Consider the following 55,712-nt stretch of genomic DNA (forward strand, 5'->3'; position numbering starts at 1 on the left):
CGGCGGCCGTAACGCGTTGGCATTCCTGGACATGCTCGCCTGGGGCGAGGGCACCAGCACATCTCCGGCCACTGCCATGGAAGGTTACGACGTGATCGTCACCGGGGCCGATCGTAAGCCCGAGGTCTTCAACGACTTCACAGATCACCCGTTCGCCAAGGGGCGCGCGTCGAAGGTCATCAACAGCAAGGGGCTGACCTCCAATGCGTCTGGCCGCTACCAGCAGATGCTGAAGGACTGGCCGCACTACAAGGCGCTGCTCAAGCTGCCGGACTTCAGCCCGATCAGCCAAGACCTTCTGGCGCTGCAGCACATCCGCGAGTGCCGGGCTTTGCCCGATGTGGTGGCCGGGCGGATCGAAACGGCTATCGCGAAGTGCCGGAACATCTGGGCCAGCCTGCCCGGCGCGGGATATGGGCAGCGCGAACACCGCCTGGAGGATCTGCTGAAGCAGTACCGGCTGGCGGGCGGAGTGATGTCGTGACGCCCGGGCAGATCCTGGCCGCGATCCTGCTGGCGATGGCCGTCAGCGCCGCCGGTACCTGGCGGGTGCAAGACTGGCGCTACGACGGAAAGCTTGCGGATCAGGCCGGCCAATTCCAGACGGACCTCGGCCTGGTCAGTGCTGCAGCAGCCAAACAGGCGCGCGACGAGACCGACAAGCGCCTGGCCCTGGAGCAGCAGCTCGCCGGCCAGGACCAACAACACACCAGGGAATTATCCGATGCCCAACGCAACCAGGCTGTTCTACGCGATCGCCTTGCCACTTCTGATGTCCGGCTGTCAGTCCTTCTCGACGCGGCCGATTCAGCCGGTGGCTGCAACGTGCCTGCCGCCCCCGGTGCCGTCGGCGTGGTTCATGGAGCCGCGCGAGCCCAACTTGAGCCAGCGCATGCTCAACGAATTCTCGCCATCACCGGTGACGGCGATCAAGGACTGATCGCGCTGCGGGCATGCCAGGCTTATGTGAGAGCTATTGCCCGCTGACCTACATTAGAGTTTCGTGTAAGCGAAGTGGCATTATTTCTATGCCTGTCTGGCGGTAATAATTTGGTCTCGGCACGGCGAACTGCTGGCCTAGTGTGCGGTTTTATTATTGCATCGCTTGCATGGAAATGTTTGTGTGGGTCTGAGTCGTTAGCTCAATGAGGGTTAACGCTCCGTCGTCAAAGGAGCAGCCTGTGTCTATGTAGATCGTGTTTCCCAAATACATAACGGAAGGTACAGTTGAATGGCCGACATAAACTTGATCGATACCTTGAATTAAGACTTCATCGAGACTTTCGATTTTTCTTCTGGCGTACAGTGCTTTTTCTAACGCTAAACGTTGATGGGGTTCGCCAAATTGACCCGTAATAGCGTCTTTTGCACTCTGCCAGGTGTCATTGTTATGTGTCAGCGGGGTCTCTGCGTGCACAATCCCAATTTTTCGTCCATCCGTTAACTCAACCTCTATTATTAGAGGAAGATTTTGTAAGGCGTCAGACATGGTCTGTTGAAATATGGGTGATAGTTTGTAGAACCATGCCCCTCCGTTGCGTGAATGCCTGGCAATGTCTCCATTACCAGAAACACAGTCGATAACCATCTGTTCATGGTTGCCTCTCACGGCGTGAAACCAGGGCTTCTGTAGCCAGACCATGACGTCAATGGAGTCGGGTCCTCTGTCAATGAGGTCACCCACAGAGAAAATTCGATCTACGCTTCCATCAAAGCTTGATTTTTTTAAAAGAAGCTCTAACAGCTTGAAGTGCCCGTGGATGTCACCGACTATAAAGTCTCGACCAATTTTGTTTGGTGAAAATGACTGGGTTTTGTGCATTGTCAGTGATTGAGGTAGTTGATATTTAAATTTAAGGATACTACGTCGTGGGAGCCTCGGTAAGGCACGCATGGGAATTGCGGTTTACGGTGCTGCCGCCCCGCGTTGCAGTTGCTTGAAAATTGCTAAATCGGCAGATGTTTTCGTCTTCAAGATCAAGAGAAAACGGGCGTTAGCGTTAGAGCGGTCCAATCTATAATCGAGTGGAGGGGGGGATGAACTCTGAGACCATGTATGGGGCAAAAATTGGGCAAACCATACGCAAATCTATGCCATCCAATGCCAATTATGCATTTAAGCAACCCTCTGTGAACGGACTTCACAGCCCGCAACCAAGGGCCTTTCCCTCAAAATCCCCCACATACCCCTACACAATCGGGGTGTGATTGTTAGATATATTTGGCTCGTAGCTTCGCCAGGCCTTGCTTAATGTGACCTGCGTTTTCATCGATTACGAACAGAGCGCCACGTACATTATCACCCATCTCACTCAAGCCTTGCTTCTCGTTTTGGAGGGTCAACTCCATCACAGCCGCTTCCAACGCAAGCTGATTCTCGTACATTCTTTCAAGCAAATCCGGTAATGAGTACTCCGCTGACATGTGCACTGCTCCAACGAAAATAGGAAAGCATAGCATTGGTCCACCAGATTGCATCTTACTTGGAAATTGCGAGGAGAGTGGCCGCTCAACGCTTATCGAAAGCGGCGCATTCAGGGAAGCTGCGTCCAATTCACTCTGTACCGCGTTGTGCAGAACCACCTGGAAGAATTCGTGCGCCAGTTCAAATGGGCGCTTAGTTCGCGCCAGGTGTTCGAGTGGCAGAAGATGACCCGCCCCGAAACCCTCACCGACATCCAGCGCGCCGCTCGATTCTTCTACCTGCAGCACCATGCCTTTGCCGTCAAGGTGACGGGGCAGACGTTTGGTACCGCGACCACTGGTCCGGCTATCAACCTGCTGCGGATCGAGGAGAACCTCTCTGCAGCTTGGCAGCGGGTGTCCGGCACCTACGTTGAAAACTCGCCCTGGTTGGATTGCGCCGTGCGTTACGACCGTGCTCACACCTTTCACTACATGGATCCGCCTTACTGGCAGACGACAGGCTATGGCGTGGACTTTCCCTTCGAGAACTACGAGCGTATGGCTCACTTCATGCGTCGCTGTGAGGGAAAGGTAATGGTAAGCATCAATGACCATCCCGATATCCGACGTGTGTTTGAAGGCTTTCACTTCGAGATAGTGGACATTCGATAAAGCACGGTTAATCAGCGCCAGGGGAAGGCCGAGGTCAGCGGAGAGTTGGTAATCCTGAATTGGGAGCCAGCAGAATTGGGAGGGCTGTTCCGATAGGAGCTACCTAGAACCCCCGCAAAGTGAGTTATGCGCGAGCTGACGGTATGTCGATTTCGTCTGACGCGTTCCGCCGTCTTGAGCGGTGGCGCGTTGGCCTCACTCAACTAAAATTGCCCGCGCTGCTGGTATTGCTGTCTTTTAATCTCACGCTGGGTAGGTGAAAGACAAGCAACTCGCAGGTCTTTCATTTCTACCTAGGAAACTCGCATTAAGGATTTGATTCGGCCAATACCCCCGCAGGGAGATCCTCGATCCTTAAACTCCGGGTAATCACGAACCCATATTTATCCTCGTTGGCCAGATAGTCCGTGTTCGCCAGCGACCCGCGCAGTGCCGGGTAGTTGAAGGAATCTGGTCCCATCAGGACACGGCTGCCCGGGTTCTGTTTGATGGTGGCGATGACGCAAGTGATATCCGGGCAGATGCGATGGCGCTTTTCCAGGTCCGGCAGTAAGGCGACGAACTGATAATTGGTAATGATTAAGCCGTCGCCAAGGTTGTCGATATCGGTGTAGGCCAGGTGGTTGACGGTGGGCCATACAATTTCACGACGGGCCTGCTTTGCCGCTTCAAGGTAGCGCGATTCGCCAATTATAATTTGCAGCAGGCCGGCGATTGCAACGGCGAGGACCAGGCCTATGAGCTGCATCGTCGCGCTGCCATAGGCGTGCTCACGCTGCAGGGCGCTCTGCGCCGAACCTAAGAGAGTCCGAAACGGCGCCAGTTCACGCATCAGCGGGCCTTCGAGGATCGAGGCGCCGCAGATCGCTGACATACCAAGTAGGGCCATCAGGAACCAGCCGTTACGTTCGTCATAGGCGCAGCAGTTTGAGTATGCGACGAAAGCCACCCCCGAGCACATTAGGTAGATCAGTCCGATCTGGCTGACTAGGCGCTTTGGGGTGAAAAGGTTGAATGTGGCTAGGGTCAGCATGAGTAGCAGCGGGAAGCGCCCGAACATGCTCACGACCAAGCTCCAGCCATGCTCGTAGATGCCCGCCCCGTCGGACGCCCGCGAGGTAAGGCTCATGAGGAAGCTAAGGTTGCCCAGCGCAGTTGGCATTGATGGTGCGGAGGAGAAGATTATCATGAACGTTGTGGGCGGCCCAAATATCACCACTAGGCGAGCGAGGTACCAGCCAAGCCCTTTGGACGTGCGCAGACCGATCAGGATCAGGCCCAGCGTAACTGCGACCGCGCCGAGGATGCCCGGCTGCTTGGTGATCGCAGAGATCCCGGCAAACAGTGCAGCGCATAGTGTGTAATGGTCGATCCGTTCGTCTCGGTGGTCGCAGCATGTTGCCAGGTACAATGCCACGCTGGCGATCAGGGAAAGCATCATCACGATCGGGTCGGTGATACCTGCCAGCAGAAATGGGTTGAGCAGGTATATGCCCCATACCGAGAGAAATACCAATAGTGCCGCCAGTGGCCGGCGCGCAATGGTCAGCGATCCGATCTGCACGACCAGCAGCATAGGGAAGACGCACAATAGCAGACGGGTCATGACCCAGACCATCGGATTAGCCTGGGCCTTGTACACCAGCGACCACAGTCCCGGCAGGAAGAGCGGATAGGCGGCAATGTAAGGGGAATAGTTGTTCTCGAACAACTGCATCGCCCAGTTGTTCCAGGAGGCGTTAACGTCCCAACCGGAGAGGACGATTTCTCCACCGAAGATCGGCTTGAGTGCTCCCAGCGGGCTCAGTAGCAAACCGAGCATCATGAGCGCGACCATCAGTAGTAGGTCGCAGAAACTGAATGTGACGCTGGCGTCGTTCCCCTTGAGAAAGCGGCGTACGGTGACTGTTGCCACCATAAGAAGGATCAGTAACGACATGTCGCCCAGATTCAGCCAGTAGGATATGAACACCACTAGCCAGCTCAGCCACAGCGACTTGGCCACCGTCAGCGTGGTAAGGGATAGAGCGTCGATGCGGCCCCTGACCGGCCAGATGAAGCCGATCAGCACCATGAACAGCGCGACAGCTAAAAATCCGAAAAACAGCGTCACTTGTTGTCTCCAGCAGCGACATAAGGTACAAAATTGACGCCCGAGAGCACCACTGCGGCCTTCGAATCACCATAGTTGAGGTTGATAGCGATCTTCATGTAGCGGGCATTGGGCGGAATACGGTTCGGCCCGCTCCCGATGGGCGAGAATACGCCGTTGAGATGGAGGCGCCCGGTGGCACGGGTGATCACCTCGTTCGCGGCTACGCCAAACATATGTGATTGTGGGTCGATGATGATGTTCTTGTCTTTGTCGAAGAACACCACACCGGCGTAGGTGGCCGAGCCCTTGTCGTCGGTACCGTCGGTGACGGCCATCAGTTCGAAACTCATCTGGTAGCTCTTGTTACTGTCGATGGGCAGCAACTGACGGCTGTAAAGGTTGTTAGGTCCGACGAATAGAGCACCGCTATGGTGGCCCTGGCGCACTAGGAACAATTGGTCCTGGAAAACCTGCTGGGAGTCACGAGAATCGACATAGCGGGAGTAGTTAACCGCACTCATGTCGTAGTCGTCCCACAGTCCGAGTTGCATGGACAGCTCTTGCCGGTAGAGGTAGCTCGTGCCTGCTAAAAGCCACAGTACCAGTAATACCGCAACCCAGCGGAAAGTACGCTTGGGTAGTTGCAGATCGTTACCCAGCGAGGAGGGACGCGTTTGATTGATCTGATTCATGTATGGCTCGCAAAGGCAGGGTAGCGGTAGCTCCCTGTGTGGAAACCGACAGCCAGGACGCACGAAAGCACAAGGACCAGTCACCGCTGACCAGCCCCGGGCCGATAGGGAGTTAACGAGGCGTTTCCGCGCTATGAGGAGCAGCTACCACGACTGGCGATGCAGTCGACACTGCGGCGGCTTCCTTGAAGATAAAAGTCTTTTGTAAGATGAAGTTAAAGAAGAACAGACCGAGGGTGCCGAGCATATAGGTCAGCACTTTAGGCATTTCGAGCTGTTCCTTGGCCAAGTCGATCAGCGGAACCAGAATCGAGATGTTCAGGAGCACCAGGAGTAGATACTTTATGAAGGTGCTGACGGTGTTGCCGCCGACCTTGTAGATGAAGCTGCGGGCTAAATAGAAATAGCCCAAGGTACCTACGCTACGGGCCACTACCACGGACAGCGTAGTGGAACCTGTGATCGAATCGACTAGGTGGAAGGTCAGGAAATCCATCAGGGCGAGGAACAACGAGACCATGACGCCGCGCAACAGTACGGCATAGATCTTTGCCGAGTCCTGCAACTTGCGGAAATGCGAAGACGGGTTACCCGGCTCGTAGACGGTTTGTATTACTACTTCCTGCAGTCTGTCCCTGCGCGCGAAGATAATCAGCGCCGCCAGTTCGAAGTCGTATTTGTCCTTGGGGATGGCCAGCAAGTCCTCATAAAATTCCGCCGGAATAAAGCGCAGTCCGGTTTGGGTGTCGTTCACGCGCTTGCCATGCACGACGTGGAATACCCGAATAGTTAGTTCGTTGCCGAACTTGGATCGCAGTGGCGTCGACTGGTCAAATACTCGACGACCGAGGATCACCGAATCGTTTGTTTCGATACCGGCCGCCATGACACGTAAAATGTCTACCGGCAAGTGTTGGCCGTCGGCGTCCGCAGTCAGAACAAAAGGCATTCCCCGATCACGCGCGATAGCTATGCCCGTTTTCAATGCGCCACCCTTACCCTTGTTCACCGGATGTGTAACAACTTCGATGCCCCGTGTTTCTAGATCCGCAAACACCTGAAGTGCGACTTCACGACGGGAACCGTCGTTGATGATGAGCAACGGCACGTGCTTATTGGAGCTACGCATCGTCTCTTGGAGTTCATCCACTAGCTTGACTAAGGTTTCATCCGGTTCGTAAGCGGGGATCAAGATCACGACAAAAATCCGTTTTTTAAGGTCCGTGTGGGGCGCGGATATTATGACTAAATATAATGACCGTCAATCGGAAACGTTGATTTTAAATTGAACTTGTGCACGCTGAAACTGTCTGCTCGTCTTTTTAGTCGGTATGTGACGAAGCTGAAGAGTAAGTCAGAAAGCTGAGATTTGGCGCGATCATGAGGGGGTATCCAATTAAGCGTAAGCGATACTAATGCTGAAGCGCACCTGGCGACCTGGGTCTTAGACCCTATGGAGCATACGAGCTTTACGGTACCCAATGGCTTGATGAACAGAACGCTAGCGACGGCTTAGGGCAAAATTAGGGCAGATACTAGGCCGTTTTAGGCCACCAGACGCCTACGGGAAAAGGTGAAAGTACTGAATTTTCTGGCCTAAAGCGGTCTGCGGGAGCGTTAGAGGGGGGTCGAATCCCTATCCATGTAATTGGGTTTCCCAATGACCGCATTCGGCCCAGGCTGTGTAAAAACGCTTTGCCAAAATTGAAGTGCGCGCTTTTACGTTAAATCTGAAATTTATCGGCAAGTGAGCAGATACAGATTTTGCATAGGGACGCGATTTTCAGGTCGTTTTTAGATGCCTATCTCGCCGAAAATCGTTTTTACACACTCTGGGCCGTTTGCTGCCCTTCGAGATAGGCAGCAACCGGCCAAGAGCTGCCCATCAGTTGCGTCGACTGCTACTCTCTGCGGTCTCTGGACTCAGTGCTACTTATAACGTGAGACTTTATGAATAACCAACTCGCCATTTTGATCAGCGACTACCAAGCAAGTGTTGGCACCGCTGTGGACATGATGCATCGGTCTGGTATTCCGCGGCCCTTGACCAATATGGATTGGGTGGGCACTGACATTCCTCAGCGCGGAGAGTTAGAAGGCGGAGTTCGTTACTTCAAGCACGGCTATGGCTGCGCGGTTAGTCTCCCCATAGGTACAGTAGACTTTGACTTTGGGGCTCATGGTGAGATCGGTGGCTTCGACGCGTGGCGACTTGCTAGTTTCGCAGGTGACAAGTTGTCGGAATACGGTTTTGCTGATGAGGATGCACTCACAGAGTGCTTCAAAGCGGAAGTTGCTGCCGGTTCTCTAGTGTATTCCGGGTACATTCTCTACTACGTAGCGGACGACACCTCACAATTTCTGTCGAAATAGTCCGTTCTATCCGTGCATTAAGTTCTCACTACAGGGCGCCTGCCTGGATCTGCCATTTTCGGCCACCTACCACCGCCAGGTTTGGCCGATTAATCCCGTTCCGACAGGCAAAAATCGACCCAATACAGCCAGTTAAAATTGGCGGTGACCGACCTGAATCGGTCGATCGTGAGGTGGAGCCGAGCCCGTTCGGCTACCCCCTAGACGCAACGCTTAAAGCGAATAAACACTTCACCTGTTTACTCGTATATTTTTCCGCAGTACAAAAAATTAGCGAATTGCCGCCAAGGATTGGAGCCTTGAATCCCCTGATCGACGCCAAAATTACTGGCCTCGGCCCATGCAATAGCTCCGTCTAGGAAGGCTTCTATCGTCCCGTTTTCCCAGTCACCATTCGATTTGTCTTCCGCCAGGGCGTGGGCAAAAGCCAGAAAGGTATTGGCGTCCTTGACCTGATCCAATTGCTCATGAAGCTCCATGGGTTTCTCCGCTCAAAGTCATAAGTAGCTCGTCGGATTATCCATAGAGCGAATAATGTCCGCTACTGGCCGATGGCTGACTGCTGTGCCCGTTGTGTGGAGGGTCTGCTCAGGGCGTGTGTGAAGCAACGGCGACGATGCTGGTCAGCCAAAATTGGAGCAAAATCAGTTCCGCAATGAAAGATCTACGTCGCGGAAACAAAGGTCTCTGGCCGTTCTGATACATCACAAATGCGGAAAGGTATTTAATTTAACTGATTGATTTTTAACATATTATTTGTGGATTGCAAATCCGCCTACGCCGGTTCGATTCCGACCTCGGCCTCCACTCTTAAAAACCCCGTAGATTACCGTCTACGGGGTTTTTTATACCTGCGATTTACGATCCCTTCCGCAACGCTTCAGATGTGTTCCGCAACTTCACCGTTTTAACCGGATTACATACTGGATCACCTCTTCAAGGGTGCCTATGTCTGGAGCGTTGCTCGCTAATGCTTCTGGTTGGCACCATGGATAGTGCAGGCGGGATACCCACTCCATGATGGTGTGAAGATCGGTAGGTGGCAGGGTTTTCATATGCTCGATGGTGATAGTGAGCTGCTCGACAAGTCCCGACTCGGGATTGAACTGCCATCCATATTGACCACAACCGACTCGGACCTCGCCGGAGTTTTTGTCGGACATAGCGACCAGCCATTGGCATTGGAACGTTTTGCTATCCGGCTCCGGTGGGTGTCCCAGACAAAAGGTATAGACGTTTTCGAATGTCTGGCCGAAGCGCCTGACCAGCACGTCGCCGATGGACTCAAGGCCTTCAACGTGGGGTGGAAACGAGATAGACCCCGTGTGTACCACCATCTCCAGTTGTGCATCCGGCATAAAAGCCTGGCGCAGCAGATGCGGGCGGTTACTGTCCTTGGCGTTTATGTACTGCTGAATCGACCGTTGAGCTGTGTTCATTGTTTGTCCATTGCATCCATTCGTTGTTGTTGAGGGCAGTGCCGGCATCCAGGAGCGGTTGTTCGAAGGAAAACGAGCAGCCGATGGTGAAGGCAACCAGGTCATCCTGCCACAGGGGCTCTATGTCTGGCAGTTCTTCGCTCATGCGCTAGGGCGGCAAAAATTTCTGAAGGAGCCCCGCTTGGTTAACTGTATCGACCAGTCGACCGGCTGTGTGGGGCAGATGTTGCGTGGACGTCGGAGCTCTCACCCTTCTTGGGAAGGGCGCCTCGCATAGACGGCCAAAACAATGCGTTCGGAATGAATGAGGTATTCAAGCATTGCGTCGCGAGCTTTGGCCATCTCGTTGCGTTCAACGAGTTCAAGAATCTGAAAGTTCATATCGACGTAGGGCTCATGCAAGAACTCGGCGTCCTGCAACAGCCCAAAAGTCAGCCGTAGCTCTGCAAGTATGCGCCGGAACATGGCGTTCAAGCGTTCACTGTCCGCAAGTTCAACGACTGCCGTATGGAAGTCCATGTTAGCTGTGCCCACTGCCAGCCAGTCCCCCGCGTCCCGTGCTCGTTGGGCCTGTTCTGCCGCTGCGCGCATGTTCTTCTTCGCCGGGTGGCGCGGGTAAGCCTCTGCCAGCGCCTGGCATTCGATGAGGCGTCGCACGCGGTAGATGTCGATGACGGCCGCGATGCTGGGAACCACCACGAATACCCCACGGTTGGGCTCGTGTCGTAACAAGCCGTCTTTAGCCAGCGTCCGGAACACTTCGCGCAGAGTGTTTCGCGAGATGCCGAGGTTTTCGCTGAGCACCTGCTCGGACAGCCGTTGCCCAGGTGTGAATTCGCCTTGGGTGACTTGCTGACGCAACTGTTCGGCGATCCGCTCGTTTAGCGTCTGGGCTACGAATGAAGGGGAGGCGGGAAGGGGCATCGAGCGGACTTCTGAGTGGCAGGGGCGATTGGATTCTAGCAGGTTTTGCCCTACTCGCAGTGTCGCTTTTTCCTGTAGGGCTGAAACGGATCCATATTTTGGCATGCATATTGCTTTTTATTATCCGTGTTGGATTGTTGAACAATTCTGTTGAAATGATCATTCAATCGGATGAAGATAGTTGAGTGATCTAAGAAAATAACTCAAACAACTTGGAGAAACGCCCGTGCCCACTGACATCAACTTGTGGCCCTTGCTGGGGGTCGTCGTCATCATCGTGGGCTTCGTCCTGCGCTTTAATCCCATGTTGGTCGTGATTGTCACGGCCGTCGTCACCGCCTTCGCGGCGCACTTTCCGGTCGACAGGATTCTTGCCGCCATCGGCACAGGCTTCATCAAGACACGTAACCTGCCGTTGATCATCCTGCTACCGCTGGCGGTGATTGGCTTGCTCGAGCGTTATGGTTTGCGCCAGCACGCCCAGCGATGGATCAGCAGCATCAAGTCCGCGACTGCGGGCCGCTTGCTGATTGTTTACCTTGGCGCACGCCAGATGACCGCAGCCATCGGTCTTACCAGCCTGGGCGGCCATCCACAAATGGTGCGACCGCTGCTCGCGCCAATGGCAGAAGGTGCTGCCGAAGCCCGTTTTGGGGCACTGCCGGAGAAGGTTCGCCACAAGCTGCGAGCGTATGCCGCAGCGACCGATAACGTCGGCCTGTTCTTCGGCGAAGATATCTTCGTGGCTTTCGGCGCGATCGTGCTGATGACCACGTTCTTGCGTGAGGCGGGCATCGAAGTCGAGCCGATCCGCGTCGCGCTCTGGGGGATTCCGACAGCTATTTGCGCATTCACCATCCATGCTTGGCGCCTGCGCCGGCTTGACACTTGGTTGATGCGCGAAATGGCCGGCAGCGCCGCGGCCGCGGCCGCAACCGTCACAGTCGAAGGCAAGGAGTCCCGACCATGACGCTCACGATCACGCACCTGTACTACCTCGTCGGTGCCATCCTCGCCATCACCGCGGTGATGACGCTCATGGATCGCCAGCACTCAAAGCGCTATTCCAGTGCCTTTTTCTGGGGCCTTTATTCGCTCGTCTTCTTGCTCGGTGACCAGTTGCCACCGGTCTGGGTCGGCGTCGGTGTTGTGGTGATGGCGCTGATTGCAGCCTTCGGCGGTGTCGGCATTGGCCGTCACGTGGCCCGCTCGGCGGCGGAGTACTCGGCCAGCGCCAATCTGCTGGGCAACAAACTTTTCATCCCCGCCCTGGCGATCCCGGTCGTGACCATGATCGGCACGCTGTCGGCGAAGTACCTCGTGGTTGGCGGCATACCGCTGCTCGACCCGAAGAACACCACGATGGTAAGCCTAGGGCTGGGCTGTATGGTCGCGCTTGCGTTGGTCTGCAAGATGACGAACGAAACGCCGATGCAAGGCATCCGCGAATCGCGTCGGCTGACCGATGCGCTCGGTTGGGCGCTGGTACTGCCGCAGATGCTCGGCATGCTGGGCCTCGTATTCTCCGACGCCGGTGTGGGCAAGGCCGTGGCGCATATCACCACCAGCTACATCAACATGGATGTACGTTTCTTCGCGGTGATGGTGTACGTGGTTGGCATGGCGCTTTTCACCATCATCATGGGCAACGGTTTCGCCGCCTTCCCCGTGATGACAGGGGGAGTCGGGGTGCCAGTCCTGGTCGGCATGTACGACGGTAACCCGGCCCTTATGGCAGCCATCGGCATGCTCTCGGGTTATTGCGGCACCTTGCTTACGCCGATGGCCGCCAACTTCAATATCGTACCGGCGGCCCTACTCGAACTGCCCGACAAAAACGCGGTGATCCGCGCGCAGGTGCCCACGGCGCTGGCCTTGCTGACTTGCAATGTTTTCATCCTGTATTTCCTGATGTTTCGCTAAAGAAAAGAAAACAACATGAAGATAGACCTCAATAGTGACTTGGGTGAAAGCCTGGGCGCCTGGCGCATGGGTGACGACCACGCGATGCTCAGCATCGTGAGCAGTGCCAACGTGGCCTGCGGTTTCCACGCTGGCGACGCCGCCGGCATCCTGCGGACGCTACGTCAAGCGGCGGAGCGCGGCGTGGCAGTAGGCGCGCACGTCGCCTATCCCGACCTCGTCGGTTTCGGCCGCCGCCAAATGGACGTGGCAAGCGCCGACCTGCAGGCTGACGTGATCTACCAGATCGGCGCGCTGAAGGGGTTGGCTGCGGTGGCCGGCACGTCGGTACGATACGTCAAGCCACACGGAGCGCTCTACAACACCATCGCGCACGATAAGCGCCAGGCACACGACGTGATTGCCGCCATCCGCGCAATCGACCCGTCGCTGGTGCTGGTCGGTTTGGCCGGCTCGCCGCTACTCGGCTGGGCGCAGGCAAGCGGGCTGAGCACTGTGGCCGAAGCCTTTGCCGATCGCGCCTACATGCCGGACGGTTCGCTGGTCTCCCGTCGCGAGAAGGGCTCCGTGCTGCACGATGCACAGGATGTTGCCGAGCGCATGCTACGCCTGGCGACCGAGGGTGCGGTCACGGCCATTGACGGCAGCATCGTGTGCCTTAAGGCCGATTCGGTCTGCGTGCATGGTGACAGCCCCGGCGCGGTGGAGATGGCGCGGCAAGTGCGTGCGCTGCTTGAGCGTTCGGGCGTCAAGGTCACTCCTTTCGTCGACATGGGAGTCGTACCGTGATGCGATTTCTGCCCGCTAATCTCGACGCCCTGTTGGTCGAGCTGGATGACTTGTCGCAGACGCTGGCGCTGCTTGCATCACTACAGGCCGAGCCCATCGATGGCATCGTCGAACTCGTACCGGCCGCGCGCACGGTCATGGTTCACTTCCGGCCTAACACGGTGACGCATGATGAACTCGTCACGCGCATCAGCCGCCGCGACCTCACGGCGCAGATCGAGCGTGCGACCACTCGCGTGGAGATTCCGGTCTCCTACGAAGGAGAGGACCTTGACGAGGTCGCGCAGATGCTTGATCTCTCGCGCGAAGAGGTGATTCGCCGCCATACCGGCTGCGACTACACCGTTGCCTTCACTGGCTTCGCACCTGGGTTCGCCTATCTGAGCGGCGGCCACCCAAGCCTCAACGTGCCGCGTCGCACTACGCCACGCACGCGCATCCCCGCGGGCGCCGTGGGGTTGGCCGGCGCTTTCAGCGGCGTCTATCCGCGGGCCAGTCCGGGGGGGTGGCAGATCATCGGCGTGACTGCCACGCCGATGTGGGACCTAAGCCGTGACGTGCCGGCGCTGCTGCAACCGGGCTTCAAGGTACGTTTCGTCGATGTTTCAGGGCGGCAGGTTTCAGCTTTGCCAGCGCCGTCGCCTGGCCCCGTCGAGGTTCCGCTCCACAATGGTCCGGCGCTTGTTGTCCGTAGCACCGGCCTGCAGGCGCTGTTCCAGGATCTCGGGCGCGAGGGTCTGGCCGGGCAGGGCGTATCCGCCTCAGGGGCGATGGATAAGGGCGCACTGCGCGCGGCCAATCGTCTAGTCGGCAATGCGAGCGACATGGCCTGCGTCGAGATCGTCTACGGTGGTTTCCAAATCACGAGCCGCGCAGACACGGTGGTGGCCTTCACCGGTGCCGATGCGCCGATCGAACTCACGCGTGCGAACGGCGTTCGATATCGTGTGCCAGGCCATGAAGCCATCGCACTTTCTGATGGCGACAGTCTGTCGCTTGGCGACCCGCGTGCCGGCATCCGCAGCTACCTGGCGGTGCGCGGTGGTTTCGCGATCGCGCCCGTGCTCGGGAGTCGATCGACAGACACGCTCGCGCAGGTCGGTCCGCCGCCCATCAAAGCCGGTGACATTTTGCCGGTACCTGTGGTCACGCATGGCTCCATCGTCGGCGCGCCCGAAACGCCTCGTGCCGATCTCCCGACGACGACGCAGACCGTGGTGCTCGATGTCGTGATGGGGCCGCGCACCGACTGGTTCACACTGCAGGCCATTGCATTGTTGGCGAGCCAATTGTGGACTGTGACGCCGCAATCGAACCGCGTCGGCCTGCGTCTGGCCGGTGAAACGCCGTTGATGCGCGCACAGATCGCCGAACTGCCCAGCGAAGGCACCGTGTTGGGCGCGATTCAGGTGCCGCCAAGCGGCCAGCCCGTGCTCTTCCTTGCCGACCACCCGCTGACCGGTGGCTACCCAGTGATCGGCGCTGTCGCCCCTTACCACCTCGACCGTGCGGGGCAGATCCCCATCGGTGCGCAGGTGCGCTTCAACCCCATACGCGCGTTCACCGCGGCCCTCTCTTCCGACCTGCGAGAAACCCCATGAAGAAAGTTCTTATCGCCAACCGCGGCGAGATCGCTGTACGCATCGTGCGCGCCTGTGCCGATTATGGTGTGAAATCCGTCGCGGTGTATGCCGACGCCGACATCGACGCGATGCACGCTCGCATGGCCGATGAGGCCTACGGCCTTGACGGCCAGCGCCCGGCCGACACCTACTTGAACATCGAAAAGCTGCTCGCCGTGGCCGACCGCTGTGGCGCCGACGCGGTACACCCCGGATACGGCTTCCTTTCGGAAAGCGCAACTTTTGCCAGGGCCGTGATTGGCGCGGGCCTGAAGTGGATCGGCCCTTCGCCGGCAGCCATCGAGGCATTGGGTGACAAGGTGCAGGCGCGCAAGATCGCCCTGGCTGTCGGTGCGCCGTTGGTGGCTGGCACGTCGGAGCCCGCGCGCGATGCGCAGGAGGTCGTGGCCTTTGCCGAGAAGAACGGCCTGCCGATCGCCATCAAGGCGGCCTTTGGCGGTGGCGGCCGCGGCATGAAGGTCGCATGGCGGCTCGACGAAGTAGCCGAATTGTACGAGTCGGCGGTGCGTGAAGCGGTCACTGCTTTCGGCCGTGGCGAGTGTTTCGTTGAACAGTTCCTCGATCGGCCTCGTCATGTCGAGGCGCAGGTGATCGCCGATACGCACGGCCATGTCGTCGTGCTCGGCACGCGCGATTGCTCGTTGCAGCGGCGCAACCAGAAGCTGGTGGAAGAAGCCCCCGCGCCCTTCCTCAGTGATGAGCAGCGTGAGCGCATCCATCAATCGGCGCGCGATGTGTGCGCGAAGGCAGGCTACGTCGGTGCGGGGACTGTCGAGTTTCTTTTGAGTCCCTCCGGAACAATCTCGTTTCTGGAAGTCAACACGCGCCTGCAGGTCGAGCATCCAGTGACCGAAGAGACAACGGGCATCGACCTCGTCGTCGAGCAACTGCGCATCGCCGATGGCTTGCCGCTGTCGGTCACCGAGACGCCGAAGCCGCGCGGTCATTCTTTCGAGTTTCGCATCAACGCCGAGGATGTGGGGCGCGGCTTTCTACCCGCGCCGGGGTTGGTGCATCTGTTCGAGGCACCGTCGGGGCCCGGCGTGCGCGTCGATACCGGCGTGCAGTCGGGTTCTACCGTCCCAGGTACATTCGATTCGCTGATGGCCAAGTTGATCATTACTGGCGCCACCCGTGCCCAGGCTATAGCCCGCGCGCGCCGGGCGCTGAAGGAGTTCCGAATCGAAGGGGTGCCGTCGGTGCTCCCGTTTCACCGGGCGGTGATGGCGCACGCCGATTTCACATCAGCCGATGCTTTCAGCGTGCATACGCGCTGGATCGAGACAGATTTTGCCGACACGCTGGCGGCCGCTGTACGGCCTGAACCGCTGGCCGATATCGCGCTGGTACGCACGGCCGTGGAGATCGATGGCCGAAGGATTGCGCTCGGGTTGCCGGCTGAACTGCTGCGCGGGCTACATTCCACTGCGCCGTCTGCTGAGCGCGAGGGGGCTGATGTGTCTTCCATTTCGACGGATGCCGCCGCCGTTGTAGCCCCGATCTCGGGCACCCTGCAGTCCTGGAACGTCGCCGACGGCGACAACGTGGCTGTGGGCGACACCCTCGCATCCATGGAGGCGATGAAGATGGAAATGCAAGTCACGGCACACCGCGCAGGACGCATCACCCTAACGGTGTCCGTGGGCTCGACCGTCGCCGCAGGCATTGCAATCGCAAAAATTGTGAGTTGATGAGAGTCGACTCGCTCGCCCTGGGCTCGGCTCAAGACGACTGAATTATTCGCTGTTGTAAATGGACGTTAACCGGCAAGAAAACAGATACGGCTTATAACGAGCTTTCAATTTTGGTTGAAGGTTGTGATTTTTTAGACGGGGTGAATAAATGATTGATGTTGCAACTCAAATGAAACGGACAGCTTTGGTTGCTTTTATGGCAGTAGCATCGGGGTGTTCGTCACCGCCAGAGCGCAGCGCTGATTTCACCAAACCTACTGAGCCACTCGCGGATTCTCACTTTCATATTTCCAACTATGCCTTCCAAGGCACAACGCTGCGCAATCTGGTAGACAACTACATGTCGACGGGTATCACGCGCTCGGTCGTGATGCCACTGCCACTGCAACAACGATGGGACAGTTTTGAGGGGTACCAAGCAAATTCCGGAGGGGATGCGTTCGGGCCGAACTACTATATTGGGCCGAAGTCAGATCTTTATTACTATGCATTCGCCGATGCCATGTACGCCAAGGAATATCTTGAACTGCCCCGGGAGTACCAAGAACGATTAGATCTCATGATCACGGGATTTAATCCCATGGATCGCTATGCCGTTCAGCATCTGAAACGGGCGATACTCACGTACCCCGGGGCATTTGTTGGGATCGGTGAGTTTACAATTCATAAAGAAGTCGTCTCCAAGAAAATCGCGGGTGAGCCAATCAGCCACACTGCCGCAGGCGATATTCCATCGGACGTTCACAGCGCTGACGAGACGATGTCCCTGACTTCAGAATCACTCTCCAGCCTTCTCCAGGAAGCTGGCGAAATAGGGCTCGTGGCGACGCTTCACAACGATGTCTATGATTCGGATGTTACACACACCGGTGAAGTAAAAGCTCTCCACCCTGAACGGAATTATGAGGCAGAACTGAAATCGCTGTGCTCAACGGCCCCCAAAACGGTCACTATTTGGGCTCATACCGGTTTGGGGCGATTCGTCAAACCTACAAAAAACCACTTGGCAATCGTTGGTCGAGTCTTGGATAGTTGCAATAATTGGCTGGTCGATATTTCTTGGGATATCGTACAGGAAACGATTCTTCATCCTGGCTCAGCAATGCCATCGACTGAAGAATGGACTGCATTTCTAGATAAATATCAGGACCGGATTCTTTGGGGCTCTGATACCGTTATTTTCGGGCGCAACAAGTTCGAGGCTCTTCCAGGTGCCGGAATGACCGTTGCCCCCGGAAAATTAATGGCCGCCCAAGACTATAAGAGTGTTTCTAACATCCTGGATCCGGTGTTTGCGACATTGTCGCCTCAGGCTGCGGCGAAGATAAAGTATGAAAACTATGTGCGCGTTTTTAACGGGGCTCGTCTAAAAGTTCGTGCGTGGGAACAGCTTCATCGAGACGCTAACGTCTGGGACATCACAACGCCCAAGACTCCCGATCTTCGCCCTCAGTGAGTCGCACCGCTATCAGCCTATAGCGACCAGGTATTTGTAGCCTTTCCAATACATTCAATACCATCAAGTTACACGATAGGCGTGACGCACTTAATTTTGAGCGGTCTTATCCATCGAGCATTAAAGCTTGTGACTAGAGAGTGTTGTGATGAAGTTGAACAATCTAACTAAGGCGGCACTGATTGTCGCGTTGTTATCGTCCCTGTCGGGCTGCTGGATATTCATGCCGCCGGGTGGTGGTGGTGGTGGTGGTGGTGGTGGTGGTGGTGGTGGTGGTGGCCACGGTCAGGGCGGTGGCCATGGCGGTCCGGGCGGTCCCGGTCTGCGTTAAGTAACGGCTTATTGGGGCAAGCCACGCTATTCATCTTGATGAGGCGTGGCTTGCCTTTTTTTGCCTGGCTTAAATCACAGGCAAAGAAAAGCCCGCGATGGGGAGAGCGGGCTAAAAGGTGTTTCTCTAGGAGCTGAAACAACACTAGGCGTTCACCTGTGAAAGCTTTGTGAAAGGCTTGAGCCAATGTGTCGATGGCCAGTTTGCTGGTGCTGTCGCTGTACCCGAGGCTGTTTTCGCGTTGAGTGCCGGGGCTGCGCTGACGTCAAACGGGCGAGATGGTCGCCAGCAGACCGATGCCAATGGTCAGCACCAAAAAGCCAAACAGGAAAATTGCCATCTTGGTCATAAGGCCTCCGAAGGGAAGGGGGCGGCAGGAACATTCCTGTCGCGCTCGACAAGGGTGTCGGGAGTGGCCCTATTGTCCGCCTCGATGACATTTCGATACAGGCGCAGATAGTAAAGAAAAAACCGTATCAGATGCGCGCGCAACGCTTTGGCCCGGGGGGTTGGAGAGGGCTGGGTTTATCAAGATCAGCAGGTGAACCATGTCTTGAGGGTACGGCGCGCCACCTGAGACAGCCGCAGCATTTCCCCCTAAGATGGCGCCCACAGCCTCAACAAGAAGAGAGGGCCGACCCTCGATGGAAAGACGTCAATTCAGCGGTGGCATGAAAGGCAAGAACCTGCGCTACCTCAATGAAATACCCGGCCAGCCGGCGTCAGCCACCCGCGTTGGCTTCCTGCTGCTCGAACACTTCTCCCTGCCGGCCTTCACCCAGACCCTCGACACCTTCGTCACCGCCAACCTGTTGCGCCCCGAGTTGTTCGCATCGCGCACGTTCGGCTGGGGCGACGGCGAAGTCATCAGCGACCTGGGCCTGGTGATCCGCCCGGATGCACGCCTCGACGTGGCGGCCCTGCAAACGCTGGAGTTGTTGGTGATCTGCGGCGGCTTTCGCACCGAACTCAAGGCCAGCGACGACGTCATCCACCTGCTGCGCAATGCCGCCGAGCAGGGCGTCAGCCTGGCCGGCTTGTGGAACGGCGCCTGGTTCCTCGGCCGCGCCGGCCTGTTGCAGGGCTACCGCTGCGCCATCCACCCCGAACATCGCCCGGCACTGGCGGAAGTGTCGAAGGCGGCCCACGTCACCAGCGAACCGTATGTCATCGACCGCGACCGCCTGACCGCCTCGAGTCCGTCCGGCGCTTTCCACATGGCGCTGGATTGGATCAAGGGCCTGCACGACAAGGCCTTGGTCGAAGGTATCGAAGATATCCTGGCCTTTGAGGAGTCCCGCTACCGGCGCATCAAACCGACGGAAAACATCTGCGTCAGCGCGCCGTTACGCGAGGTGGTGAAACTGATGGACGCCAACCTCGAAGAACCCTTGGAGCTCGACCAGCTCGCCGTCTACGCCGGCCGCTCCCGCCGCCAGCTCGAACGGCTGTTCAAGGAACAACTGGGCACCACGCCGCAGCGCTATTACATGGAACTGCGGGTGACCGAGGCGCGCCGGCTGTTGCAACACACTGAGTTGTCGCAGGTGGAGGTGCTGGTGGCGTGCGGGTTTGTTTCGCCGAGTCATTTCAGCAAGTGTTATAGCTCGTATTTCGGCTACAGGCCGTCGAAGGAAAAGAGGTTGGTCAAGTAGCGTGGAGGTTGTTGGATTTTTCGTGTGACGAGTCATGATCACGGAGTGCTGATTCTCATCATACGTTTCAGAACCGCGCCAACCGATACCCCTCCAACTCCGGCAAACCCGACAGCCGCGGCCGCGTCGAAGCCAGTTGCGCGATGAGCTCCGCAGTCACCGCCGCCTGCGTCAACCCCAGATGCTGATGCCCGAACGCAAGCAACACCTTGCCGTCGGCGACCCGATCGATGATCGGCAGCGAGTCCGGCAGGGAGGGCCGGAAGCCCATCCATGGCGTGGCGTCCTGCGCATTGAGGTCTTGCCGGAACAGCCCTTTGCTCAGGCGATGCAGCTGCCAGGCGCGTTGCATATTCGCCGGGCGCTCCAGGCCGGCGAATTCCACGGTACCGGCCAGGCGCAGGCCGCCGCGCATGGGCGTCATGATGAACTTGCGCTCCAGGGAGGTGACGGCGAAGGGCAGGCGTTCATGTTCGTGGGGCAGCATCAGGTGGTAGCCGCGTTCGGTGTCGAGGGGGACGTGCTTGCCGGTCAAGGCGGCGGTGAGTTTCGCCGAGTGGGCTCCGCACGCGATCAGCACCTGGCGTGCGGCCAATGGGCCTTGATCGGTGGTCAGCGTGACGCCCTGGGCGTCGACTTGCCCGCCCAGCACCTGGCGGGTGAGGAATTGCACGCCGTTGGCTGTGGCGGCGTTCACCAGTTCGCACACCACTTGATAGGGGTCGAGAAAGTGCCCGGTGCCCGCAAAGAACAGCCCGCCCTGGATGTGCTCGCTCAACTGCGGCGCGGCCTTGCGAATGGTGTCAGCCGACCAGAACGCCACCGGCACGCCTTGCTGCGCCATCCGTTGCTGCAGCGCGTCGATGGCCCCTCGCGAATCCGCACGCTCGAACACCAGCAACGAGCCGTCTTCGCGCAGCAGCTCCAGCCGGTCGATGCCTTGCAGCAGGCGCTGCCATGCGCCCAGGCTGCCTTCGTTCAGTGCGCGAATGCCGGCGACCGTGCGCCGGTAGCTGGCCGGGCGCAGGTTGAGCAGCAAACGCGCAAACCAGGGCAGGGCGCGGGGCAGGTATTTCCAGTCCAGGCGCAGCGGGCCCATGGGGTCCATCAGCATCGTGGGCAAGCGCTTGAGGATCGACAGGTCGGCGATGGGGAACACTTGTTCGCTCGCCAGATGGCCGGCGTTGCCATAGGAGGCGCCCATGCCGGGGGGCTGCGCGTCGATGACGACGACCCGGCGCCCTTGACGTGCCAACTGCAAGGCGCAGGCGACGCCGATGATGCCCGCGCCGACCACGGCGATGTCGGCGCTTGTGGGTTCAAGCGACATTCTGTTCCGCCGACCAGTTTGCGTACCACTGGCGGAACAGCGCGTACTGGCTTTCGGCATAACGACGCTGGGCCGCGCTGAGCTGGTCGCTTTCGTTGAAGTGCAGGGCGTAGCCATGGTCACCGTTGAGCACCATCAGGTGCTTGTAATACAGCACCAGATCGCAGCCTTCGTCGAAGGACGACAGCACCGCCAGCGCGGCCTCCAGCTCAAGGGCCTGGCGACGTGCCTTGGCATCGCCCTTGGCGGCTTGCTTGCTCAGCGCAACCAGTTGCAGCACTTCCCGAGGTAGGGCGTTGCCGACGCCGGTGATAGCGCCGGTCGCGTTGCAGTTGACGAAGCCGTGTACCACCTGGGTATCGACGCCGACCATCAAACTCACGTTATCGTCCTGGGAGGTGATGTGTTCGGCGGCGTAGCGCAGGTCGGCGGCGCCGCCGAACTCTTTGAAGCCGATCAGGTTCGGGTGCTCGCGGCGCAGCTCGAAGAACAGCTCGGCGCGGGTGGCGAAGCCATAGTAGGGGCTGTTGTAGATCACCGCCGGCAGGTGGGGCGCAGCGTCGAGGATCGCGGCGAAGTGGGCCTTTTGCGCGGTGGCCGAAGCACCACGGGACAGCACGCGGGGAATCACCATCAACCCCTGGGCGCCGACCTTGGCCGCATGCGCCGCGTGGGACACCGCTTCACGGCTGTTGACCGCGCCGGTGCCGACGATGGTCGGCACGCCGGCGGCGGCCAGGCGCGCCACGCCCTCCTGGCGCTGAGCTTCGGTGAGCAACGGCCAATCGCCCATGGAGCCGCAATAGACCACGGCGCTCATGCCGATATCGATCAATTCGCGGCCCTTGGCGACGAGGGCGTCGAAATCCGGCTTGCGCGCGGCGGTACACGGGGTCATCAGTGCGGGAATGCAGCCGGTGAAGATGGTGTCGCTCATTGGGCTAACTCCTTGGAATATTCAGTCAAACCATGCAGGGCTCAGATGCCCCAGGCGAAAGGGTCCTGCGCATCGATCAGCAGGGTGCTGTCGGCGGTCATGTAGGCGCGACCGGTGATGTACGGGCGCACGCGTTCGCCGTCCCATTCATAGCGGCCTTCGAACTGGCTGCCGGTGATGCTGGCTTGTACCCAGGTTTCACCCGGCGCGAGTTTGTCATCGGCGGCCAGGCAGGCGAGCTTGGCGCTGGTGCCGGTGCCGCAGGGCGAGCGGTCGTAGGCTTTGCCCGGGCACATGACAAAGTTGCGGCTGTCGGCGTGGGCGTCATCGGCGAACAACTCGATATGGTCGATCGGTGCGCCGTCTTCGCCATAGATGCCTTGGCGTTCGAGGGCCTTGAGCATCGCCCAGGTGTAGTCGGTCAGGGCGTCGACGTTATCCATCTGCAGCGCCTGGCCGTGCTCCGACACCAGGAAGAACCAGTTGCCGCCCCAGGCGATATCGCCATGGACCACGCCGTGGCCGGGCACCTCCACCGCTACCCGTTGGCGAAAACGGTAGGCGGGCACGTTGCGCAGGGTCACGGCGCCGTCTGCATGCAGTGTGGCCGCCACCGGCCCGACGGGCGTGTCGACGGTGTGTACGCCTGGCTCGATGCGCCCCAGATAGTGCAGCGAGGCAACCAGGCCGATCGTGCCGTGGCCGCACATGCCGAGGTAGCCGGCGTTGTTGAAGAAGATCACGCCGCAGGTGGCGCCCGGTGTGACCGGCGCGCAATACAAGGCGCCCACCAGCACATCGTTGCCCCGCGGTTCCAGCAGGCAGGCGCGGCGCCATGCGTCGTGGTGGGTGCGCAGGTTGTCGAGTTGCGCGGCGATGCTGTTGCCGGCCAGTGCGGGGAATCCGTCCATCACCAGGCGCGTGGGTTCGCCGCCGGTGTGAGAGTCGATGACGTGCAGTCGTTTCATGACACGCTCCGTTCAGGGGTGAGCCTGGCCGATGGGATAGGCATGCAGTGGCCATATCGTGAACGCGTCAGCGCTGCGACGATTGATGTTTTGCGCCGGGTTGGATGACGAATTCAACACAGTTTTCTACGCTCGACAGCATCCCGTGCATGGGGCAATCTGCTGGACGTCGAAGCGCAAAGAGGGGGGGGCGGAGTGATGTTGCAGAGTGCGTTTGCAGCCCTGTGCCAAGGGCGCGAGGCGAATCGCCCGCAGAGCATCGAACAGTTATTGGCCGGCGTCATGCAACTGCTGCCGATGCTCGACGTGATCCCCAATGCCGCGATTTTCATCAAGGATCTCGACGCCCGCTATGTGCTCGCCAACCGCACCCTGGTGCAGCGTTGCGGGCTCAAGCAACTGCAACCGTTGCTCGGCAAAACCAGCGCCGAGGTGTTCCCCGCGCAATTGGGGCCGGGTTATACCGAGCAGGACCGGCGCGTGCTGGAGCAGGGGTTTGTATTGGCGGATCAGCTCGAGTTGCATCTCTATGGCAGCCGCGAACCGGGCTGGTGCCTGACCCACAAGTGGCCGCTGTACAACCACGTCGGGCAGATCATCGGCCTGGCCGGCATTTCCGTCGACCTGCAATCGGCCAGCGAAACCCACCCCGCCTACCAACGCCTGGCCGCCGTGGACGCGCACATTCGCACGCACTTCAATCGGCGTGTGACCTTGGGCGAACTGACGCGTATCGCCGGGATCTCGGTGGCGCAGCTGGAGCGCTACTGCAAGCGCGTGTTCCACCTGACGCCGCGGCAGATGATCCAGAAAGTGCGCCTGGAGCACGCCCATCGCTTGCTGCACAGCGACCTGCCGATCACCGACGTCGCGCTGCAGTGCGGTTACACCGACCACAGTGCGTTCAGCCGCCAGTTCAAGGCATCGACGGGATTTACCCCGAGGCAGTACCGCCAGTTGGGCTAACCGCCGGCATTGCGATGCAACGAATAGCCCCGCTCGCCGCTCCTATGCTTACGAGTAACCTTTTCACGACGACAGGTAATGGGCTTATGACGGCGGCTGACAACGATCATGTGAACTGGCTGGTGCAACAGTCGATGCTGCACGCGGCGCGCCAGCGCGCCAAGCTCTATTCGGGGCAAGGGCGCCTGTGGCAACAGCCGTATGCACATACCCGGCCGCGTGATGCTTCGGCCTTGTCGTCGGTGTGGTTCACCGCGTACCCGGCGTCGATTGTCACCCGTGAAAACGGCACGGTGCTCGAAGCGCTGGGCGATGAGGCGCTGTGGCATGCCTTGTCGAAGATCGGTATCCAGGGTATTCACAACGGTCCGCTGAAAAAGTCCGGCGGCTTGGCCGGGACGGAACACACACCGACCATCGATGGCAATTTCGACCGCATCAGCTTCGACATCGACCCGCAGTTGGGCACCGAGGCGCAGTTGCAGGCGCTGACACGCATGGCGGCGGCTCACAATGCGGTGATCATCGACGATGTGATCCCCTCGCACACCGGCAAGGGCGCGGATTTCCGCCTGGCCGAGATGGCCTACGAGGACTACCCGGGGCTCTACCACATGGTGGAAATCCGCGAGGAAGACTGGCCGTTGCTGCCGGAGGTCGCCGACGGGCGCGATGCCCAGAACCTCAGCCCGCTGCAGGTGGACGCGCTGCGCGATAAACACTACATTGTCGGCCAGTTGCAGCGGGTGATTTTCTTCGAGCCTGGCGTGAAGGAAACCGACTGGAGCACCACGCCGGTGGTCATCGGCGTCGATGGCAAGCCGCGGCGCTGGGTCTACCTGCATTACTTCAAGGAGGGCCAGCCGTCGCTTAACTGGCTCGATCCATCCTTCGCCGCGCAGCAGATGATCATTGGCGATGCGCTGCACGCGATCGATGTGATGGGCGCCAAGATCCTGCGCCTGGATGCCAACGGTTTCCTCGGTGTGGAGCGCAAGCTCGACGGCACGGCCTGGTCGGAAAGCCATCCGCTGTCGATCACCGGTAATCAATTGCTTGGCGGCGCGATTCGCAAGGCTGGCGGTTTCAGCTTCCAGGAACTGAACCTGACGCTGGACGACATCGCGTCGATGTCCCACGGCGGTGCTGATCTCTCCTACGACTTCATCACGCGTCCGGCCTATCAGCATGCGTTGCTGATGGGCGACACCGAGTTCCTGCGCCTGATGCTGCGCCAGATGCACAACCTCGGCATCGACCCCGGCTCGCTGATCCATGCCTTGCAAAACCATGACGAACTGACCCTGGAACTCGTGCATTTCTGGACCCTGCATGCCCATGACAGTTTCCTCTACCAGGGTCAGACATTTCCCGGCAACATCCTGCGCGAGCATATCCGCGAGCAGATGTACGAGCGCCTGGCCGGCGAACATGCGCCGTACAACCTCAAGTTCGTCACCAATGGCGTGTCCTGCACCACCGCCAGCATCATCACGGCGGCCCTCGGCATTCGTGACCTTGCGGCGATCACGCCGGCCGATGTCGAGCAGATTCGCCAGATCCATTTGCTCCTGGTGATGTACAACGCCATGCAGCCCGGCGTGTTCGCCTTGTCCGGCTGGGACCTGGTCGGGGCATTGCCGTTGGCGGCGGATGACGTCGCGCACCTGATGACTGATGGCGATACCCGCTGGATACACCGCGGCGCCTACGACCTGGTGGACCTGAACCCGCAGGCCGAGCTTTCGGCGGGGCAGATGCCGCGTTCGAAAACCCTGTACGGCAGCCTCAACCGCCAATTGCAGGATCCGGACTCGTTCGCCTCCCAGTTGCAGAAAATCCTCGCCGTGCGCCGTGCCTATGACATCGCGGCCAGTCGCCAGATCCTGGTGCCGGACGTCGAACATCCTGGCTTGTTGGTCATGGTCCACGAACTGCCGGCCGGTAAAGGCACACAAATCACCGCGTTGAACTTCGGTAGCACGCCGATCACCGAAACCCTGCACCTGCCCAATATCGCGCCGGGGCCGGTGGTGGACATCATCAATGAACGGGTCGAGGGCGATCTGACGGCCGAAGGGGCGTTCACCATTACCCTGGACGCGTATGAAGGGTTGGCGTTGCGGGTGGTCAGCAGTTCGCCGATGCTTTAGCGCAGATCAAGTGATGACCGGCACCGAGCCGCCAAACTGGTTGGGTGCAGGTTGGCACCCGGGTTGAGGGCAACCCGACACGACGCTCATCCAGCCATAAAGGAAACCCGACCATGTTGTTTGATGCATATGCTGAAGAGTCGCTGAACGGTATCGGACCTGTCGTCCAGGATATCGAGCAAGTCGCCAAGTACACTGAAGGCCTGCGAACGCGTCTTTCTGAACTCTTCACATCTACGCACAGCCGTTTTGGCGTGAGCTTTACCGTTCCGCCAGAGGGTTACTTCCAGCTTGAAGGCCATTTCGGCCTGATCAGAGCGAATCTGCTCTATGCCAATGAGGGCAGCGGCACCTTTGGTCGCGTGGTGCTTCGCAAGCACACGCTGGACGAGCAGGGGAGAGAGGCGTGGCCAGAAATCTGGGCGTTCCGCATTCTGAAAGATGGCGATGTCTGGGTGAGTGACAAAGGCCCGGTGCTCTACAACGAGTGGAATACGCCAAGCGAACACAAGTTCCTCGCTGCTCGGCGTCTCGTTGAATCAATCGTGCTGTCTGCGATGAAGCCACGCTAGACCGCGCAGGTAGTCAGCAAGCAACCCCTGCGGGAGGCGATTGAACGCGTTTACCGCTGCGGGTTGCGTCTCGCAAGCGCCACGGCCGCAGTGATGGCAGCGCGCGCTTGTGGGCTGTTCTTCCAGCACGTCGAGCCCAATGCCGCAGAGGCTTGGGCGAGGATGTCCCCCACGTTGGATTGGCTGAGTGTGTCCAGCGATTCAATGCCCATCTGTTCAAGCCGGGTAATCACCGTGGGGCCTACCCCCTTGAGTGCGAGCAACGCTGTTCTTTCTTCCAATGAGAATGGCATCGGTGAATTCCTTTTTCCAAGAGTCGCGGGAGTGTGCCGGATACTGGAGAGTGCCTCAATAGGTCGTTGTTGATTGGGTATATCGAACTTCCCGGCTATCGACCACAGCGCCACGCGGGACTCCTGTTTTTGTGCGCTGAAGAGCCATATAAAGAACGTTACATTTTTGACTGTTAAATCACTCACCATTAAAAAATAAAATAGCTGACTTTGGAGTTAATCCGAAAAAACAGGATCATATTTGAAGTAGGGAAATAAATTCCCTCTTAAAAAGGTGAGCCAATTGGAATATACGTATAAAAACCAGTTTCACGAAAAAGCCAATGTAAAAGCGGTTCTCGTGGGCGACAATAAAGTCATTAGTCCATCCGAGTATATTGAGATCTTCTTAATAACCAGAGGCTATGACACGAGCCCGGAAAATAGACTCCGAGTCGCGGAAAGCCTGGCCCACGTGCCCGCGCGCGAACGCCATTCCGCTTCTGAGCTGGACCACTGGCTTGATTGTCACTTCAAAAGCTGAGGGGCTCCGTCGCGGCACATTCAACGCAAGAGTGATAATCAAAGACAATGCCAGGTACTTATGCAGGCAGATTACGAGATACATTATATAAAGAGCGACCACAAGAAGGTCCGACGCGTCAGAGTCCAACACATGATGGATCTTGATGCGTGGAAATTCGCAATTATTGCCGAAGGCGGCAGCCGTGAAGAGACTTCGCCGTTAGTTTGTTTGGCGCAGGTCAAAACACTTGCCGCTAAATACGATGTAAGTTCAGTCAGGTGGAACAAGGCGATCCATGTCAACAACTTGGATACCGTCGTATCGAATAGGCGGATGGCGTTGGAGGATACCGGAGACCGTAACTTAGAGCAGGCTCAACCTCGGGATGACGTGACACCCGATCAATCTGGCTGACAGCACGCAATCGAGTGTTGTTCGACTCGAAAAAGGCCTGGACGTGTTCCAGGCCTTTTCATCGAGCAGCGCCGCTTCAGCAGTTGGCGCTCCTTGGGCTTGGCTTGGTTTTGTCGGCGCATAAAAAACCCCGCACTGGGCGGGGTTAGTCTGCATCACCGATGCAGAGGGCGGGAAATAGTGCTGGGAACTTCCCCCAGCTTGCTCCAGTGGGGCGTTTTAACAAGCCTGCCATCAGGCAGGCTTTGTCGGGACTCTGTTAGCCGTTGGAGCAACCGTTAGCCATGACACTGTATTGCATGACATGTTCGTGACCTTGGTGGTCCAGGTAGGTCATCTGGACAGGGACTACGGCACAGACATTGTCAGGGATGGAGTCCATGTGAACCACTTTGGCGATGTCGAGGTGCGAGCTGTAGCTGTATTGCTCAACGGCAGGCTCATCGGCAAACGCCATCTGGCTACCCAGCATTACAAAAGAAGCAGCAATCAACATTTTAAACAGTTTCATTTTTTCAGTGTCCCAACGATGCAAACGATTTACGTCTTCAGTCGGATTGGCTATGGCCGAAGGCTCTACGAGGCGCGGGTGGGTGGTTTGCTTGGACCCTATGGATTCGCGCTTCGTCGCTTTGTTTGGAAGCTGGGTCTAGTTTATGCCTATGGCGATTTTGATAAATCCCAAAGACTGGAAAGCATTGTTGTTGAAAAAGTAATAATTCACTCCGGCGCCTGGTAGCCACCCCAGCCAATACACTCGGTTCTGCTCCTGTCGATGACGCGAACTTGCGCTTGTTTAGTGCCGTGAGAAAGCATGGGGTTGGGGGTAGTACGAATCTCAAAACCGAGCGTCTCAGCATTAAGTGACGGTGGTTTGAATTAATACTATTGGCATGCTATTTCAATATTTAAGCGTTCTGGTTAAAGCACTCATGAATAAAAATAATTGAGAGTATTTCGCAGACTTAAGTTTGTTTCGGTACTTGGGTATTCAAGTGTTATGTGAAAATTTCGTGATATGTCTGTGATGCTTGGCGAGTTGCTTTTGCACTATCCCTGTCGGCGGATCATGTTGCCGGCGTCGCGCCAGGTTAATGATCAAGGTCGGGGCGGTGCCAGGGATCTACATGCGTCATAAGATTCAAAACACGATGAATCTGCATCACATTTTCCCTTGCGCAAACTGCAATGGCATGACCTTCCTCAACGGTAATTGAGGCATCCACTTCGATATGAGCGTCGACAATGATCATGTCCCCCATTTTTCGAGTGCGTAGATCATGTACACCTTTAATGCCGGGGGTATTTTTAAGCGTATTGCGGATAGTTTCGACTTCCTGCTCATCAGCCGATCGGTCCATCAGGTCGTGCAATGAATCCCAAGTGAAACTCCAACCCATCTTGGCGATCATGCCTCCAACAACCAGCGCAGCAATCGGGTCAAGAATCGGGTAGCCCGCCAGATTGCCCACAATACCTATGCCGACAACCAAGGAGGAGGCGGCGTCGGACCTTGCGTGCCAGGCATTGGCAACCAACAGACTAGACTTAACTTTTTTGGCCACCCGCAGCATAAAGCGAAACAACAGCTCCTTGGCCACCAGCGCTGCGATAGCAACCCATAAGGCCGCAATGTGTACCGTTGGAATCGATTCAGGGGTTTCAAGCTTGAACACTGCAGAACCGATCATGCCCACGCCCACGATCAACAACAGTATGCCCAATACCATGGATGCGGCGGTCTCGAAACGCAGATGCCCATAGGGGTGACCTTCGTCGGCGTCCTCCTTGCTTTTGTGGCTGGCGAACAGCACTACGAAATCGGCGATCAAGTCTGATAGCGAGTGAATACCATCGGCTACAAGCCCCTGGGATTTTGACATCACGCCTACGACAATCTGTGTGCACGACAGCGCGATATTGACGATGACGCTCATCCAAGTGCATCGCGAGGCTGCCGCCGCGCGGGCGACTTGACTATATTCCTCGTCTTCAGATTGTTCAGAGATCTGTTGATGATTCATGTGTATTTCTCTAATTGAAATTGATACTCGTCTCGCGCGGCAAGACGCGCCACTACTTAGTACTGGTTGCGCTTTTTATCGGGGTTGGAGGGTAAGGCGTCTGCCTTAATTAAAGCAAGGTGCGATGAGTTATAAAAGTGCCTATTTATCGGTATTTAGGTCTGATTGTAATGATGTAAATGCTAATACTTCGCGTAACTAAGTTTTCCACCTTGCTGCAGGGTTTGTAAGTCAAATAGGGATGACTCTCAACTTCACTAAAGAACAGGTGGGCCGGTGCGGCGGGGTGGGTTTTATCTCTCGAGCCGAAGCGGTCAGGCGCAAGAAAAATGCACAGAAGAATAATGTGATTGTCGTGGGGTGTTTGTTTGTAATAGATGTATTGGGCGGTAAGTTCAGAACCTTGCGCTACAAAGTCCCAGGACGAACTGGTTAGCGGCGATTTTTTAGGGGGAGGAGGATCGCGGGTCTGAGTTTTGCCTCGGTGTGCCTGCGTAGAGTAAGCAGCATGGTAGTAGATTCGGCAGGAAGCCGGGGGAGAGGGGGAGTTGCGGGGAGCAAAGCGCCTCGGTCATCCTCCGGTGATTGGTGACGGTAAGATTTGCATCGTCATTTCGTAACGAGACGATGGGCAAAATATGTCACGCACCTCAATCGAGTACTAAGCCTGCGCTTGCTTTACCGGTTAGAGCTGACAGCGTTTTTGATATCAAGGATGGATATGCTGACGCGGTGGATATATCTGCTGGCTGTTTCTGTACTGTCACTGTTGTCGATGGTATGCAACGGTCAGGTTCGAGACGTCGTGATGGATCTCGGCGCACCAGATGCAGCGCGGCCAATACGCGTGGCTATCTGGTATCCCGAAGGCGTATGTTCCCCAGAAACGTCGGGGCTGTGCCTTGATGAGTCAGCGGTTACTCACAAGGTCATCGTCGTTTCACATGGCAGTATGGGGGCGTCAGACGATTACGCCTGGATCGGTGACGGCTTGGCAGCCAAGGGATATATCGTCATAGGTCTCAATCATTTCGGTGAGTCCCGGGTCTACGGGGAGCAGACACAGACCTTCCGAGCGACCGGTATGGTGTGGGAGCGGGCCCTGGATGTGTCGCGCGTATTGGATGCGCTGAAAAAGCTGAGCCCCTTTCAAAAACAAGTCTCCTGGGACGATGCCATCGTCATTGGCCACTCCGCCGGTGGCCAGACGGCTGCATTGCTGGTGGGAGCACGCTTTGACCTTCAGGCGTTCGCGCAGTATTGCGGTACCGGGCAAGCAGAGGGCGACCGTTCGTGTTCTTACGCCCACGACATCAAGCGCGCGCCAAGTTCATTTATCTCATTGTTCAACGGTAACTATCGCGACTCCAGGGTCAGGAAAATCGTTCTGCTGGACCCTGCCCTAGGGCCAGCATTACTTGAGCAATCCATGGCGGGCTCGCGAGTTCCAGCGCTGGTGGTGGGGGCTCTCCACGATGATTTTTTGCCTTGGAACAGTCAGGGTGCCCGTTATGCGGCCGCGATTCCTTACGTAAAAACATTGTTGTTGGAAGGCGGAGAGGGGCACTTTGTTTTTCTCTCCATTTGCCATCATGACGCCAAGGTCAATGACGTTCCGCTCTGTGTGGACAAGGCTGGTGTGGATCGCCAAGCGGTGCATGAGCGCTTGTTGTCCACGCTCGTTGCGTTCATTGCGCCTGATGACGAAATCCCGCTATCCGGACAACCGACAACGCCCGCGACTGCCAATGCCAAGGTTGCGCAACTGACTGTGATGGAAATCCTCAGCTACACGCCGCGATGGGTCTTCGGTTTGTTTTTTGTGCTCTGCGCGTTGGGGCTGATGCAAACACGCACACGACGGGTGCGATTCAGCCTCGCCTTGCTGTTGCCCATTGGCATGCTCATGTTGTCCCTGTTGGGAGTTTTTCAGTACACCCGGTATTGGATCGCCGCAATTGGGTGTTGGCTCGTGGGGCTTGTCGCCGTCTGCATGATCGCTTCGCGGATAATGGATGGCGGTTTCGTGAAGTGGGATGACAGTTCGGCTCGACTGATAGTGCGTGGGAGCTGGGTGCCGCTGTTGGTAATCCTGGGGATTTTCATCACGCGCTATCTGTTAGGCGTGGCCCGTGCGCTGCAGTTCCAACCGCTCGATCAATGGCCGCTGCAGATGTTGGTGGCCGGCGGGTTGGGAGCTTGGAGTGGCTATTTCGCGTGCCGGGCCCGACGGTGCTGGCAAGCATCTCGTTCGTAGCCTTGCGCGTGAGGGTTGAGAGCATTCTGCTCGGCGACTTCTTGTTTTAAATTGAAATCATCGGCGTCAACATCAAGATACTTTTCAGCCGCTCAGGAGTCGCTTCTAACTTGTTCGCAGGGAGCTCTTGGCCCAGTACAATTGTCAATGCGTTGAGCCAGTCTCTTGAGTTTTGAGAGGCGCATTGGTCTGTTGGTAAATGCTCATCAGCTACATCCCATTTCTGTACAGGCCAATCCACCAGGGACGCTAGGAGACCATCTCTCAGAAGCTGAAACTGCTCGTAAGAGTCGTTTGGTGTCTGATTGAGTGCAGCTTTCAACTTCGCGAGGCGATGTGGCATTACCGTTCCTTGGCATTTCAGATAGGCACAACGCTACTACGCTGAGAGCATTGTCGGTTACTGGCATTCCGTCCACGCTGGATGCCTGGCCAGGCGCGGGGTACAGTCGACACTTTCCTGGGGAGGACCACAATGAAAGCTTGGCTGACGGTTTTGTCTGCGCTAATTCTCGCGGGCTGTGCGGACAGTGGGCCGATGAAGGTCGGGCCTGATACGTACACGATTTCAACCCGGGTACCTTTTGGCGGACCTGCGTCCGCGAAGGGGCAGGCGCTCAAAGAGGCGAACACATTCTGCGAGTCCCAAGGCCGAGAAATCCTGCTTGATCACATGCAGGCCAGTGAATGTGCATTACACGGCGGTTGCGGTGAGGCCGAGATTTACTTCTTCTGTCTGGCCAAGGGTGATCCGCAGTTGACGCGCCAAAAATACAGCCCCGATCCCACGCAGAAGATTGAAATCAATCAGCGCTGATCAGCCACGGCTTTTTGGTCCGGCAGCATACTTCGGGCTACAGTCTCGCCAAACCAACGAGGGAACGACATACGGATATTGATAACGGTGTGTCGGGCATCGTTCATGTGCTGTGTGGAAGATTGCGCTGGATGCTCAGCCCCTAGGCCTGCGGCCTCAAGAACACCACTGCATCTGGTAACCCGGTACCGCTCTGCTACAGCAAGCGGTGGGTAGGCGGGGCATTACGCCTTCGCCAGCGTGATCAAGCGTCTAGGTCATCAATGCGCTCAAGCGCGCCGACCGGAGAGCGGAGTTGCGAGTCGATGCGTCAATGAGGGGGTTGTGTTTGGTCGGCAGGACGCAGGGAGAGGGGAGTTGCGGAGCAAGGCCTAAAATTGCGGAGCGCAAACATTAAGGGCCTGCACGAAGTTCATCATGCACGCCCTTGATATTCATGGTACCCGAAGCCGGAATCGAACCGTCACGCCCTTACGGGCGGGGGATTTTAAGTTCGCATGAGGGCACGCGTCGGACGTGAACCTTTAAGCCCGGCGCCATCCGTAATTAACGGCGGAAGCGGAATTTTTGCCAGCCATACTTGAACCTGAAAGTTCCGGTATCTCCTCGTAGAACGTAGAGGCTGACCCTGTAAAAAGCAGTAAAACGAGAGAATCCAAGGTGTCTGATTTTTCTGTAGACCCAAACCCATCCGTGGCGATTGGTAGTTTTGGCGGGTCTCAACACAATTAACACGCTCCTTCTGCTATGCGTAATTTGGCGCAGATGATAGCGATGTGCCCCATCTAGAGGCTGTCAAATAATAACGGTGCGGGAACTCGTTGTCGCAATAGCTGTATTGCCAATATTCATCTTGGTACTGCACCGCGTGCCCACGTAAACCAAACTGCTTTTCACCTCTAATCTCCGCCGTTGTGCGGGTTTTTTCGTAGGGAGAAAAGTATGACTGCAACCGGAACAGACCGGGATATCTTGGCGCGCCCCCCTTTGGCGTGAGGCCCGTGGTGCAGGTCTGGACGGACAGATCGCCGTGGCCTGGACCATCCGTCACCGAGTGCTCAACGAATTCTCGCCATCACCGGTGACGGCGCTCAAGGATTGATCGCGCTGCGGGCGAGCCAGGCGTATGTGAGGAGTGTTTCAAAATAGGCGTTGGTGTTCGGTCGGCAGGACGCCGGGGAATGGAGAGTTGCGGAACAGGTCTGAAAATTGCGGAGCAAAAAAGATAAGGGCTCGCATGAAGTTCATCATGCAAGCCCTTGATATCTATGGTGCCCGAAGCCGGAATCGAACCGGCACGCCCTTACGAGCGGGGGATTTTAAGTCCCATGCGTCTACCAGTTTCGCCATTCGGGCGGCAGCGCGGTGCAGCAGGGTTGGGAATATATAGATCCGGGCGTCAGGGCGCAAGGTCGGAGGTTGCCTTTCTTGCACAAACACCGGGATGAAAAAGCTCGATAGATCAGTGATCTACATCGGCTTTTGAGCACAAGCCGAAGATTCCCAGGGCCGGCGAATACGCCTCATAAATGACAGGTGCGGCAATACGCCGTCACGCTGCTTCAGAGTGGACGACTCAGCAGTGGCGGCCTTGGGCATAAGCCGTTGCGACATGTGGTTCGCAACGGCGCTGGATGCAGGTGTAAGGTAGGCCGTGCAACGCTTGGAAATCTCAGGAAAAGCGAGGTGACTATGAGCGCTCCAACACTCAAGAAGCTGCATCTGAATGGGTATGACATCGTGCAGGTCAATTTCGGGCCGTGGCGGGTGTGTACGGCTCAGGACCGGTTGGCGTCCTTCGATTCCCGCGAGCAGGCGCTGGCCTATGCGGCCACGCTGTCGGTGCGCAAGGCGCGTGGCAGGCCGGGGTCCAATGATGACTGAGTGATTAATTCAGCAGAACCAAGCCCCGGCGCAACCGGGGCTTCTGCTGTTTGGGACTACACGAAGGGCTGACCACTGAAGCCGCGTGGCAGGCGCTGCAACCCTGGCAGGTCGGTCAAGTGTTGCGCCCAGGCGCTGCGCCAGTCGCTGGAGGTGTGGGTCTTGGCTGCGCGCGAAGCTCGGCGGGCGGCGTTGCGCTGGGTGCGGCGCGCTTCCTTGTAGGCCTCGGTGTTGCGGCAGGTTCGGCATTTGACGCGGTTCAGCTCGGTGCTGGAGGGGAGGCTGCCGCCGTGATGGCCGCAGGCTAAGTGCCCGGCGACCTTGAAGTGAATGACCATGTAAGCGTCTCCTTCTTGGGGGTACGCGCATCTGCAGATCCACAATGCACGCGGGGAGGGCGGGCTACGATTGATCCCGACACCTACAATTACGACCCCGCGCTGGTCGCAGCGTTCGGTTTACGGGCCTGGCCCTTCTCAACAGCAAGGCTCGACGTTACTCTGCCTCAAGTCCAGTCATAAAAAGGAGTGAGTGATGAGCGTCGAAAACCTGCCACGTGAAGGCAGTTGCCGTTGTAACCGCGTGCGCTTCAGTGTGAGCCAGCCCCCCGTGATCACCATGGCTTGCCATTGCACCGGTTGTCAGAAGATGACCGCCAGCGCGTTCTCCCTCAGTGCGCTGATTCCCGCCAGCGCGTTCACCGTGACCCAGGGTTGCCCGGTGATCGGCGGCATGCATGGCGTGGACCGCCATTACTTTTGCCCCCATTGCATGAGCTGGCTGTTTACACGGCCCCATGGCATCGATGAGTTCGTCAATGTGCGTGCGACGATGCTGGAGAATGCCGAGGATTATCCGCCGTTCATGGAAACCTGGACCAGCGAGAAATTGCCTTGGGCCACGACGCCGGCGGTCGAGCATTTTGCACAATTGCCCGGGCCGGAGGATTTTCCGCGTTTGTTGCAGGCTTACGCCGAGTTCAGCGCCCGCTGAGTTCAGTCGATCAGCGCGAGCAGGTCGGTATCGCCCACATCGTGTCCGGCCTGGGTCAGCAGTGTCGTCAGCTGGCCCCGGTGGTGGGTCTGATGATTGAAAAAATGCACCAGCAGGCCGAAGAACGGCTTGTCTGCCGCGACCCCGCGCATGTTGTGGTAATGCAGGCGCAGGTCGAGGTCAGGCTCGCGCAGGCTTTGCGCCCAGTCGATGATCAGTCGATCCAGCCAGGTGCGGTGGGTGGCCAGTTCGTGCAGGTCGGCGAAGGCCAGTTGCTTGAGATCGGTGGGGGCGGCAATGCCGCTTAACGGTGCCAGCGCCGCATGGCTGGCGGGGTGCTGGGCAAAGCGTTTGAGCCACACGGTGTCGCCCAGTGTCAGGTGGTTCAGCGTGCCGAGGATCGAGCCGAAAAATGCGCGGCGGTCCATCCGTAGTTCGGCGTCCGTCAGCTTCGCGGCCGCGTCGTAGACTTTACGGTTCATCCACTGGTTGTAGGTCGCCATCAAGGCGATCTGTTCGATACGGTTCACGGGCTTTCTCTCTGTCTGGGCGGCGCGATGGCGCCATCATAAGGCGTGCCCACCCCGCGGTCATCGGGTTCCGCCAGAGGACACCACCCCTGCGAAGGCGTGACGCCTAGAAACGCAACGTGGCGCCGGTGGTCAACCATTGCGCGCGTTCAGCGACCAGGCTGCGCCCAACCACCACATCGACGTCGATCAACGGCCCAAGGTGGAACCGCGGCCCCGCTTGCCAGGCCTGCTCAGCGCCTTTTTGGCCGTAGCGCTCGACAATCAGCGTCAACGAGTGCGCTACCCGATATTCGGCGCCGGCGCCCCATGTGAGACGCTGGTTTTGCTCGCCGTCGTCATACGCGTGGGTCCAGCCGGCATTCAGATTCAGTCGCAGGGGCTCCAGCGGTTGCCACGTCAACGGCACGTTGAAGTCCGCGCCATCAAACGCATGTCGCCGGTCCGGGGCAACGTGGGCGCTGGCGGACACGGCTATCTCCAGGCGCAGGTCCTGACGTGACATTACCTGCGCCTTCACTTGCGGGCTCACTTGCGTCTCGCGGTTGGCCCGTGACAATGCCGCGCCCCATTGCACGGCGGGCAGGGCCTCGAAGGTGCAGGCAGGCGACAGTGTCTCATTGTGCGTGCCGCCGTCGTGTCGGTGAGCGCTGTACCAGGCGTCGACGTTGCATTCGCCGGGCGCATTGATCGCGCCGTCGTCGACTGCATAAGCGCCCCCTGCCGCGAAGGCCTTCGAGAATAGGCTGATGAGCAGGATGACGCTGAGTGTGAGCCCGATAAACATCAGGTTGCGCCGTAACGCCCGCCGTTTGGCTGGCGGTAACAACAAGAGGGTATGGCGAGCGCCTCGATAGCGGGTAACCCTGTCCGAGGGTTGGCGGTGTTTTTTGTACATGTTGTGCCTCGCTTGAATTCAGCTTTCTACGGTCAGCACCGAAATGCCGCTGGCTTTGGCCTGACAGACCAGCTCTGACGTGTCATCGCCACCGGGCAGGGCGATGACCACATCAGGGCGGCTGTCGGTCAGCATGAAATGGTTGCGCTGGCGTTCCGCCTGCTTGCCATGGCGTTGCCAATTGGGCGGATAACGCACCACGTCGATGCCGATTTCCCGCGCCCACTCCTCAATCTCGCTGCCGAGGAACTGGTTGCCGCCGTGGATCAATACCTGCACCGGGCGCAGGCGGTGGTAAGCGTCCAGCACGTGGCGGGAACGTTGGGTGTCGGCGTAATGACGACCTGCACAGATCAACACGCGCATGCTTGAAATCCTTGTAATGCACGGTGGCAGCCGAGCGACCGCCACCGTCTGAACGGCGGGAGTGATCAGTACCACTGCTTGAAGCGGCGGATGTAGATCGTCTTCATCAGTTGAGCCACGCAGCAGTAGCTGAGCAAGGTGCCTGCCAGCCATGGGAAGTACGCCAGCGGCAGCGGTTGCAGGCCCACCAGGGTGCCGAGCGGCGAGAACGGCACATAGATCCCCAGGGCGATCACCACACCGGTCATCAGCAACACCGGCCATGCCGCGGTGCTCTGGAAGAACGGGATCTTGCGGGTGCGCAGCATATGCACCACCAGGGTTTGCGAGAGCAGGCCCTCGATGAACCAGCCGGACTGGAACAGGGTCTGCATCTCCACGCTGTTGGCGGCGAACACGTACCACATCAGCGCAAAGGTGGTGATGTCGAAGATCGACGAGGTTGGCCCGATCCACAGCATGAAGCGGCCGATGTTCTTCGCGTCCCACTTGCGTGGCTTGGCCAGGTATTCCTTGTCCATCTTGTCCCACGGCAAGGCCAGTTGGGAGATGTCGTACATCAGGTTCTGCAGCAGCAGGTGGATCGCCAGCATCGGCATGAACGGAATGAACGCACTGGCCACCAGCACCGAGAACACGTTGCCGAAGTTGGAGCTGGCGGTCATGTTCAGGTACTTCATGATATTGCCGAAGGTTTCGCGGCCCTTGAGCACGCCTTCTTCCAGCACCATCAGGCTCTTTTCCAGCAGGATGATGTCGGCCGATTCCTTGGCGATGTCGGTGCCGCTGTCCACCGAGATCCCCACGTCGGCATCGCGCAGCGCCGGCGCATCGTTGATGCCGTCACCGAGGAAACCGACAGTGTGGCCGTTGGCTTGCAGGGCCTTGAGCACCCGCGACTTCTGCAGCGGTGTCAGCTTGGCAAACACCGTGCGCTCTTCCACGCGGCGCTGCAGGGTTGCATCGTCCATTGCTTCGATGTCCACGCCGAGCAGCGGCTGGCCTGGGTCGAGGCCGACCTGGCGGCAGATCTTGCTGGTGACCACGGCGTTGTCGCCGGTCAGCACTTTTACCGCTACGCCGATCTGTTGCAGCGCCGCAATCGCCGGGCCTGCGGTTTCCTTCGGTGGATCAAGGAAGGTCAGGAACCCCTGGATCACCAGGTTGCGCTCATCGGCGGTGGTGTACTGCCGGCGCGCCAACGCGTTCGGGATATTGCGGGTGGCCACCACCAACACGCGAAAGCCGTCTTCGTTGTAGTCATTGGCAATCGCCAGCAACGCCTCGCGACGCCGCTGATCCAGCGGCACCGCGGCGCCGGCTTCGATCACGTGGGTGGCAATGCTCAGCATCTCTTCCACGGCACCCTTGCACACCAGCAGATGGTCGCCGGCGGCGTCCTTGACCACAATCGACAGGCGACGGCGTACAAAGTCGAACGGCAATTCATCGACCTTGCTGTAGGCAAACGGCGCCTGGAACTTGGGGTTTTGTGCCGAGAACTGCACCACGGCCTGGTCCATCAGATTCTTCATGCCGCTTTGGTGATAGCTGTTGAGCCAGGCCAGCGACAGCACCGCGTCGTCACGCTGGCCAAAGGCGTTGACGTGGTGCTCGAGGATGATCTTGTCCTGGGTCAGGGTGCCGGTCTTGTCGGTACACAGCACGTCCATCGAGCCGAAGTTCTGGATCGCGTTGAGGCGCTTGACCACCACTTTGCGCTTGGCCATGGCGGTGGCGCCCTTGGCCAGGTTGGCGCTGACAATCATCGGCAGCATTTCCGGGGTCAGGCCGACGGCGACCGCCAGGGCAAACAGGAAGGCATCGCCCCAGTCACCCTTGGAGAAGCCGTTGAGGAAGAACACGATCGGCACCATCACCAGCATGAAGCGGATCAGCAGCCAGCTGACGCTGTTCACGCCGCGATCAAACGCGGTCTGCGCCCGGGAGCCGACAATCGCCTTGGCCAGCGAGCCGAAGTAGGTGCGCGGTCCGGTGGCCACCACCACGGCTTTGGCGCGGCCGCTGACCACGTTGGTGCCCATGAAGCAGATGTTCGGCAGGTCGAGCAAGTTGCCCTGGTCGGCGGCAAGGGTACTGGCGGACTTTTGCGTCACGTCCCCCAGCGTGTCGTATTTTTCCACGGGCAAGGCTTCGCCGGTCAGCACCGCCTGGCTGATGAACAGGTCACGCGATTCGATCAGGCGGATGTCGGCCGGGATCATGTCGCCGGCCGATAGCTGCACGATATCGCCGGCCACCAGTTCGCGCATCGGCACTTCGCGCAGGGTTGGCTGGGCGCCGACCTGTTCGCGGCGTAGTACGGTGGCGGTGGTGCGGACCATGGCTTTGAGCGTTTCGGCGGATTTGGCCGAACGGTGCTCCTGCCAGAACCGCAGCAGGCTGCTGAGCAGGACCATGGTCATGATGATGATGACTTTGGTCAGGTCGACTTCTTCACCGGCCTGCAACGGCAACCAGTAATCGGTGACGAAGCTGATCGCGCCCAGCGTCAGCAGCACATAGATAAACGGATTGTTCAGCGCCTGCAGGAACTGGATGAATGCGTGAGGCGGCTTGTCATGGGCGACTTCGTTATGGCCTTGCTGTTGCAGGCGTGCAGTGGCATCCAACTCGGTCAGGCCATCCAGAGTGGCTCGCACATTGGCCAGGGGGGCCGACAGGCCGTTATGGGCTTCGCGGGCGGCCCGCATTGATAGCCGAGCGTCGGCGTCGGTGCGGTTTTTGTTGGGCTGTGGCGGTTTTTTTACGGCGCTCATGGTGTGTACTCCTGTCGCCAGTTCTCGACAAAACATACCCGGTACTGACCTGATGACAGGCGAGCGAAAGCATGCCGAGCCGCGGACTTCGCGATCGGTTCAAATAAGGTGTTGAATAACTTTCAATGGGCCCGCTAAGTGCGCGTTAGTTACTGCGCGCGCAGCGGGCTACTACTGGAAAGGTTCATAAAAGAACTCCAGGGTATTGATCAGGAAGTTGCTGTTTCCAAGCGGTCAAGCGGCGCGAGTGCCCAGGTAAAGAGCGGGCATCAGGCGGGCTTCAGCCAGGTTGGAAACGTTACGTCTCTGTGGGTCTTGAGGGGCGGCGTGAGCCCAATGCTGCTGCAGTCGGCCAGTCGTCGGGCAGGCACGCCAGCGCGCCAGCGGATGGGCCGGGCGCATTCGAGGGGAGGGTACGGCAAAGGCCGGGCGGGCAACACAAACGCCTGCGGGCGCTCGGCACAGCTTGGCCCGCAGGGTCGCGGCCAGCGTTCGTACATCTTTTACAACAAAGGTTTGGAAGGTCATAACACACCTCGGGACCGGACGGGCGACCGGCGAGGCAGTTACGGTGGAGCACAAGCTCTAGCGCAGCTTACCGGACCGGAGAGGCAAGTCCTGTCATCTTCTGGGTTGGGCGCCCGATGCCCGCCAACGCGGTGCTCGGACAGCGACTAGATACTGTGTCCATTGGCTTCTTTTGTGAGGTTTAAAAAAGGCCCCAGTTGCGGGCAGGGGCAATCTACTCAGCCGGTTGCGGAATGTCAACGCATGATTAATTAAATTGCCAAGTGTTCAGAGTCTATTCAGATAAAACATATTCACAAGTTACCGGGCATATATAACTTCATATGCCTTGCGCGGCGAGAACGGCGAGATAGATCAAGACTACACCGCATGCCGCGTAACTGATGCGTTGCCAGGTCGGCGAGGCGTTCTTGCGCAGCAGATTGACCAGTGCGGCCGTCAGAAAACACGACAGCACCGAGGCCAGCATGAAACCGCCGAAAAACATCAGCGTCTGCGTGTGGCTGGGCGTAGCCCCGACGATGCCCGACAACGCACTGCCCAGCGCCCCCCAGTACACAATGTTCTTCGGGTTGGCCAGCGAAATGGCTGCGCCCACCGCCAGCGCATTCGTGCCGGAGCCGGCCGGTGCGCTGGCGGCTGCGGGCAAACGCCAGGCGTCGAGCAGGCTGCGCACGCCGAGCCAGGCGAGGTAGAGCGCGCAGAGGAGGGTCAGCGGCACGCGCACGGCGTCATGCTGGATCAACAGCGCGATGCCGGTCAGGCCGATCACGGCCCACACCGCATCGCCGACCAGCGAACCGACCTGCACCAGCAACGCCGGGGTGAAACCGTGTTGCAAACCACGGCGCAAGGTCTCCGCCAGCACAGCGCCGGGGGACAGGCAAAACACAAAACCGAATACCAGTGCGTAAAAGAAGATCGCCAGCATCCCTATGCTCCATCAAGTGATGGCGGGCAGTGTGCTGGCGCACGCACGCGTTGTCTTGGACCAGATTGTGCTGTTCAGCGTTTCGCCACACTCTGATAGCGGCCAGGCGTGAGGCCATAGGCGGCGCGGAAGTGCCGGTTGAGGTGGCTCTGGTCGGCAAAACCGAGCTGATGGGCGACCTCGCCGGCCGCCATCCCATTGCGCAACAGGCCTTTGGCGCGGCGCGTGCGCAATTGCATGGCCCACTGGCGAGGGCTGAGCCCGGTCTCTTTTTGAAAGGTGCGCAGCAGGTGGAACTTGGACAACCCCAGCGCCTCGCCGAGGTGGTCCAGGGGCAGCGATTGATGCAACTGTGCGGCGAGCAATTCCTGGGCGCGGCCGATCAGGCTTTTGCCGGCTGCCGCGTTGCCGGGCAAGCGCACGCCGCTGAGGCCGACCACTTCTCCCAGCAGCACAACCAGGGCGTCTTCGTTCAGCTCGCGGACCAGAACGTCGCCGCTCGATGCGCCTTTTGCCACAACCGCCAGGCGCCGCGCCAGATCCGGCTGGAAACACAACGATCGATCGAATTCGACATGCGCCAACCCCAGGTCGGCGGCCAATTGCTCGGCGCTGACGTACAGGCTGACAAACTGCCACGGCGTGCCTTCCGCTGCACCGCCGCCCTGAATCTGCCCGGGGTTGTACAAGGTGATGGCGCCTGGCCCAGCCACGAATTCGCGGCGGTCCAGCCACACGTTTTCTTCGCCCACCAGGTTCACGCCGATCACGCATTCGTCGTGGCTGTGGCGGGCAAAGGTCAGGCCGGAGCAGTGGACGCTGTTGATTTCGTAGTCGCCCAGCCAGGCGTGTTGCAGGGTGCTCATGGGGTCGGCTCAGTCATGGGATGGACGTGAGCATACGCCGTCAGCCAGGCTCAGATCGACCGTTGATTGACCCGTTGCGACAGTTCTTCGGCGCTTTCCCTGCGCTCCGAGTAGCGGTCGACCAAATCCGGACGATCACGCAGCAGCACGGTGAACTTCACCAGTTCCTCCATCACGTCGACAACGCGATCATAGAGCGCCGAGGGTTTCATGCGGTCCTGATCATCGAACTCCATGAACGCCTTGGGCACCGAGGATTGATTGGGGATGGTGAACATACGCATCCAACGCCCGAGTACGCGCAGTTGGTTGACCGTGTTGAAGGACTGGGAACCGCCGCACACTTGCATCACCGCCAGGGTTTTGCCCTGGGTCGGGCGGACCGCGCCCAAGGACAACGGCACCCAGTCGATTTGCGCTTTGAACACCGCCGACATCGAACCGTGTCGTTCAGGGGAACACCAGACCTGGCCTTCCGACCATTGCATCAGTTCCAACAGCTCCTGCACCTTCGGATGCTCACGCGGGGCATCATCGGGTAATGGCAAGCCGCTCGGGTCGAAAATGCGCGTTTGTGCGCCCAAGTGCTGCAAGAGGCGCGCGGCCTCTTCCACCAGCAGGCGGCTGAACGAGCGTTCGCGGGTTGAGCCGTAGAGCAGCAGAATGCGCGGCGGCCGACTCGAATCGAGCGGGCCGGAGGTGATTAACGACGCGTCCAGATTGGGCAGGGTACTCATGGTTACTCCGCCTGCAACAGCGCAATGCGCTCGAGTTCGGCTTTCAGTTCGCCAGGGTTGAGGTCGGCGAAGGGCAGCGCGAAAAACGCCCGGCAGCGTGTGGCGATGGTGCGCAGCGTGGCGTCGAATGCGGCTTGGATGCTCGCCTCGTCGCCGTCGACATCCGAAGGGTCTGCCAACCCCCAGTGCGCCTTCAGCGCCGGGCCGAAATACACTGGGCAGGCTTCACCGGCGGCCTTGTCGCACACCGTGATCACCACATCCGGCGGGCTGCCTTCAAAGGCGTCGTTGCCCTTGCTGTACAAGCCCTGTGTGCGGATGCCCGCCGCCTGCAAGGTGCTCAGGCTGCGGGGCAGCACCTGGCCCTTGGGGAAGCTGCCGGAGCTGACCGCCTCAAACCCTTCTGGCGCCAGGTGGTTGAACATCGCTTCGGACAAAATGCTCCGGCAGCTGTTGGCGGTACACATGAACAAGACTTTCATTGGCGTATGTCCTTCAGAGGCTAAGACGCAAGGCGAGGGCGGCGAGAGTGATCAGCAACACCGGCAAGGTCAGGACGATGCCGACCTTGAAGTAGTAACCCCAGGTGATGGTGATGCCTTTGCGCGCCAGGATATGCAGCCACAGCAGGGTGGCCAGGCTGCCGATGGGGGTGATTTTCGGGCCGAGGTCGCTGCCGATCACGTTGGCGTAGATCATCGCGTCCTTGACCACGCCCGCGGCATGGCTGGATTCGATGGACAGCGCACCGATCAACACGGTCGGCAGGTTGTTCATTGCCGAGGACAACAATGCCGTCAGCACCCCGGTGCCCATCGCCGCGCCCCATACGCCATAGGTGGCGAAGGTGTCGAGCCAGGTCGCCAGGTAAGTGGTCAGCCCGGCGTTGCGCAGCCCGTAGACCACCAGGTACATGCCCAGGGAAAAGATCACGATCTGCCAGGGCGCTTCCTTGAGCACTTTGCGCGTGGAGATCTTGTGGCCTTTGGCGGCGATCACCAGCAGCAACACCGCGCACACCGCAGAGATCGCGCTGATGGGAATCCCCAACGGTTCCAGGGCAAAGCAGCCGATCAGCAGGATACCCAGCACCCACCAGCCGGCGCGAAAAGTGGCGCGGTCGTGAATGGCGCTGGCCGGGTCCGCCAGGTCCGCCGGGTCGTAGGTCTGCGGAATATCGCGGCGGAAAAACCACAACAGCACCGCCAGGGTGGCGGCGACGCTGACCAGGTTCACCGGCACCATCACCGCTGCGTATTCATTGAAGCCGATCTTGAAATAGTCCGCCGAGACAATGTTCACCAGGTTCGACACCACCAGCGGCAGGCTCGCCGTGTCGGCGATAAACCCCGCGCCCATGACGAACGCCAGGGTCGCCGCCGGAGAAAAGCGCAACGCCAGCAGCATCGACATCACAATCGGCGTGAGGATCAGTGCCGCGCCGTCATTGGCAAACAGCGCCGACACCAACGCGCCCAGCAGCACCATGTAGGCAAACAACCGCCGGCCGCGACCACGGCCCCAACGGGCCACATGCAGCGCAGCCCAGGCAAAGAACCCGGCCTCGTCCAGCAACAGGCTGATGACGATCAGCGCGACAAAGGTGCCGGTGGCATTCCAGATGATGTGCCACACCACCGGGATGTCCGCCAGGCTGATCACGCCGCAGGCCAGTGCGAGGATCGCGCCCATGGTCGCGCTCCAGCCGACACCCAGGCCTTTGGGCTGCCAGATGACCAGGATGATGGTGAAGATAAAAATCGCAATTGCGACAAGCATGAATAAACGCTCCGGTGGCTCAACAGCAGGTGCTGGCTCGTTGTGGTCTGTCGCCCATTGCATCAAGACGCAGCGCGTCGTTTTGCAACCATGGCTGGTTGGCTTGCAGGGTGGTGTCCAGCACGTGAGTCACCCAGTCGGGCAGTGCCGGATTGATGCGGTAGTAGATCCATTGCCCTTGGCGACGATCCAGCAGCAACCCGCTGTTGCGCAGTTGCGCGAGGTGGCGGGAGATTTTCGGCTGGCTGTCGTCAAGTGCATGGATCAGTTCGCACACGCAAAGTTCGCCTTCGCGCAGGATCAGCAAGGTCATTCGCACGCGAGTGGCATCGGCCAGGCATTTGAATAGGGTTGGAGGTGAGAAAGGGACTGACACGGTCAAGGCCTGCTCGTATAGGTATATCCGAATATACGTATTTCCATATGTTTCAGTCAAATCCTGTTTCAATTGATATGGATCAAATGTCTGGAAACACGCCACAAGTGATTGAAATTAAAATGAAACACAAATGTCCTAAAGTGCCTGCCCATAGCTGATGAAGGAATACCACGCGTGACCCGTGCCACTCGCAATCTGCGCAAGACCCTCGATTCCGTCGCGGAAAATAACGAAACCGCGGCGTTCGATCTGATGCGTGCCGTCGAAAAACTCGGCGATGAAGTGCTGCGCCAGCGCTTGCTCAATACCATCCACCGTCTCAACCAGGACGCCTATGAACTGCGCGAAGCGCGGGACTCGGTTGAACTGGTGTCGGTAAGGCTCGCCTGAGCAAGATCGTTCAAGACAACCTGCATATTGCGCTGGCATGCTTGTCGACTGTCTGTCGATGAGCGGTTCCCATGCCTACTGCTTTACCTCACTACGCCTTCGCCCGTGGCGCGATTGCTGTCATTCCGTTGTCCCTGGCGTGCGCGCCCTGGGGCTTGCTGGCTGGTTCAATGGCCATCGAAGCGCACTTTTCCCCGCTCGAAGCCCAGGGGCTTTCCGCCATCGTGTTTGCCGGTGCCGCGCAACTGGTGGCCATCGGCATGGTCAAGAGCGGCGCCAGCCTGATCTCCATCTTGCTCACGACTTTGCTGCTGACCTCACAACATCTGCTGTACGGCATGCATCTGCGCCCGACATTGTCCGTGCTCAAACCGCGCTGGCGCATGAGCCTGGGTTTCCTGATGACCGATGAGTTCTTCGCCCTGGTCAGCCAGTACGACCGCGAAACCTTCAACCGCTGGTACGCGCTGGGTGTTGGCCTGACGTTCTATATCGTCTGGAACCTGTTCACCCTCGCTGGCATTGTCCTGGGCAAGAGCATTCCAGGGCTCGAACACCTGGGCCTGGAATTTTCGATTGTCGCGACGTTTATCGCGTTGATCACGCCCGTGGTGCGCGATGTGCCCACCGTGGTGTGCGTGGCGGTGGCGCTGTTGTGCTCGGTCGGCTTGAGCTTCCTGCAGTGGGAGTCGGCCGTGGTGGTATCGGGTGTGTTGGGCATGAGTGCAGGGTATGCCTGCAAACGACTGGGAGTCGGGCAGGCATGATTTTTGTGATGATTGTTGCAATGGGCTTGATCGTATTTTTTAACCGCTACCTGTTTATCGAACCGCGCCTGCCCGTGCGGCTCACCCGCGGTGCGCGGGAGTTTCTCGGGTTCGCGGTACCGGGCATGCTCACGGCGATTTGCGGGCCGATCATTTTCTTTGCCGACCACCGGCTCAACCTGAGCCCGGCCAACCCCTACCTGCTGGCCGGGATCTGCGCGGTGGCGCTGATGGTCTGGACGCGCAATGTGCTGCTCACCGTGCTGTTGAGCATGGCGTTGTTCTACCTGTTTCGCTGGTGGTTCTAAACACACCGGCGAAAAAAAGCCCGCGGGAGGGCGGGCTGAAGGAGACTTCTAAAAATGAGCCCGGCCATTATCGGTGGCGCGTTCTGCTGTCACAGTGAAACTAAATTCATTCGGTGGGCGGCGTCGCCTTCTTTTTCGCCTTGGCCTCGGCCGCCAGGCACTCCAGCGCGAACTGCTCGGTGTAGGTCATCTGGATCGGCGTACTTTCGCCTTTCACCGTGCGCTCGCCGTCGAGAATGTAGCGAATGCGCTTGTCCGTCACGCCAATGCGCTTGGCGATCCACGTGGGCGTCTGGCCGATGCGGCTGATCAGCTTGTCGGCATAGTCGGTGGATGGGTTGTAGCGTTCGGCATTGGGTGTCATCGGTTTTCCAGGTAGAAGCGAACTCGCAAGTAGGCGACAGGGTGACGTAATAATCCGTGAGTGTCGCCTGCTAATGGTAGAGTCGCGTTTTTTTCCAAGGAGCGATGGCATGCGGAAACTGGTAATTGGCGCATTGGTACTGGCAGCACTGGCCGGCTGCGCGGGCTCGAAAATGAACGCGGCACGCACCGGCACGCCCTACAAGACCTTGGCGTCGGACAAGGCTGCGCTGGTGGTTGCCCAATGTATCCAGTTCGGCTGGCAGGACGAGGCGGTGTTTGGTGTCGACGCCGGCGGCTTCAAGGAGCCGATCGGGGCGGGCGGTTTCACGGTGTACACCACCGGCGGCGATTACTTTGCCGACGTGCGCAGCGCAGGGGCCGGTTCCTCTGTCGATTACTACACCGCCGAAGACTCCATGGTCGCCAAGCGCCGTTTGGCCGCACTTGCGACTTGTCTGTAATCTGTTGCCGTAGTGCTTTTAGGAAATGCCCTGCGGGACAGTCGCGGGGCATTATCCTATGATTCCCCCGCTCGCTCGACGTAATAGCTCTTTACCAGTACACGGATGTCGAGGCCGTCACGTCGGGCGAGCCTCCCAGGTCATCAGCGCGGCATATAACCCAAGTGCCAGCGCCGGGGGATCTTCAGTGACACCAGACCCAAAACCGCAGCCAGCGCCCCGCTGACCAGCAGCGCACCCAAGCCCATGCGGTGCTCGAGCAACGCCCCGATCACCGCCCCGATGAACATCCCCGTCCAGGGGACCAACTGCACGCGCCACCCGTTGCGACGCTCCCCCAGCAGCCAGCGTCCCAACCCGCGACCAAAGCGTGACAGCGCGCCGGTGACATAGGTAAGCCCCACCGGCAAGCCGTTGACCTCTTCGACGGCGGCATTGAGCATGCCCATCGCCACAATCGCCGCGAGCAAGGCGGGCAGCATATCGGCGAACGGCCACAGCGCACCGCCGCAGAGCAGCGCCGCGATGCACAGCAGCAGGGGTAGGGCGTGACGGCCGCTCATGCGGCTGACCACGATACCCAAGGCGTTGCCGACCACGAAGGTCGCGACCAGCAACAGCAGGCGCCCGGTCAGGCCCAGGTCACCTTCGCTGATCGCCACCGCCAGGCGCGTGGTGTTGCCGCTCATGAATGAGACAAAGTCGCCACTGGCCATGAAACCAATGGCATCGGTCATGCCCGCCAGCACAGACAGGCTGGCCACCAGCATCATGCCGACACGACCCCGCCATTGCTGTTGACGGGCGAGTACGACGTTGGCGTAGGGCTTTTGGGACGAAGGCAGCATCGGGCTGGGTTCCTCGGTGAGATTATGCGGCCACTACCGTAAGGCGCTTTGATGTCTGGCGCAATGACCTCAGGCCGCTTCCAGCCTCCAGCCAGCGTCATGCCAGACCAAAGTATGAGAGGACTCGATCGCCTGTAAAAAACTCGAGGTGTGACACTCCCATTGCGTAGGTAATGTCCTTGCAGGTCGCGGGGCAGGTCGGCGGACGGCAGGTTACAAACAGATCAGGCCGGTCTGTCTGATTGACTGCAACGCAAGACGCTGCGGCCACAAGATTTCGCGGCTACGCCAGCACCGCCACCGCCTTGATCTGCGCCCATAGCGTCTGGCCGGGGTGCAGTTGCAACTGGTCGCGGGAGAAGCGTGTGATCCGTGCCAGCAACGGCGTGCCGCCGGCATCCAGGCGCACCAGCACATGGGCGCTGTTGTCCGCCGCAATCTCCTGGGTGACCGTCACCGGCAGGCGGTTGAGGATGCTGCTGTGGGCTTCGGCCTGCAAATTGAGGCTTACGTCCCGCGCCTGCACTTTGACCCGCAGGGCTTTGCCCAAGGCCAGCGGCGTATGGGCGACGCGCATCTGCAAGGCACTGCCGGGCAGTTGCAGGGTCAGCAATTGATAGTGCGCGTCGTAAGCGCTTACCGTGCCGTTGATCACCACACCGGCGTCGTCGCCCAAGGCCAAGGGCAAATCCAGCCGCGCCAGGGTTTCACCGATGGGGCCGCTGGCCAGGGCCTGGCCGTCGCGCAGCAACACGATGTGATCGGCCAGGCGCGCCACCTCGTCCTGGGCGTGACTGACGTAGAGCACCGGAATGTCCAGTTCGTCGTGCAGGCGTTCCAGGTAAGGCAGGATTTCACCTTTGCGTTGGCTGTCGAGTGCCGCCAGCGGTTCGTCCATCAATAACAGGCGCGGGCTGGTCAGTAGCGCGCGGGCGATACCGATGCGCTGGCGCTCGCCGCCGGACAAGTGCTGCGGATGCCGCTCAAGCAAGTGGCCGATGCCCAACAGTTCGGTGGCCTGGGCCATGTCGACGCGACGTTGCGCACGCGGGATGCGCTTGAGGCCGAATTCCAGATTGGCGCGCACCGACAGATGGGGGAACAGGCTCGCTTCCTGGAACACATAGCCCAGCGCACGTTTATGCGGCGGTACGAACAGCCCGTTGCGGCTGTCTTGCCAGACTTCGTCGTTGACCTGGACAAAACCGTCCTCGGCACGTTCCAGCCCGGCAATGCAGCGCAGGCAGGTGGTCTTGCCGGAGCCGGAATGCCCATACAGCGCGGTGACGCCGCGACCGGGCAGTTGCAGGTCCACTTTCAGGGCAAAGGCGGAATACGTGAGGTGCAGGCGTACATTGATCATCGGCATCAGCTCCAGCCCATCTTGGTTTTACGGCTGGAGTAGAGCGCCAGCAACACCAGGAACGCGAACACCACCATGGCGCCGGCCAGCCAGTGCGCCTGGGCGTATTCCATGGCTTCGACGTGGTCGTAGATCTGCACCGAGACGACCCGGGTCTTGTCCGGGATATTGCCGCCGATCATCAGCACCACCCCGAACTCGCCGACGGTATGCGCAAAGCCGAGAATCGACGCGGTGATAAACCCCGGGCGGGCCAGGGGCAGGATCACGCTGAAGAACGTGTCCCAGGGGTTGGCGCGCAAGGTCGCGGCCACTTCCAAGGGGCGTGTGCCGATGGCGGAGAAGGCGTTTTGCAACGGCTGCACCACGAACGGCATGGAATAGATCACCGAGCCGATCACCAGCCCGGCGAAACTGAAGGTCAGGGTGCCCAGGCCCAGCCATTGGGTGAACTGGCCGAAGTAACCGTGCGGCCCCATCGTCAGCAGCAGGTAGAAGCCGATGACCGTGGGCGGCAGCACCAGCGGCAGGGCGACCACCGCGCCGATAGGCCCGCGCCACCAGGAGCGCGTGCGCGACAGCCACAGGGCAATCGGAGTGCCGATGACCAGCAGGATCACCGTGGTCAGTGACGCCAGTTTGATGGTCAACCAGATTGCGGAAAAATCGGCACTCGATAGCGGCATTTAGAGCTCGTAACCGTAGGACTTGATAACGGCAGCGGCTTTCGGCCCTTTCAGGTACTCGACCAGCGCCTTGGCTGCGGCGCTGTCTTTGCCCTTGTTGAGGATCACCGCATCCTGTTTGATCGGGTCATGCATGGACGCCGGGACGATCCACGCCGAACCGCTGGTGACTTTGCCGTCTTTGTAGATCTGCGACAAGGCCACAAACCCCAACTCGGCATTGCCGGTGGAGACAAACTGATAGGCCTGGGTGATGTTCTGGCCCTCGACGAGCTTGTCCTTGAGCTTCTCGGTCAAGCCTTCCTTGGCCAGCACTTGGGTGGCGGCCAGCCCGTAGGGCGCGGCTTTCGGGTTGGCGATGGACAGGTGCTTGAACGCGTTCTGCTTGAGCACATCGCCCTTGGCATCGACATAACCTTCCTTCGCCGACCACAGCGCCAGGGTGCCGACCGCGTAGGTAAAGCGCGAACCCTTGACGGTATCGCCTTCGGTTTCGAGTTTTTGCGGGGTGGTGTCGTCGGCGCTGAGGAACACTTCGAACGGCGCGCCGTTCTTGATCTGGGTATAGAACTGCCCGGTGGCACCGTAGGCGGCGATCAGCTTGTGACCGGTGTCCTTCTCGAAATCGGCGGCAATCGCCTGGATCGGTGCGGTGAAGTTGGCGGCGACGGCCACCTGGACTTCATCGGCGTGGACCGCAGCGGCGGTGACAAGCGCAATGACGGCCGCCAGGCCGGGGCGAATCAAGCGTGGGAGGCTGAAGGTCATGGATAGCTCCGTAAGAGAAGGAAAAAAGCCAATATTGAGCGCTGCCGGACCAGGGGGGCGGTCAAGCGGTGTATGTATAGGTATATAGCGAAAAAATGGCAAGGGGAATCCGCCGGCCCCGCGCTGACATTTCCCGGCGGCAACGGCCCGCCTCCTGACAGCCAATGCACGGGAACCCGTTGATAGTGCAGCTCCTTTAGCCGGCAAAGGAGCAAGTGCCATGCAAAGGGAATATGCCTATATCAACGTCGGTGCACCGAACAACCTTACCAGCGAGGCCGCCGTGAAAGCCTGGCTGGACCGCGTACTCAGCGCTTCGGCACTGGAACCGCAGGCCAAGGCGCTGATCACCACGCAATCGTTGATACCGGTGGAGTTTTCGATCCTGGAGGAGGGGGCCGAGCCGGGAAGTCCTGCGTTGATTGTCGAGCGCCAGGAAATGCCCCTGTGGAAAATCCTCGACAAGCGCTTCACCTGGCGCGCCAGTGTCGGAAAAAACCAATCGACTGACAGCGTGCAGGTCAATGTTCTGTTTCCCAAGTTTTACGGGGCATTGGCCCAACGCTTGACGGCCCATCGATACTTTCTCGACAGCCTGCGAGTGTCAGGCCAGGCCCAGAGTGTCGAGTGGGAAGAGCGTGGCCTGGCGATCGCGACACGGCCTTTGCTCAAGACCGAGGTGGTGCTGTTCTCCGTGTGGGGGGCCAGTAAGCGCCTGCTTGCGGATATCTGGTTCGATCTCCCGCTGATTTCCCTGGGGGCCGGGCAATGGCCCAGGGCGATTGGCACCGGTTGGCCGGGGATGCGTATTGGCGCACGCAGCGGCGATCACATTCGTTATTCCGATGAGCCCGGCAAAAACACGCTGTGGGTCAAGCCGTTCGGCGAGGCGGTACTCGACGCCGATTTCAGCATTTTCCCGCGCTGGACGCCCCGTGCCGTCCTCCTCGCCGACCAAGCGCTGAAGGCCGACGAAGTGATCGAGGTGACTCTGAGCGCAATGCCTTATCAGGCCGATGAGGAGCGCTACATCATCGAGGTTCCGGCCTCGCGCCGCGCCGCTGCGGATTGGCACTACTATCTCAGCGTCTACATGAGTTACCGCTGCCCCTGGGTCAACTGCGGCGTCTTGCAGGAAGACGGCGGCATCCGGCTGCAGAGCGAGCGGCCCAATCAATGGTTCGTGCGCTGCGATGCCGCGCGGCTGTTTATAGCGGTCAGCATTCAGCCCCGCGAACGTACCGGCTGGAAGGCCCCCACCGCGCCCCCGACGCCCGAGGCAACCACGACCCAGGCCTGGCAAAAATGGGATGGGCTGAGGGAGAGCGTGGGCAATAACAAGATCGCCAAAGACTATATCGAATCGTTGATCGATCGCTGCCTGAAGAAGTCCGGTTTGTCTCAAGACACCCAGCAATTGTTCAAAAAAGAACGCCAATTCAAGTTCAAATACCTGATAGGCCACCCCACATATTCTCCTGGCGTGAGTGCATTCGTGCCGCCACGCTACAAGTACTTTTCCTTTGAACAAGTGCTGTTGGGTGAGCCGCAACGGCGTGCGTACTTCCAGGAAAAACTCAGTGCCGTGCATGTGCAGGGGCAAGCCTTGCCAGCGTCGCAAGTCGCGACATTGACCGGGATGCGCGACGTGTTGCTGGCTGACGTCCTGGCGGATATCGATGCGCTGGCCGCCAGCGACGACTACCAGAAACTGTTCGGCGAAACCTGTGACGCCCTCGCCAGGGTGCGGGTCGCACGCTACCTCGCGCAAGTCGATGCAGCCGACGAAGACTTGCGAGGGTGTGCGTTCCGCTACTTGAAAGGCGAGTTGAAACCGCGACTGCTGCTATTCAACGAAGCGGTGGTGCCCAATGCGATTGTGCTCAAATTCAACTCACAGAAGGCATTGCTGATATCCCTCAACTTCACCGAGCTCAAGTGGGCGGTCTGGGCACCAAGCACCACCGCCGGGCAACCCTCGGAGGTGTTGATGCGATTTGTCGCGGAACATTCCCCTTTCCCGCAGAAAATGAACCTGGTACCTCAGGATTTTTTTCCGCAAAAAAAACGCTATGGCTACCATTACCGGCGTTTCGCCCCGGAGCCGGTGTCCTTTCGTGATACCCAGCACATCAACGCGCAATTGCAATTGGCGGCCATCGCGGATATCAAGGGGCAGGTCGACTACGCAGTGTTTTCGTCCGACGAAGAGCGGCGCCGGGTAAAACTGGCGATGTTCAAAAGTGTCGCCCGTGCGGTGTCCGGCCTGGTGACGGCGGCCGTCGGGCCCTTGAGCGGGTTGGGCGCGCTGCTGCTTTCCGGCATGGCGCGCTTCATCGCCAATGTCGGTGATGTCGGCCTTACGTATGCGTTGGCGCAAAATACCGATCGGCCCGAGGACTACGCCCACTACATCCATGAGTGCAAGCTGGGGGTGCTATTGGCGATGGTCGACCTGGGGGCCGACCTGCCCAGCGCCAATGCCAAGTTGCGCATATTGCTCAAGCAGTCGACGCTCGGCGGTCGGACTGTCGCGCCGATTCTGAATGCGCCCATAGACTACGACGTCCCGATAAAGTTGAAACAGACCAGTGAGTCCGAGACTTTTGTCTCCACGCCATTCTGGTTGATCGACCTGCGCCAGCGCATGGAAAAAGCCTTCGACGACCGGGGCAAAAGCGCCGAACTCAAAGGTTACCTCCAGGCAACCGCCACCTGCGGTTATGCCGAGGCGAAAAGCTGTTCCGACTTTTTGCGCAGTCAGCGCTGGGAGACACAGGCCGTCGGCGTGCTGATTTTCTCCGAACTCGGCGATCAGCGCCCGCAAACGCATTTTGCGTTGTCGATTCGGGATGCGACGGACACCGCGATGGTCGATTTCAGCCTGGGCGACCTCGATGCCTCAATGAACGGTCGCGGCTATTTCGGTACGTTGAAAGGCTGGGAGGACTGCGTGCGCGGGTTGCCGGCCTTGGAGGGCGCGTTGGTGATTTACAAGTTTTATCCGGATTTTGCCAACGCAAGCCTGGAGGTTGACGGGGCGTTTGCGCTGGGCATCAGTTGGAGCCCCTTCGTCAATGGCGGCGATTACAGCGTGCTGTCGTTTCCCCTGGATTTCGTCTGCGGGGTTCGCGAGCAGTTGGAGCGTGTCTGGGCCCAGGTCTTTCACCAGTTGCCGATCAATGCATCGCTATCGCTCAATGAACCGGCGACCTTCAATCAGTCTGAACTGCTGGCGCAAGTCAGCAACCTCAGCGGCCTGGTCGACGAGGCGGAAGGGCTATTGCGGCGCACCATTGGCGTGCAGGCGATCGGTGAGTTGCGGGCCTTGATGCTGGGCTTCCTTCAGGCATGGCGTAACGAACCGCGGGGCGGCTATCGAGAACTGATGGAGGGCGTGATGGCTGAGGAGGCAGACTTGGTCAACCAGGCATTGATCCACCTCGAAGCCCTGCAGGCCGGTTTGCCAAGCACGCTCGCGAGCGCGCAAAACGCGCTGGTCGATTGTGTCGACTGGGTCGCGGTGCGGGCCGGAATCGACGACGATGCGTGGCGACTGTTATTTAAACAACAACTGGAACTTCATGTGTCAGGCGAGCAGGCGACGGTGGATTTATACACCGCCGCTGAACTGGACGCGCTGTATGAACAGCTCGCCCGGGGCCAGCAGCGTGAGTGTCATCACCAGCGCAGCTCCGGTTATGAGCGACTGACCATGACCAGTAGCCGGGCGTTGCTGGGGATAGGGTTGGGATT

55 protein-coding genes, 1 tRNA gene and 3 pseudogenes (2 of these 59 only partly in view) are annotated in these 55,712 nt (G+C 59.0%); 26 read left to right on the forward strand and 33 right to left on the reverse strand.

What is annotated here, in order from left to right; genetic code table 11:
• Together NR164_RS01305 and NR164_RS01310 are read left to right on the forward strand one after the other, a co-directional pair.
• A protein-coding gene (locus tag NR164_RS01305; protein WP_256822149.1) for a glycoside hydrolase family 104 protein crosses the window boundary here: on the forward strand, positions 1 to 484 show its 3' portion. The gene continues 26 nt to the left of window position 1, outside the view; 484 of the gene's 510 nt are visible here — the last part of the coding sequence; the start codon falls outside the window, past its left edge; it ends in the stop codon at positions 482 to 484.
• Positions 481 to 987: a lysis system i-spanin subunit Rz gene (locus tag NR164_RS01310; protein WP_256822150.1), complete on the forward strand. Its 507-nt coding sequence runs from the start codon at positions 481 to 483 to the stop codon at positions 985 to 987. The genes NR164_RS01305 and NR164_RS01310 overlap by 4 nt, the downstream gene beginning before the upstream one ends.
• A 106-nt stretch (positions 988 to 1,093) precedes the next feature.
• Here NR164_RS01310 and NR164_RS01315 read toward each other — a convergent pair whose 3' ends face one another.
• Positions 1,094 to 1,822 (reverse strand): metallophosphoesterase, encoded by a 729-nt coding sequence (locus tag NR164_RS01315; RefSeq protein WP_256822151.1) that lies wholly within the window; start codon positions 1,820 to 1,822, stop codon positions 1,094 to 1,096.
• Positions 1,823 to 2,211: 389 nt separating this feature from the next.
• The gene (locus tag NR164_RS01320) at positions 2,212 to 2,424 is read right to left on the reverse strand and encodes a hypothetical protein (protein ID WP_256822152.1); all 213 of its coding nucleotides are present in this window, start codon (positions 2,422 to 2,424) and stop codon (positions 2,212 to 2,214) included.
• 132 nt (positions 2,425 to 2,556) lie between these two features.
• Between NR164_RS01320 and NR164_RS01325 the strand changes: the two are divergent.
• Positions 2,557 to 3,174: pseudogene (locus NR164_RS01325) on the forward strand (DNA adenine methylase); the annotation flags it as partial.
• A 211-nt stretch (positions 3,175 to 3,385) separates the two neighbouring features.
• Here NR164_RS01325 and NR164_RS01330 read toward each other — a convergent pair.
• The 3 genes from NR164_RS01330 to NR164_RS01340 all read right to left on the reverse strand — a co-directional run bounded on the left by NR164_RS01330 (position 3,386) and on the right by NR164_RS01340 (position 7,063).
• Positions 3,386 to 5,191 carry a hypothetical protein gene (locus NR164_RS01330; RefSeq protein ID WP_256822153.1) on the reverse strand — a complete coding sequence of 602 codons (1,806 nt, stop codon included), beginning with the start codon at positions 5,189 to 5,191 and terminating at the stop codon, positions 3,386 to 3,388.
• A complete protein-coding gene (locus tag NR164_RS01335) occupies positions 5,188 to 5,865 on the reverse strand; it encodes a hypothetical protein (RefSeq protein ID WP_256822154.1) in 678 nt (225 codons plus the stop codon). The genes NR164_RS01330 and NR164_RS01335 overlap by 4 nt, the downstream gene beginning before the upstream one ends.
• A gap of 112 nt (positions 5,866 to 5,977) precedes the next feature.
• Positions 5,978 to 7,063 (reverse strand): glycosyltransferase, encoded by a 1,086-nt coding sequence (locus tag NR164_RS01340; RefSeq protein WP_256822155.1) that lies wholly within the window; start codon positions 7,061 to 7,063, stop codon positions 5,978 to 5,980.
• A 752-nt stretch (positions 7,064 to 7,815) separates the two neighbouring features.
• Between NR164_RS01340 and NR164_RS01345 the strand changes: the two genes are divergently transcribed.
• Positions 7,816 to 8,238, forward strand: a complete 423-nt coding sequence (locus tag NR164_RS01345) for a hypothetical protein (RefSeq protein WP_256822156.1) — start codon at positions 7,816 to 7,818, stop codon at positions 8,236 to 8,238.
• 239 nt (positions 8,239 to 8,477) lie between these two features.
• On the opposite strand, the gene NR164_RS01350 is transcribed toward NR164_RS01345, so the two are convergent.
• The 4 genes and pseudogenes from NR164_RS01350 to NR164_RS01365 form a co-directional block, all read right to left on the reverse strand.
• Positions 8,478 to 8,717 (reverse strand): hypothetical protein, encoded by a 240-nt coding sequence (locus tag NR164_RS01350; protein WP_256822157.1) that lies wholly within the window; start codon positions 8,715 to 8,717, stop codon positions 8,478 to 8,480.
• A 420-nt stretch (positions 8,718 to 9,137) separates the two neighbouring features.
• Positions 9,138 to 9,677, reverse strand: coding sequence for a hypothetical protein (locus NR164_RS01355; RefSeq protein WP_256822158.1), 540 nt, complete (start codon positions 9,675 to 9,677; stop codon positions 9,138 to 9,140).
• Positions 9,678 to 9,696: 19 nt separating this feature from the next.
• A pseudogene (locus NR164_RS01360) lies at positions 9,697 to 9,822 on the reverse strand (hypothetical protein); the annotation flags it as partial.
• A 101-nt stretch (positions 9,823 to 9,923) separates the two neighbouring features.
• On the reverse strand, positions 9,924 to 10,601 hold the full coding sequence (locus tag NR164_RS01365) for a GntR family transcriptional regulator (RefSeq protein ID WP_057004201.1): 678 nt from the start codon (positions 10,599 to 10,601) through the stop codon (positions 9,924 to 9,926).
• A gap of 226 nt (positions 10,602 to 10,827) precedes the next feature.
• On the opposite strand from NR164_RS01365, the gene NR164_RS01370 reads away from it, so the two are divergent.
• The 8 genes from NR164_RS01370 (at position 10,828) to NR164_RS01405 (ending at position 20,092) form a co-directional block, all read left to right on the forward strand.
• The gene (locus tag NR164_RS01370) at positions 10,828 to 11,571 is read left to right on the forward strand and encodes a 5-oxoproline transporter, DUF969 family subunit (protein WP_256822159.1); all 744 of its coding nucleotides are present in this window, start codon (positions 10,828 to 10,830) and stop codon (positions 11,569 to 11,571) included.
• Positions 11,568 to 12,524: a DUF979 domain-containing protein gene (locus NR164_RS01375; RefSeq protein ID WP_017846361.1), complete on the forward strand. Its 957-nt coding sequence runs from the start codon at positions 11,568 to 11,570 to the stop codon at positions 12,522 to 12,524. The genes NR164_RS01370 and NR164_RS01375 overlap by 4 nt, the downstream gene beginning before the upstream one ends.
• 15 nt (positions 12,525 to 12,539) lie before the next feature.
• Entirely contained in the window at positions 12,540 to 13,313 is a 774-nt protein-coding gene (locus tag NR164_RS01380; RefSeq protein WP_256822160.1) for a LamB/YcsF family protein, read from the forward strand.
• On the forward strand, positions 13,313 to 14,914 hold the full coding sequence (pxpB, locus tag NR164_RS01385; RefSeq protein ID WP_256822284.1) for a 5-oxoprolinase subunit PxpB: 1,602 nt from the start codon (positions 13,313 to 13,315) through the stop codon (positions 14,912 to 14,914). Before NR164_RS01380 ends, pxpB begins: the two co-directional genes overlap by 1 nt.
• Positions 14,911 to 16,647, forward strand: coding sequence for a biotin carboxylase N-terminal domain-containing protein (locus NR164_RS01390; RefSeq protein ID WP_017846358.1), 1,737 nt, complete (start codon positions 14,911 to 14,913; stop codon positions 16,645 to 16,647). Before pxpB ends, NR164_RS01390 begins: the two co-directional genes overlap by 4 nt.
• A gap of 151 nt (positions 16,648 to 16,798) precedes the next feature.
• Positions 16,799 to 18,106, forward strand: a complete 1,308-nt coding sequence (locus NR164_RS01395) for a hypothetical protein (RefSeq protein ID WP_256822161.1) — start codon at positions 16,799 to 16,801, stop codon at positions 18,104 to 18,106.
• A gap of 182 nt (positions 18,107 to 18,288) precedes the next feature.
• On the forward strand, positions 18,289 to 18,441 hold the full coding sequence (locus NR164_RS01400) for a hypothetical protein (RefSeq protein ID WP_256822162.1): 153 nt from the start codon (positions 18,289 to 18,291) through the stop codon (positions 18,439 to 18,441).
• Between the two features lie 667 nt (positions 18,442 to 19,108).
• Positions 19,109 to 20,092, forward strand: a complete 984-nt coding sequence (locus NR164_RS01405; protein WP_177033104.1) for a GlxA family transcriptional regulator — start codon at positions 19,109 to 19,111, stop codon at positions 20,090 to 20,092.
• Between the two features lie 67 nt (positions 20,093 to 20,159).
• On the opposite strand, the gene NR164_RS01410 is transcribed toward NR164_RS01405, so the two are convergent.
• The 3 genes from NR164_RS01410 to NR164_RS01420 are packed head-to-tail and all read right to left on the reverse strand — an operon-like array spanning position 20,160 to position 23,327.
• Positions 20,160 to 21,422, reverse strand: a complete 1,263-nt coding sequence (locus NR164_RS01410) for an FAD-binding oxidoreductase (protein WP_256822163.1) — start codon at positions 21,420 to 21,422, stop codon at positions 20,160 to 20,162.
• Positions 21,412 to 22,359, reverse strand: a complete 948-nt coding sequence (locus NR164_RS01415) for a dihydrodipicolinate synthase family protein (RefSeq protein ID WP_017846348.1) — start codon at positions 22,357 to 22,359, stop codon at positions 21,412 to 21,414. Before NR164_RS01415 ends, NR164_RS01410 begins: the two co-directional genes overlap by 11 nt.
• A gap of 41 nt (positions 22,360 to 22,400) precedes the next feature.
• Complete coding sequence (locus tag NR164_RS01420) at positions 22,401 to 23,327, reverse strand: 4-hydroxyproline epimerase (protein WP_256822164.1); 927 nt, start codon at positions 23,325 to 23,327, stop codon at positions 22,401 to 22,403.
• A 198-nt stretch (positions 23,328 to 23,525) separates the two neighbouring features.
• On the opposite strand from NR164_RS01420, the gene NR164_RS01425 reads away from it, so the two are divergent.
• From NR164_RS01425 to NR164_RS01435, 3 genes are all read left to right on the forward strand, one after another.
• Positions 23,526 to 24,293 (forward strand): AraC family transcriptional regulator, encoded by a 768-nt coding sequence (locus NR164_RS01425; RefSeq protein WP_102617052.1) that lies wholly within the window; start codon positions 23,526 to 23,528, stop codon positions 24,291 to 24,293.
• Positions 24,294 to 24,379: 86 nt separating this feature from the next.
• On the forward strand, positions 24,380 to 26,446 hold the full coding sequence (treS, locus tag NR164_RS01430) for a maltose alpha-D-glucosyltransferase (protein WP_017846345.1): 2,067 nt from the start codon (positions 24,380 to 24,382) through the stop codon (positions 26,444 to 26,446).
• Positions 26,447 to 26,559: 113 nt separating this feature from the next.
• Positions 26,560 to 27,018 (forward strand): hypothetical protein, encoded by a 459-nt coding sequence (locus NR164_RS01435; RefSeq protein WP_046383568.1) that lies wholly within the window; start codon positions 26,560 to 26,562, stop codon positions 27,016 to 27,018.
• Between the two features lie 50 nt (positions 27,019 to 27,068).
• Here NR164_RS01435 and NR164_RS01440 read toward each other — a convergent pair whose 3' ends face one another.
• Positions 27,069 to 27,311: a Pathogenicity locus gene (locus NR164_RS01440; protein ID WP_046383567.1), complete on the reverse strand. Its 243-nt coding sequence runs from the start codon at positions 27,309 to 27,311 to the stop codon at positions 27,069 to 27,071.
• A 655-nt stretch (positions 27,312 to 27,966) separates the two neighbouring features.
• Between NR164_RS01440 and NR164_RS01445 the strand changes: the two genes are divergently transcribed.
• A complete protein-coding gene (locus NR164_RS01445) occupies positions 27,967 to 28,230 on the forward strand; it encodes a hypothetical protein (protein ID WP_156179940.1) in 264 nt (87 codons plus the stop codon).
• 259 nt (positions 28,231 to 28,489) lie between these two features.
• On the opposite strand, the gene NR164_RS01450 is transcribed toward NR164_RS01445, so the two are convergent.
• Positions 28,490 to 28,726: a DUF2790 domain-containing protein gene (locus NR164_RS01450; protein WP_227778900.1), complete on the reverse strand. Its 237-nt coding sequence runs from the start codon at positions 28,724 to 28,726 to the stop codon at positions 28,490 to 28,492.
• A gap of 595 nt (positions 28,727 to 29,321) precedes the next feature.
• Positions 29,322 to 30,254 (reverse strand): cation diffusion facilitator family transporter, encoded by a 933-nt coding sequence (locus NR164_RS01455; RefSeq protein ID WP_017846339.1) that lies wholly within the window; start codon positions 30,252 to 30,254, stop codon positions 29,322 to 29,324.
• Between the two features lie 715 nt (positions 30,255 to 30,969).
• Between NR164_RS01455 and NR164_RS01460 the strand changes: the two genes are divergently transcribed.
• On the forward strand, positions 30,970 to 32,511 hold the full coding sequence (locus tag NR164_RS01460) for a DUF6622 family protein (protein ID WP_256822165.1): 1,542 nt from the start codon (positions 30,970 to 30,972) through the stop codon (positions 32,509 to 32,511).
• A gap of 46 nt (positions 32,512 to 32,557) precedes the next feature.
• On the opposite strand, the gene NR164_RS01465 is transcribed toward NR164_RS01460, so the two are convergent.
• Complete coding sequence (locus NR164_RS01465; protein WP_046383561.1) at positions 32,558 to 32,854, reverse strand: hypothetical protein; 297 nt, start codon at positions 32,852 to 32,854, stop codon at positions 32,558 to 32,560.
• A 132-nt stretch (positions 32,855 to 32,986) separates the two neighbouring features.
• On the opposite strand from NR164_RS01465, the gene NR164_RS01470 reads away from it, so the two are divergent.
• The gene (locus NR164_RS01470; protein WP_046385301.1) at positions 32,987 to 33,328 is read left to right on the forward strand and encodes a hypothetical protein; all 342 of its coding nucleotides are present in this window, start codon (positions 32,987 to 32,989) and stop codon (positions 33,326 to 33,328) included.
• A gap of 942 nt (positions 33,329 to 34,270) precedes the next feature.
• Positions 34,271 to 34,391 (forward strand): annotated as a pseudogene (locus tag NR164_RS01480) (cell wall hydrolase); the annotation flags it as partial.
• A 206-nt stretch (positions 34,392 to 34,597) separates the two neighbouring features.
• Here NR164_RS01480 and NR164_RS01490 read toward each other — a convergent pair.
• Positions 34,598 to 34,684, reverse strand: a tRNA-Leu gene (locus NR164_RS01490).
• Between the two features lie 336 nt (positions 34,685 to 35,020).
• On the opposite strand from NR164_RS01490, the gene NR164_RS01495 reads away from it, so the two are divergent.
• Positions 35,021 to 35,212, forward strand: a complete 192-nt coding sequence (locus tag NR164_RS01495; RefSeq protein ID WP_079443901.1) for a DUF2188 domain-containing protein — start codon at positions 35,021 to 35,023, stop codon at positions 35,210 to 35,212.
• A 56-nt stretch (positions 35,213 to 35,268) separates the two neighbouring features.
• Here NR164_RS01495 and NR164_RS01500 read toward each other — a convergent pair whose 3' ends face one another.
• Positions 35,269 to 35,550, reverse strand: coding sequence for a hypothetical protein (locus NR164_RS01500; protein ID WP_017846337.1), 282 nt, complete (start codon positions 35,548 to 35,550; stop codon positions 35,269 to 35,271).
• A gap of 196 nt (positions 35,551 to 35,746) precedes the next feature.
• Between NR164_RS01500 and NR164_RS01505 the strand changes: the two genes are divergently transcribed.
• Positions 35,747 to 36,205: a GFA family protein gene (locus NR164_RS01505; protein ID WP_017846336.1), complete on the forward strand. Its 459-nt coding sequence runs from the start codon at positions 35,747 to 35,749 to the stop codon at positions 36,203 to 36,205.
• A 2-nt stretch (positions 36,206 to 36,207) separates the two neighbouring features.
• On the opposite strand, the gene NR164_RS01510 is transcribed toward NR164_RS01505, so the two are convergent.
• The 10 genes from NR164_RS01510 to NR164_RS01560 form a co-directional block, all read right to left on the reverse strand.
• Complete coding sequence (locus NR164_RS01510) at positions 36,208 to 36,735, reverse strand: DinB family protein (protein ID WP_046383557.1); 528 nt, start codon at positions 36,733 to 36,735, stop codon at positions 36,208 to 36,210.
• Positions 36,736 to 36,841: 106 nt separating this feature from the next.
• Positions 36,842 to 37,633, reverse strand: coding sequence for a hypothetical protein (locus tag NR164_RS01515; RefSeq protein ID WP_256822166.1), 792 nt, complete (start codon positions 37,631 to 37,633; stop codon positions 36,842 to 36,844).
• A gap of 18 nt (positions 37,634 to 37,651) precedes the next feature.
• Positions 37,652 to 37,999, reverse strand: a complete 348-nt coding sequence (locus tag NR164_RS01520; RefSeq protein WP_046383555.1) for a DUF2493 domain-containing protein — start codon at positions 37,997 to 37,999, stop codon at positions 37,652 to 37,654.
• Between the two features lie 65 nt (positions 38,000 to 38,064).
• Entirely contained in the window at positions 38,065 to 40,779 is a 2,715-nt protein-coding gene (mgtA, locus tag NR164_RS01525; protein ID WP_256822167.1) for a magnesium-translocating P-type ATPase, read from the reverse strand.
• Between the two features lie 847 nt (positions 40,780 to 41,626).
• On the reverse strand, positions 41,627 to 42,238 hold the full coding sequence (locus NR164_RS01535) for a LysE family transporter (RefSeq protein WP_256822168.1): 612 nt from the start codon (positions 42,236 to 42,238) through the stop codon (positions 41,627 to 41,629).
• A gap of 74 nt (positions 42,239 to 42,312) precedes the next feature.
• On the reverse strand, positions 42,313 to 43,104 hold the full coding sequence (locus tag NR164_RS01540; RefSeq protein ID WP_256822169.1) for an AraC family transcriptional regulator: 792 nt from the start codon (positions 43,102 to 43,104) through the stop codon (positions 42,313 to 42,315).
• 50 nt (positions 43,105 to 43,154) lie between these two features.
• The gene (gene arsH, locus NR164_RS01545; protein ID WP_108524189.1) at positions 43,155 to 43,841 is read right to left on the reverse strand and encodes an arsenical resistance protein ArsH; all 687 of its coding nucleotides are present in this window, start codon (positions 43,839 to 43,841) and stop codon (positions 43,155 to 43,157) included.
• 2 nt (positions 43,842 to 43,843) lie between these two features.
• Positions 43,844 to 44,323 (reverse strand): arsenate reductase ArsC, encoded by a 480-nt coding sequence (locus NR164_RS01550; RefSeq protein ID WP_046383550.1) that lies wholly within the window; start codon positions 44,321 to 44,323, stop codon positions 43,844 to 43,846.
• Positions 44,324 to 44,336: 13 nt separating this feature from the next.
• Positions 44,337 to 45,620, reverse strand: a complete 1,284-nt coding sequence (locus NR164_RS01555; protein ID WP_169882024.1) for an arsenic transporter — start codon at positions 45,618 to 45,620, stop codon at positions 44,337 to 44,339.
• 19 nt (positions 45,621 to 45,639) lie between these two features.
• Positions 45,640 to 45,996 carry a metalloregulator ArsR/SmtB family transcription factor gene (locus NR164_RS01560; protein ID WP_046385300.1) on the reverse strand — a complete coding sequence of 119 codons (357 nt, stop codon included), beginning with the start codon at positions 45,994 to 45,996 and terminating at the stop codon, positions 45,640 to 45,642.
• Positions 45,997 to 46,173: 177 nt separating this feature from the next.
• Between NR164_RS01560 and NR164_RS01565 the strand changes: the two genes are divergently transcribed.
• The 3 genes from NR164_RS01565 to NR164_RS01575 all read left to right on the forward strand — a co-directional run bounded on the left by NR164_RS01565 (position 46,174) and on the right by NR164_RS01575 (position 47,464).
• Positions 46,174 to 46,389 carry a hypothetical protein gene (locus NR164_RS01565; protein ID WP_017846326.1) on the forward strand — a complete coding sequence of 72 codons (216 nt, stop codon included), beginning with the start codon at positions 46,174 to 46,176 and terminating at the stop codon, positions 46,387 to 46,389.
• Between the two features lie 71 nt (positions 46,390 to 46,460).
• Entirely contained in the window at positions 46,461 to 47,156 is a 696-nt protein-coding gene (locus NR164_RS01570; RefSeq protein WP_177030600.1) for an AzlC family ABC transporter permease, read from the forward strand.
• Positions 47,153 to 47,464, forward strand: coding sequence for an AzlD domain-containing protein (locus NR164_RS01575; RefSeq protein ID WP_046383547.1), 312 nt, complete (start codon positions 47,153 to 47,155; stop codon positions 47,462 to 47,464). The genes NR164_RS01570 and NR164_RS01575 overlap by 4 nt, the downstream gene beginning before the upstream one ends.
• Before the next feature lie 106 nt (positions 47,465 to 47,570).
• On the opposite strand, the gene NR164_RS01580 is transcribed toward NR164_RS01575, so the two are convergent.
• Positions 47,571 to 47,828, reverse strand: coding sequence for a hypothetical protein (locus NR164_RS01580; RefSeq protein WP_017846323.1), 258 nt, complete (start codon positions 47,826 to 47,828; stop codon positions 47,571 to 47,573).
• A gap of 109 nt (positions 47,829 to 47,937) precedes the next feature.
• On the opposite strand from NR164_RS01580, the gene NR164_RS01585 reads away from it, so the two are divergent.
• Complete coding sequence (locus NR164_RS01585; RefSeq protein WP_017846322.1) at positions 47,938 to 48,291, forward strand: hypothetical protein; 354 nt, start codon at positions 47,938 to 47,940, stop codon at positions 48,289 to 48,291.
• Positions 48,292 to 48,434: 143 nt separating this feature from the next.
• Here the strand turns inward: NR164_RS01585 and NR164_RS01590 are convergent, their stop codons facing one another.
• The 4 genes from NR164_RS01590 to modA form a co-directional block, all read right to left on the reverse strand.
• On the reverse strand, positions 48,435 to 49,139 hold the full coding sequence (locus tag NR164_RS01590) for a YoaK family protein (protein WP_017846321.1): 705 nt from the start codon (positions 49,137 to 49,139) through the stop codon (positions 48,435 to 48,437).
• A 283-nt stretch (positions 49,140 to 49,422) separates the two neighbouring features.
• On the reverse strand, positions 49,423 to 50,508 hold the full coding sequence (modC, locus tag NR164_RS01595; protein WP_372340274.1) for a molybdenum ABC transporter ATP-binding protein: 1,086 nt from the start codon (positions 50,506 to 50,508) through the stop codon (positions 49,423 to 49,425).
• Complete coding sequence (gene modB / locus NR164_RS01600; protein WP_017846319.1) at positions 50,508 to 51,188, reverse strand: molybdate ABC transporter permease subunit; 681 nt, start codon at positions 51,186 to 51,188, stop codon at positions 50,508 to 50,510. The genes modC and modB overlap by 1 nt, the downstream gene beginning before the upstream one ends.
• Positions 51,189 to 51,956 (reverse strand): molybdate ABC transporter substrate-binding protein, encoded by a 768-nt coding sequence (gene modA, locus NR164_RS01605; RefSeq protein WP_046383545.1) that lies wholly within the window; start codon positions 51,954 to 51,956, stop codon positions 51,189 to 51,191.
• 220 nt (positions 51,957 to 52,176) lie between these two features.
• Between modA and NR164_RS01610 the strand changes: the two genes are divergently transcribed.
• Positions 52,177 to 55,712, forward strand: partial view of a hypothetical protein gene (locus NR164_RS01610; protein WP_177033097.1) — the 5' portion only. Its footprint extends 205 nt past the window's final position; the window shows 3,536 of its 3,741 coding nt (coding positions 1-3,536); it begins with the start codon at positions 52,177 to 52,179; its stop codon lies beyond the right edge, outside the window.

Source organism: Pseudomonas sp. Pse79, assembly GCF_024519615.1.
Taxonomy (GTDB): domain Bacteria; phylum Pseudomonadota; class Gammaproteobacteria; order Pseudomonadales; family Pseudomonadaceae; genus Aquipseudomonas; species Aquipseudomonas veronii.

Excerpts from the sequence above, each read along its gene's own strand:
- NR164_RS01315 (WP_256822151.1), bottom strand. The coding sequence starts at position 1,822 with ATGCACAAAACCCAGTCATTTTCACCAAACAAAATTGGTCGAGACTTT.
- NR164_RS01320 (WP_256822152.1), bottom strand. The coding sequence starts at position 2,424 with ATGTCAGCGGAGTACTCATTACCGGATTTGCTTGAAAGAATGTACGAG.
- NR164_RS01335 (WP_256822154.1), bottom strand. The coding sequence starts at position 5,865 with ATGAATCAGATCAATCAAACGCGTCCCTCCTCGCTGGGTAACGATCTG.
- NR164_RS01345 (WP_256822156.1), top strand. The coding sequence starts at position 7,816 with ATGAATAACCAACTCGCCATTTTGATCAGCGACTACCAAGCAAGTGTT.
- NR164_RS01350 (WP_256822157.1), bottom strand. The coding sequence starts at position 8,717 with ATGGAGCTTCATGAGCAATTGGATCAGGTCAAGGACGCCAATACCTTT.
- NR164_RS01355 (WP_256822158.1), bottom strand. The coding sequence starts at position 9,677 with ATGAACACAGCTCAACGGTCGATTCAGCAGTACATAAACGCCAAGGAC.
- NR164_RS01365 (WP_057004201.1), bottom strand. The coding sequence starts at position 10,601 with ATGCCCCTTCCCGCCTCCCCTTCATTCGTAGCCCAGACGCTAAACGAG.
- NR164_RS01375 (WP_017846361.1), top strand. The coding sequence starts at position 11,568 with ATGACGCTCACGATCACGCACCTGTACTACCTCGTCGGTGCCATCCTC.
- NR164_RS01380 (WP_256822160.1), top strand. The coding sequence starts at position 12,540 with ATGAAGATAGACCTCAATAGTGACTTGGGTGAAAGCCTGGGCGCCTGG.
- pxpB (WP_256822284.1), top strand. The coding sequence starts at position 13,313 with ATGCGATTTCTGCCCGCTAATCTCGACGCCCTGTTGGTCGAGCTGGAT.
- NR164_RS01390 (WP_017846358.1), top strand. The coding sequence starts at position 14,911 with ATGAAGAAAGTTCTTATCGCCAACCGCGGCGAGATCGCTGTACGCATC.
- NR164_RS01395 (WP_256822161.1), top strand. The coding sequence starts at position 16,799 with ATGATTGATGTTGCAACTCAAATGAAACGGACAGCTTTGGTTGCTTTT.
- NR164_RS01405 (WP_177033104.1), top strand. The coding sequence starts at position 19,109 with ATGAAAGGCAAGAACCTGCGCTACCTCAATGAAATACCCGGCCAGCCG.
- NR164_RS01410 (WP_256822163.1), bottom strand. The coding sequence starts at position 21,422 with ATGTCGCTTGAACCCACAAGCGCCGACATCGCCGTGGTCGGCGCGGGC.
- NR164_RS01415 (WP_017846348.1), bottom strand. The coding sequence starts at position 22,359 with ATGAGCGACACCATCTTCACCGGCTGCATTCCCGCACTGATGACCCCG.
- NR164_RS01420 (WP_256822164.1), bottom strand. The coding sequence starts at position 23,327 with ATGAAACGACTGCACGTCATCGACTCTCACACCGGCGGCGAACCCACG.
- NR164_RS01425 (WP_102617052.1), top strand. The coding sequence starts at position 23,526 with ATGTTGCAGAGTGCGTTTGCAGCCCTGTGCCAAGGGCGCGAGGCGAAT.
- treS (WP_017846345.1), top strand. The coding sequence starts at position 24,380 with ATGACGGCGGCTGACAACGATCATGTGAACTGGCTGGTGCAACAGTCG.
- NR164_RS01435 (WP_046383568.1), top strand. The coding sequence starts at position 26,560 with ATGTTGTTTGATGCATATGCTGAAGAGTCGCTGAACGGTATCGGACCT.
- NR164_RS01440 (WP_046383567.1), bottom strand. The coding sequence starts at position 27,311 with ATGCCATTCTCATTGGAAGAAAGAACAGCGTTGCTCGCACTCAAGGGG.
- NR164_RS01445 (WP_156179940.1), top strand. The coding sequence starts at position 27,967 with ATGATGGATCTTGATGCGTGGAAATTCGCAATTATTGCCGAAGGCGGC.
- NR164_RS01450 (WP_227778900.1), bottom strand. The coding sequence starts at position 28,726 with ATGTTGATTGCTGCTTCTTTTGTAATGCTGGGTAGCCAGATGGCGTTT.
- NR164_RS01455 (WP_017846339.1), bottom strand. The coding sequence starts at position 30,254 with ATGAATCATCAACAGATCTCTGAACAATCTGAAGACGAGGAATATAGT.
- NR164_RS01460 (WP_256822165.1), top strand. The coding sequence starts at position 30,970 with ATGGATATGCTGACGCGGTGGATATATCTGCTGGCTGTTTCTGTACTG.
- NR164_RS01465 (WP_046383561.1), bottom strand. The coding sequence starts at position 32,854 with ATGCCACATCGCCTCGCGAAGTTGAAAGCTGCACTCAATCAGACACCA.
- NR164_RS01470 (WP_046385301.1), top strand. The coding sequence starts at position 32,987 with ATGAAAGCTTGGCTGACGGTTTTGTCTGCGCTAATTCTCGCGGGCTGT.
- NR164_RS01495 (WP_079443901.1), top strand. The coding sequence starts at position 35,021 with ATGAGCGCTCCAACACTCAAGAAGCTGCATCTGAATGGGTATGACATC.
- NR164_RS01500 (WP_017846337.1), bottom strand. The coding sequence starts at position 35,550 with ATGGTCATTCACTTCAAGGTCGCCGGGCACTTAGCCTGCGGCCATCAC.
- NR164_RS01505 (WP_017846336.1), top strand. The coding sequence starts at position 35,747 with ATGAGCGTCGAAAACCTGCCACGTGAAGGCAGTTGCCGTTGTAACCGC.
- NR164_RS01515 (WP_256822166.1), bottom strand. The coding sequence starts at position 37,633 with ATGTACAAAAAACACCGCCAACCCTCGGACAGGGTTACCCGCTATCGA.
- NR164_RS01520 (WP_046383555.1), bottom strand. The coding sequence starts at position 37,999 with ATGCGCGTGTTGATCTGTGCAGGTCGTCATTACGCCGACACCCAACGT.
- mgtA (WP_256822167.1), bottom strand. The coding sequence starts at position 40,779 with ATGAGCGCCGTAAAAAAACCGCCACAGCCCAACAAAAACCGCACCGAC.
- NR164_RS01535 (WP_256822168.1), bottom strand. The coding sequence starts at position 42,238 with ATGCTGGCGATCTTCTTTTACGCACTGGTATTCGGTTTTGTGTTTTGC.
- NR164_RS01540 (WP_256822169.1), bottom strand. The coding sequence starts at position 43,104 with ATGAGCACCCTGCAACACGCCTGGCTGGGCGACTACGAAATCAACAGC.
- arsH (WP_108524189.1), bottom strand. The coding sequence starts at position 43,841 with ATGAGTACCCTGCCCAATCTGGACGCGTCGTTAATCACCTCCGGCCCG.
- NR164_RS01550 (WP_046383550.1), bottom strand. The coding sequence starts at position 44,323 with ATGAAAGTCTTGTTCATGTGTACCGCCAACAGCTGCCGGAGCATTTTG.
- NR164_RS01555 (WP_169882024.1), bottom strand. The coding sequence starts at position 45,620 with ATGCTTGTCGCAATTGCGATTTTTATCTTCACCATCATCCTGGTCATC.
- NR164_RS01570 (WP_177030600.1), top strand. The coding sequence starts at position 46,461 with ATGCCTACTGCTTTACCTCACTACGCCTTCGCCCGTGGCGCGATTGCT.
- NR164_RS01575 (WP_046383547.1), top strand. The coding sequence starts at position 47,153 with ATGATTTTTGTGATGATTGTTGCAATGGGCTTGATCGTATTTTTTAAC.
- NR164_RS01580 (WP_017846323.1), bottom strand. The coding sequence starts at position 47,828 with ATGACACCCAATGCCGAACGCTACAACCCATCCACCGACTATGCCGAC.
- NR164_RS01585 (WP_017846322.1), top strand. The coding sequence starts at position 47,938 with ATGCGGAAACTGGTAATTGGCGCATTGGTACTGGCAGCACTGGCCGGC.
- NR164_RS01590 (WP_017846321.1), bottom strand. The coding sequence starts at position 49,139 with ATGCTGCCTTCGTCCCAAAAGCCCTACGCCAACGTCGTACTCGCCCGT.
- modC (WP_372340274.1), bottom strand. The coding sequence starts at position 50,508 with ATGCCGATGATCAATGTACGCCTGCACCTCACGTATTCCGCCTTTGCC.
- modB (WP_017846319.1), bottom strand. The coding sequence starts at position 51,188 with ATGCCGCTATCGAGTGCCGATTTTTCCGCAATCTGGTTGACCATCAAA.
- modA (WP_046383545.1), bottom strand. The coding sequence starts at position 51,956 with ATGACCTTCAGCCTCCCACGCTTGATTCGCCCCGGCCTGGCGGCCGTC.